This is a genomic window from Belliella marina, assembly GCF_042682445.1.
In the GTDB taxonomy this organism is placed as follows: domain Bacteria; phylum Bacteroidota; class Bacteroidia; order Cytophagales; family Cyclobacteriaceae; genus Belliella; species Belliella marina.
Genome location: NZ_JBHUHR010000038.1, coordinates 114169 through 171839, shown reverse-complemented (window position 1 = coordinate 171839; position 57671 = coordinate 114169). Strand labels below are relative to the sequence as shown.

The 57671-nt window shown below is 40.0% G+C and carries 54 protein-coding genes (2 of these 54 only partly in view); 32 read left to right on the top strand and 22 right to left on the bottom strand.

Annotation, left to right across the window (positions count from 1 at the left end; translation table 11 throughout):
• The 13 genes from ACFSKL_RS12890 to ACFSKL_RS12830 form a co-directional block, all read left to right on the top strand.
• Nucleotides 1-131 carry the final stretch of a glycosyltransferase family 4 protein gene (locus ACFSKL_RS12890; protein WP_376886624.1) on the top strand. 1150 nt of this gene lie to the left of the window's left edge, so only the last 131 of its 1281 coding nucleotides appear in the window; the start codon falls outside the window, past its left edge; it ends in the stop codon at nucleotides 129-131.
• Nucleotides 132-133: 2 nt separating this feature from the next.
• On the top strand, nucleotides 134-1342 hold the full coding sequence (locus ACFSKL_RS12885; RefSeq protein WP_376886623.1) for a glycoside hydrolase family 57 protein: 1209 nt from the start codon (nucleotides 134-136) through the stop codon (nucleotides 1340-1342).
• 36 nt (nucleotides 1343-1378) lie between these two features.
• The gene (locus ACFSKL_RS12880) at nucleotides 1379-1903 is read left to right on the top strand and encodes a RidA family protein (RefSeq protein ID WP_376886622.1); all 525 of its coding nucleotides are present in this window, start codon (nucleotides 1379-1381) and stop codon (nucleotides 1901-1903) included.
• Entirely contained in the window at nucleotides 1900-2322 is a 423-nt protein-coding gene (locus ACFSKL_RS12875) for a hypothetical protein (protein ID WP_376886621.1), read from the top strand. Before ACFSKL_RS12880 ends, ACFSKL_RS12875 begins: the two co-directional genes overlap by 4 nt.
• A gap of 48 nt (nucleotides 2323-2370) precedes the next feature.
• The gene (locus tag ACFSKL_RS12870; RefSeq protein ID WP_376886620.1) at nucleotides 2371-2643 is read left to right on the top strand and encodes a hypothetical protein; all 273 of its coding nucleotides are present in this window, start codon (nucleotides 2371-2373) and stop codon (nucleotides 2641-2643) included.
• On the top strand, nucleotides 2643-3458 hold the full coding sequence (locus tag ACFSKL_RS12865) for a Cof-type HAD-IIB family hydrolase (RefSeq protein WP_376886619.1): 816 nt from the start codon (nucleotides 2643-2645) through the stop codon (nucleotides 3456-3458). Before ACFSKL_RS12870 ends, ACFSKL_RS12865 begins: the two co-directional genes overlap by 1 nt.
• 1062 nt (nucleotides 3459-4520) lie before the next feature.
• Nucleotides 4521-6098 carry a hypothetical protein gene (locus ACFSKL_RS12860; protein WP_376886618.1) on the top strand — a complete coding sequence of 526 codons (1578 nt, stop codon included), beginning with the start codon at nucleotides 4521-4523 and terminating at the stop codon, nucleotides 6096-6098.
• 2 nt (nucleotides 6099-6100) lie between these two features.
• Nucleotides 6101-6655 (top strand): hypothetical protein, encoded by a 555-nt coding sequence (locus ACFSKL_RS12855; protein WP_376886617.1) that lies wholly within the window; start codon nucleotides 6101-6103, stop codon nucleotides 6653-6655.
• Between the two features lie 217 nt (nucleotides 6656-6872).
• Entirely contained in the window at nucleotides 6873-7430 is a 558-nt protein-coding gene (locus ACFSKL_RS12850; protein ID WP_376886616.1) for a hypothetical protein, read from the top strand.
• 216 nt (nucleotides 7431-7646) lie between these two features.
• On the top strand, nucleotides 7647-8183 hold the full coding sequence (locus tag ACFSKL_RS12845) for a hypothetical protein (RefSeq protein WP_376886615.1): 537 nt from the start codon (nucleotides 7647-7649) through the stop codon (nucleotides 8181-8183).
• Nucleotides 8184-8412: 229 nt separating this feature from the next.
• A complete protein-coding gene (locus ACFSKL_RS12840; protein ID WP_376886614.1) occupies nucleotides 8413-8946 on the top strand; it encodes a hypothetical protein in 534 nt (177 codons plus the stop codon).
• Nucleotides 8947-9076: 130 nt separating this feature from the next.
• Nucleotides 9077-9613 (top strand): hypothetical protein, encoded by a 537-nt coding sequence (locus ACFSKL_RS12835; protein WP_376886613.1) that lies wholly within the window; start codon nucleotides 9077-9079, stop codon nucleotides 9611-9613.
• Nucleotides 9614-10931: 1318 nt separating this feature from the next.
• A complete protein-coding gene (locus ACFSKL_RS12830) occupies nucleotides 10932-11525 on the top strand; it encodes a hypothetical protein (RefSeq protein ID WP_376886612.1) in 594 nt (197 codons plus the stop codon).
• Nucleotides 11526-11589: 64 nt separating this feature from the next.
• Here the strand turns inward: ACFSKL_RS12830 and ACFSKL_RS12825 are convergent, their stop codons facing one another.
• Nucleotides 11590-12270, bottom strand: coding sequence for a DUF2461 domain-containing protein (locus ACFSKL_RS12825; RefSeq protein ID WP_376886611.1), 681 nt, complete (start codon nucleotides 12268-12270; stop codon nucleotides 11590-11592).
• 233 nt (nucleotides 12271-12503) lie between these two features.
• A complete protein-coding gene (locus ACFSKL_RS12820; protein ID WP_376886895.1) occupies nucleotides 12504-13802 on the bottom strand; it encodes a UDP-N-acetylmuramoyl-tripeptide--D-alanyl-D-alanine ligase in 1299 nt (432 codons plus the stop codon).
• Between the two features lie 72 nt (nucleotides 13803-13874).
• Between ACFSKL_RS12820 and ACFSKL_RS12815 the strand changes: the two genes are divergently transcribed.
• The gene (locus tag ACFSKL_RS12815; RefSeq protein ID WP_376886610.1) at nucleotides 13875-15986 is read left to right on the top strand and encodes a T9SS type A sorting domain-containing protein; all 2112 of its coding nucleotides are present in this window, start codon (nucleotides 13875-13877) and stop codon (nucleotides 15984-15986) included.
• Between the two features lie 377 nt (nucleotides 15987-16363).
• Here the strand turns inward: ACFSKL_RS12815 and panB are convergent, their stop codons facing one another.
• From panB to ACFSKL_RS12790, 5 genes are all read right to left on the bottom strand, one after another.
• Entirely contained in the window at nucleotides 16364-17185 is an 822-nt protein-coding gene (gene panB, locus ACFSKL_RS12810; protein ID WP_376886609.1) for a 3-methyl-2-oxobutanoate hydroxymethyltransferase, read from the bottom strand.
• Between the two features lie 12 nt (nucleotides 17186-17197).
• The gene (locus ACFSKL_RS12805) at nucleotides 17198-17701 is read right to left on the bottom strand and encodes a phosphoribosyltransferase family protein (protein ID WP_376886608.1); all 504 of its coding nucleotides are present in this window, start codon (nucleotides 17699-17701) and stop codon (nucleotides 17198-17200) included.
• A gap of 96 nt (nucleotides 17702-17797) precedes the next feature.
• A complete protein-coding gene (rsgA, locus tag ACFSKL_RS12800; RefSeq protein WP_376886607.1) occupies nucleotides 17798-18718 on the bottom strand; it encodes a ribosome small subunit-dependent GTPase A in 921 nt (306 codons plus the stop codon).
• Between the two features lie 7 nt (nucleotides 18719-18725).
• On the bottom strand, nucleotides 18726-19964 hold the full coding sequence (locus ACFSKL_RS12795) for a 3-deoxy-D-manno-octulosonic acid transferase (RefSeq protein WP_376886606.1): 1239 nt from the start codon (nucleotides 19962-19964) through the stop codon (nucleotides 18726-18728).
• Nucleotides 19965-20111: 147 nt separating this feature from the next.
• Complete coding sequence (locus tag ACFSKL_RS12790; RefSeq protein ID WP_376886605.1) at nucleotides 20112-20741, bottom strand: peroxiredoxin; 630 nt, start codon at nucleotides 20739-20741, stop codon at nucleotides 20112-20114.
• A 426-nt stretch (nucleotides 20742-21167) separates the two neighbouring features.
• Here ACFSKL_RS12790 and ACFSKL_RS12785 point away from each other — a divergent pair, with 426 nt between their 5' ends.
• The gene (locus ACFSKL_RS12785; protein ID WP_376886604.1) at nucleotides 21168-21653 is read left to right on the top strand and encodes a low molecular weight protein-tyrosine-phosphatase; all 486 of its coding nucleotides are present in this window, start codon (nucleotides 21168-21170) and stop codon (nucleotides 21651-21653) included.
• A gap of 65 nt (nucleotides 21654-21718) precedes the next feature.
• On the opposite strand, the gene ACFSKL_RS12780 is transcribed toward ACFSKL_RS12785, so the two are convergent.
• Nucleotides 21719-22990, bottom strand: coding sequence for an aspartate kinase (locus ACFSKL_RS12780; protein WP_376886603.1), 1272 nt, complete (start codon nucleotides 22988-22990; stop codon nucleotides 21719-21721).
• A 58-nt stretch (nucleotides 22991-23048) separates the two neighbouring features.
• Here ACFSKL_RS12780 and fbp point away from each other — a divergent pair, with 58 nt between their 5' ends.
• Complete coding sequence (gene fbp, locus ACFSKL_RS12775; RefSeq protein WP_376886602.1) at nucleotides 23049-24086, top strand: class 1 fructose-bisphosphatase; 1038 nt, start codon at nucleotides 23049-23051, stop codon at nucleotides 24084-24086.
• 6 nt (nucleotides 24087-24092) lie between these two features.
• Here the strand turns inward: fbp and ACFSKL_RS12770 are convergent, their stop codons facing one another.
• The 3 genes from ACFSKL_RS12770 to yihA form a co-directional block, all read right to left on the bottom strand.
• Nucleotides 24093-24398: a hypothetical protein gene (locus tag ACFSKL_RS12770; protein ID WP_376886601.1), complete on the bottom strand. Its 306-nt coding sequence runs from the start codon at nucleotides 24396-24398 to the stop codon at nucleotides 24093-24095.
• Nucleotides 24399-24491: 93 nt separating this feature from the next.
• Nucleotides 24492-24926, bottom strand: a complete 435-nt coding sequence (locus ACFSKL_RS12765) for a DUF5606 family protein (RefSeq protein ID WP_376886600.1) — start codon at nucleotides 24924-24926, stop codon at nucleotides 24492-24494.
• Between the two features lie 57 nt (nucleotides 24927-24983).
• Entirely contained in the window at nucleotides 24984-25592 is a 609-nt protein-coding gene (gene yihA / locus ACFSKL_RS12760; RefSeq protein WP_376886599.1) for a ribosome biogenesis GTP-binding protein YihA/YsxC, read from the bottom strand.
• Between the two features lie 180 nt (nucleotides 25593-25772).
• Here yihA and ubiE point away from each other — a divergent pair, with 180 nt between their 5' ends.
• Nucleotides 25773-26495 (top strand): bifunctional demethylmenaquinone methyltransferase/2-methoxy-6-polyprenyl-1,4-benzoquinol methylase UbiE, encoded by a 723-nt coding sequence (ubiE, locus tag ACFSKL_RS12755; RefSeq protein WP_376886598.1) that lies wholly within the window; start codon nucleotides 25773-25775, stop codon nucleotides 26493-26495.
• Entirely contained in the window at nucleotides 26444-27232 is a 789-nt protein-coding gene (porT, locus tag ACFSKL_RS12750; RefSeq protein WP_376886597.1) for a type IX secretion/gliding motility protein PorT/SprT, read from the top strand. The genes ubiE and porT overlap by 52 nt, the downstream gene beginning before the upstream one ends.
• 24 nt (nucleotides 27233-27256) lie before the next feature.
• Here the strand turns inward: porT and ACFSKL_RS12745 are convergent, their stop codons facing one another.
• Nucleotides 27257-28270, bottom strand: a complete 1014-nt coding sequence (locus ACFSKL_RS12745) for an App1 family protein (protein WP_376886596.1) — start codon at nucleotides 28268-28270, stop codon at nucleotides 27257-27259.
• 310 nt (nucleotides 28271-28580) lie between these two features.
• Here ACFSKL_RS12745 and rlmN point away from each other — a divergent pair, with 310 nt between their 5' ends.
• From rlmN to ACFSKL_RS12730, 3 genes are all read left to right on the top strand, one after another.
• Entirely contained in the window at nucleotides 28581-29645 is a 1065-nt protein-coding gene (gene rlmN / locus ACFSKL_RS12740) for a dual-specificity RNA methyltransferase RlmN (protein WP_376886595.1), read from the top strand.
• 321 nt (nucleotides 29646-29966) lie between these two features.
• The gene (locus ACFSKL_RS12735) at nucleotides 29967-32564 is read left to right on the top strand and encodes a TonB-dependent receptor plug domain-containing protein (protein WP_376886594.1); all 2598 of its coding nucleotides are present in this window, start codon (nucleotides 29967-29969) and stop codon (nucleotides 32562-32564) included.
• Between the two features lie 85 nt (nucleotides 32565-32649).
• Complete coding sequence (locus ACFSKL_RS12730; protein WP_376886593.1) at nucleotides 32650-33120, top strand: hypothetical protein; 471 nt, start codon at nucleotides 32650-32652, stop codon at nucleotides 33118-33120.
• A gap of 3 nt (nucleotides 33121-33123) precedes the next feature.
• Here the strand turns inward: ACFSKL_RS12730 and ACFSKL_RS12725 are convergent, their stop codons facing one another.
• Genes ACFSKL_RS12725 through ACFSKL_RS12710 form a run of 4 tightly spaced genes read right to left on the bottom strand, consistent with a single transcriptional unit; the run spans nucleotide 33124 to nucleotide 37157 of the window.
• The gene (locus ACFSKL_RS12725; RefSeq protein ID WP_376886592.1) at nucleotides 33124-34059 is read right to left on the bottom strand and encodes a rhomboid family intramembrane serine protease; all 936 of its coding nucleotides are present in this window, start codon (nucleotides 34057-34059) and stop codon (nucleotides 33124-33126) included.
• Between the two features lie 12 nt (nucleotides 34060-34071).
• Nucleotides 34072-34863 carry a rhomboid family intramembrane serine protease gene (locus ACFSKL_RS12720; protein ID WP_376886591.1) on the bottom strand — a complete coding sequence of 264 codons (792 nt, stop codon included), beginning with the start codon at nucleotides 34861-34863 and terminating at the stop codon, nucleotides 34072-34074.
• Nucleotides 34864-34866: 3 nt separating this feature from the next.
• Nucleotides 34867-36750, bottom strand: coding sequence for a DNA mismatch repair endonuclease MutL (gene mutL / locus ACFSKL_RS12715; protein WP_376886590.1), 1884 nt, complete (start codon nucleotides 36748-36750; stop codon nucleotides 34867-34869).
• Nucleotides 36747-37157, bottom strand: coding sequence for a hypothetical protein (locus ACFSKL_RS12710; protein ID WP_376886589.1), 411 nt, complete (start codon nucleotides 37155-37157; stop codon nucleotides 36747-36749). Before ACFSKL_RS12710 ends, mutL begins: the two co-directional genes overlap by 4 nt.
• A 163-nt stretch (nucleotides 37158-37320) precedes the next feature.
• On the opposite strand from ACFSKL_RS12710, the gene ACFSKL_RS12705 reads away from it, so the two are divergent.
• The 4 genes from ACFSKL_RS12705 to ACFSKL_RS12690 all read left to right on the top strand — a co-directional run bounded on the left by ACFSKL_RS12705 (nucleotide 37321) and on the right by ACFSKL_RS12690 (nucleotide 43246).
• On the top strand, nucleotides 37321-40383 hold the full coding sequence (locus tag ACFSKL_RS12705) for a glycoside hydrolase family 3 N-terminal domain-containing protein (protein WP_376886588.1): 3063 nt from the start codon (nucleotides 37321-37323) through the stop codon (nucleotides 40381-40383).
• Between the two features lie 74 nt (nucleotides 40384-40457).
• Nucleotides 40458-41603: an N-acetyl-alpha-D-glucosaminyl L-malate synthase BshA gene (gene bshA, locus ACFSKL_RS12700; protein WP_376886587.1), complete on the top strand. Its 1146-nt coding sequence runs from the start codon at nucleotides 40458-40460 to the stop codon at nucleotides 41601-41603.
• 151 nt (nucleotides 41604-41754) lie between these two features.
• Nucleotides 41755-42384: a sterol desaturase family protein gene (locus ACFSKL_RS12695; protein ID WP_376886586.1), complete on the top strand. Its 630-nt coding sequence runs from the start codon at nucleotides 41755-41757 to the stop codon at nucleotides 42382-42384.
• Nucleotides 42385-42433: 49 nt separating this feature from the next.
• A complete protein-coding gene (locus ACFSKL_RS12690) occupies nucleotides 42434-43246 on the top strand; it encodes an NAD(P)-binding domain-containing protein (protein ID WP_376886585.1) in 813 nt (270 codons plus the stop codon).
• A gap of 363 nt (nucleotides 43247-43609) precedes the next feature.
• On the opposite strand, the gene ACFSKL_RS12685 is transcribed toward ACFSKL_RS12690, so the two are convergent.
• A complete protein-coding gene (locus ACFSKL_RS12685) occupies nucleotides 43610-44770 on the bottom strand; it encodes a PQQ-dependent sugar dehydrogenase (RefSeq protein ID WP_376886584.1) in 1161 nt (386 codons plus the stop codon).
• A gap of 149 nt (nucleotides 44771-44919) precedes the next feature.
• Here ACFSKL_RS12685 and ACFSKL_RS12680 point away from each other — a divergent pair, with 149 nt between their 5' ends.
• Nucleotides 44920-46044 (top strand): sugar phosphate isomerase/epimerase family protein, encoded by a 1125-nt coding sequence (locus tag ACFSKL_RS12680; protein WP_376886583.1) that lies wholly within the window; start codon nucleotides 44920-44922, stop codon nucleotides 46042-46044.
• Between the two features lie 251 nt (nucleotides 46045-46295).
• Here the strand turns inward: ACFSKL_RS12680 and ACFSKL_RS12675 are convergent, their stop codons facing one another.
• Both ACFSKL_RS12675 and ACFSKL_RS12670 read right to left on the bottom strand, forming a co-directional pair.
• The gene (locus ACFSKL_RS12675) at nucleotides 46296-48575 is read right to left on the bottom strand and encodes a M56 family metallopeptidase (RefSeq protein WP_376886582.1); all 2280 of its coding nucleotides are present in this window, start codon (nucleotides 48573-48575) and stop codon (nucleotides 46296-46298) included.
• Complete coding sequence (locus tag ACFSKL_RS12670) at nucleotides 48575-48949, bottom strand: BlaI/MecI/CopY family transcriptional regulator (protein WP_376886581.1); 375 nt, start codon at nucleotides 48947-48949, stop codon at nucleotides 48575-48577. Before ACFSKL_RS12670 ends, ACFSKL_RS12675 begins: the two co-directional genes overlap by 1 nt.
• Nucleotides 48950-49155: 206 nt before the next feature.
• Between ACFSKL_RS12670 and ACFSKL_RS12665 the strand changes: the two genes are divergently transcribed.
• The 5 genes from ACFSKL_RS12665 to ACFSKL_RS12645 all read left to right on the top strand — a co-directional run bounded on the left by ACFSKL_RS12665 (nucleotide 49156) and on the right by ACFSKL_RS12645 (nucleotide 52667).
• On the top strand, nucleotides 49156-50250 hold the full coding sequence (locus tag ACFSKL_RS12665) for an alkene reductase (protein WP_376886580.1): 1095 nt from the start codon (nucleotides 49156-49158) through the stop codon (nucleotides 50248-50250).
• Between the two features lie 61 nt (nucleotides 50251-50311).
• Entirely contained in the window at nucleotides 50312-51076 is a 765-nt protein-coding gene (locus ACFSKL_RS12660; RefSeq protein ID WP_376886579.1) for an NRDE family protein, read from the top strand.
• A 55-nt stretch (nucleotides 51077-51131) separates the two neighbouring features.
• Nucleotides 51132-52109 (top strand): YpdA family putative bacillithiol disulfide reductase, encoded by a 978-nt coding sequence (locus ACFSKL_RS12655; RefSeq protein WP_376886578.1) that lies wholly within the window; start codon nucleotides 51132-51134, stop codon nucleotides 52107-52109.
• A 37-nt stretch (nucleotides 52110-52146) separates the two neighbouring features.
• A complete protein-coding gene (locus tag ACFSKL_RS12650; RefSeq protein WP_376886577.1) occupies nucleotides 52147-52359 on the top strand; it encodes an addiction module protein in 213 nt (70 codons plus the stop codon).
• A 5-nt stretch (nucleotides 52360-52364) separates the two neighbouring features.
• The gene (locus ACFSKL_RS12645) at nucleotides 52365-52667 is read left to right on the top strand and encodes a type II toxin-antitoxin system RelE/ParE family toxin (protein WP_376886576.1); all 303 of its coding nucleotides are present in this window, start codon (nucleotides 52365-52367) and stop codon (nucleotides 52665-52667) included.
• An 8-nt stretch (nucleotides 52668-52675) separates the two neighbouring features.
• Here the strand turns inward: ACFSKL_RS12645 and ACFSKL_RS12640 are convergent, their stop codons facing one another.
• The 3 genes from ACFSKL_RS12640 to ACFSKL_RS12630 form a co-directional block, all read right to left on the bottom strand.
• Nucleotides 52676-53986 (bottom strand): APC family permease, encoded by a 1311-nt coding sequence (locus tag ACFSKL_RS12640; protein WP_376886575.1) that lies wholly within the window; start codon nucleotides 53984-53986, stop codon nucleotides 52676-52678.
• Nucleotides 53987-54205: 219 nt separating this feature from the next.
• Complete coding sequence (locus tag ACFSKL_RS12635; protein ID WP_376886574.1) at nucleotides 54206-55264, bottom strand: NAD(P)H-dependent glycerol-3-phosphate dehydrogenase; 1059 nt, start codon at nucleotides 55262-55264, stop codon at nucleotides 54206-54208.
• A complete protein-coding gene (locus tag ACFSKL_RS12630) occupies nucleotides 55242-56939 on the bottom strand; it encodes a 1-acyl-sn-glycerol-3-phosphate acyltransferase (protein WP_376886573.1) in 1698 nt (565 codons plus the stop codon). The genes ACFSKL_RS12635 and ACFSKL_RS12630 overlap by 23 nt, the downstream gene beginning before the upstream one ends.
• A gap of 183 nt (nucleotides 56940-57122) precedes the next feature.
• On the opposite strand from ACFSKL_RS12630, the gene ACFSKL_RS12625 reads away from it, so the two are divergent.
• Nucleotides 57123-57671: the 5' portion of a polyprenyl synthetase family protein gene (locus tag ACFSKL_RS12625; protein WP_376886893.1), read on the top strand. Its footprint extends 426 nt past the window's final position; 549 of the gene's 975 nt are visible here — the first part of the coding sequence; the start codon lies at nucleotides 57123-57125; the stop codon falls past the right edge of the window.

The window sequence follows — 57671 nt, the reverse complement described above, 5'->3', positions numbered from 1 at the left end:
TTGCCCTGTTGCACTATCCAAGCATTTCCAAAATGTTCAAAGAATTGGGGAGCGAGGAATTGAAAAACCTGAAATGGGAACATGTAGCCGCCAAATTAGTAACTGTTTACGATAAAATAACAAAAGAATAGCCATGAGAACTATCTGTTTTTACTTTCAAGTACATCAGCCCTTAAGGATCAAACCTTATAGGTTTTTTGATATTGGCGATGATCATTATTATTGGGATGATTATAGCAATAAAAGCATCATGAGAAAAGTAGCACAAAAATGCTACCTTCCGATGAATGCACTACTTTTGGATTTGATCAATCACTACAATGGGGCTTTCAAAGTAAGTTTTTCGATTTCCGGTGTTTGCTTGGACCAATTTGAGGCATATGCACCTGATGTGTTGGAAAGCTTCAAAAAACTTGTGGCAACCGGCCATGTAGAGCTGTTGAATGAAACTGACGGGCATTCCTTGAGTTCTTTGAAAAATAAGGAAGAATTCATCAGACTGGTGGAAATCCACCGTGAGAAGATCAAAAAGTATTTTGATGGCTATGAGCCGAAAGTTTTTCGGAATACCGAATTGATATATTCAGATAGTATAGGAGCAACTGTAGCTGATCTTGGTTACGAAGGGATTCTGACAGAAGGGGCAAAGCATGTTCTTGGTTGGAAAAGTCCCAATTATGTTTACAAAAATGCGCTCAACCCTGAGTTGAAAGTACTCTTGAAAAACTTCCAATTGAGCGATGATATCGCTTTCAGGTTTAGCAACAAATCTTGGCCGGACTATCCTTTGACCACCGAGAAATTTGTTGATTGGATCAATGCCATACCGAAGGAAGAGGAGACTTTGAACTTATTTATGGATTATGAGACATTTGGGGAGCACCAATGGGCGGATTCGGGCATATTTGAATTCATGAAGGCACTGCCGGAAGCGGTTTTTAGGGGAAGTGATTTTGGGTTTTCTACACCTTCGGAAGTGATCAGAGGTGCAGGGACTGTGTCGCCTATTCATGTGCCTATACCGATTTCCTGGGCGGATGAAGAGCGTGATTTGACGGCATGGCTGGGAAATGACCTACAGGATGAAGCTTTCGGAAAGCTTTATGAATTGGCGGAAAAGGTGAAAAGTATCGAAGATGAGGAGATTCAGCGGGATTGGATTTATTTGCAGACTTCGGATCACTTCTATTATATGTGTACCAAATTTTTCTCCGATGGGGATATACACGCTTATTTCAGTCCTTATGACTCGCCTTATGATGCCTTTATCAATTATATGAATGTCTTGAGTGATTTTATTTTAAGGGTTGAGAAGAAATTAAAAGAAAGGGCGATTGCCTAACATAATGAGGTGGAGTCCAGAATAGAAATCCAATATATGGGAAAATTGACTTGGAGTTGTTTATTGTTGATCTTAGGCCTGATTGGATCTTGTAAAATCAAGATTGATGATAGGGTTGTGGAAGACTCTTCGAAAGAGCTGGAAAGCATCATCACCAGGTTTGACCGGCCAGAAGCAAGTATACTGAAAGGCGTGCATGTTCCTGCTGACAAATCATACTTCTACACATCTGGATTGGTCGCAGACGTCGTCAACCCAGAAGCGGAAGCAGGTACATCAGAACGCTATGGAGATACCTATCAACAGAGTGTGAGCACGCTGGAAAAAATCAAATCCGCCCTGAAAGAAGCAGATTTTGATTTGGAAGATGTGTTTTTTCTGAGGGTTTATCTAGCTCCAAATGAAGCGGGGGAAGTTGATTGGCAAGCTTGGTTCAAAGCTTATGGGGAATATTTCAACAATGAAACAAATCCCAACAAAGTAGCCAGAAGTACGATTGCAGTATATGCCTTGGCAAACCCTGATTTATTCATAGAAATAGAAGCAGTAGCAGCCAAATGAAAAAGCATCTAGCCAAGATAATATTCGTGTTTGCCTTATCCCTGACTTCATGCGATTCAGAAAAAGCATTGAAAGGACTTATGTTTGGAATGGAGAAAATGATGGGGGGAGGTTTTTTCCCATCTGAAGAAATCCTCGCATTGGGAGAATTTGAACGCTCTGAGGTGAATGTCAAGAAAGAAATCGTCAATGGAGTGCATTCGGGGAGGATAGAGTTGAGACTTTATAATGGCAAGTCTGATGCATATAAGCATAATGAAGAGAGTACCGCCCGGGAATGTGCCGATCTCTATGTCAAAAGATTTTCCAAAATAGAAGATTACCAGGAAATCACCATATACTTTATTCAGACTGATCCTTTGAACATGGAGAATATTGCGATCACTGAATATATGTTTGAAGTAGAAGATTTTCTATAAATCGGTCAATGATTACTTTATTTATATTCACTTAAAAACATCCGCCTTATGAACATGAATCAAGAGTTTCAACACCCACCAGTAAACACAAGTGATTGGTTTTTAACCGTATTTATAGCGAATATTCCCGTTGTAGGATTTATTATGCTGATTGTTTGGGCTTTGGACAAAACCGGAAACCCAAACAAATCCAATTGGGCAAAGGCCAAATTGCTTTGGATAGCAGTAGGTTTTGCCTTGTTTATCCTGTTCTTTATCTTTATTGGCTTCGGGGCTATTTCAGGCTTTTTTGATGAATTCAAAGACTTTCAAATAGAATAATGCAAATACAAGCGATCTGTACCGATATAGATGGTACATTATTGAACGGGGACAGGGTGCTGTCCCCTAGATTACTTTCGGCCATAGCCAAATTGCCCAAAGATTTTCCTGTCATTCTCGCATCTTCCCGCATGCCGGATGCCATGCGGCATTTGCAAAGGGATATGGGGCGGTTGGGAGAGCCACTGATCTGTTACAATGGCGGATTTGTGATTCATGATGAACCAAAAGAGGTACTCGATGACGTGTCTATTTCTTTGGATCATTGTGAGGCATTGGTGAAAATCGCCAAGGGAACCCAGGTGCATGTCAGTCTTTATCAAGGTGAGGAATGGTTTGAGCCTGAATATGATTATTGGGCGGAGCGTGAAGCTAAAAACACACGTGTTGACCCCACCTTGCAGCCTTTGGATCAGGTATTGGCACTTTGGAAAGGCAGGAAGAAAGGGGCTCATAAAGTAATGTGTATGGGGCCTGCAGATGAAATAGATTTTTTCTTCCAAAATGCTGCTCAGCATATGGGGACCGATCTACACCTCTACCGATCAAAAGATACCTACATAGAAATAGCACCAAAGTCGATTTCCAAAGCCTCAGCCTTGGAACTTTTATTGGAGCGGAAATATGGGTTTGGGTTGGAATCCGTCATGGCTTTTGGAGACAACTACAATGACATAGAGATGCTCGAAGCAGTAGGTCTTGGCGTAGCCGTAGGCAATGCCCGTGAAGAAGTCAAAGCCATCGCAGACCGAGTTACACTCAGCAACAAAGAAGATGGGGTAGCGGTGATGATAGAGGAGATGCTGTTGGGGTAGGTGTTTTTCTTGTAATACACAATTATAATTAGATTGAAATGTTCAGTTGATTAAGGAATTGGAAGATTGAAAAATTTTAAAATTAGGGGTATCTTTTTGCATTGCAAAAAAGATATCAGGGGTATGCCCCTTTATGTTGATGGACTGTTGGTTTTCTGGTTCATCTGTCAAATTACAAGAGCCAGGGGCGTAGCTCATGTTTCTTCGTAGAGAAATGTATATTCCAGCCGAATGTTAGGGGTGTAACCCTGTAATCTAAATTTTGATGTTTTGGATTGTAGAAATATGGGGGTGATATGAATGAAAAGATGTCAGGGCTATGCCCCTCTGGGGATTGTTTTAGGCTTTTTTTTTACGAAGATATCAGGATTATGCTCCTTTTTGTTGATGGGCAATTTGTTTTCTGGTTCATCTGTCAAATTACAAGAGCCAGGGGCGTAGCCCATGTTTCTTCGTAGAGAAATATATATTCCAGCCGAATGTTAGGGGTGTAACCCTATAATCTAAATTTTGATGTTTTGGATTGTAGAAATATGGGGGTGATATGAATGAAAAGATGTCAGGGCTATGCCCCTCTGGGGATTGTTTTAGGCTTTTTTTTTACAAAGATATCAGGACTATGCTCCTTTTTGTTGATGGGCAATTTGTTTTCTGGTTCACTTGTCAAATTGCAAGAACCAGGGGCGTAGCTCATGTTTCTTCGTAGAGAAATGTATATTCCAGCCGAATTTTAGGGGCGATAGCCCTGTGATCTAATTTTTGATGTTTTGGATTTAAGAAGAATGGAGTTCAATGTGAAAGATAAGACCTCAGGGCTATCGATCCATTGTTTTGATTGACAATTGGTTGTCCCTCCTAACGAGATTGTATGAAATCATAAAAAAATACAGTTCCATTTTGAAACTATGGAATTAAATGCTATTATTAGAGATTGATTGTTTAAAATAAAATTTTTATCAAAAATTATTACGTTATGAAACTAAGGTTTACCCCCCCCCCTCCCCCACACACACACTATTCAGGAGCAAGGCTGGGACTTGTGGGCTGAATAAAACAGGGCGTGTGCCAAAGAAAGGGTATGTCATCAATTGGATGCTATCCTTCACTATTGCGGCCCTATTTTTCACAGCATGTGTTCAGGAAGAAGAATCGATTCCGGACATATCCATGGAGTTGGGGGATGATATACTTGCAGTAAAGGCTTGGTTTGAAAACAACAAAGGAACGGTCAAGGCCAAGAGCCAAATGAATTCGGCAAGGCTAAACTTGGTGAATTTCGGTGAGATGGCTTTGCTTCCTTCATGGGAATCCTCCCAGAAATACCGTCTGGCCGATGGCCGTATGGCATATGAAATAAACCTGACCGATGCAGACATGGTATACCCAAAAGAATTTGCCGAAGAATGGGGGGATGGGGATGTTGGATCGGCAATATTGACAAACCTGATGCTGGTAGAAAAGAATGGTTCTGGTGGTTATGGGATTTATTTGGTGCGGTATTACCCAAAGCGACAAACGGGCAAAAAAGATTTTGGACAGATCAATTACAGTGATTTGGGAAAGGCATGGGAAGGCCGTATCGGAGTGTTTGATATGGGAGGGACTTTGCTCCACAGTTTTGGGATTGGGAAAGGCCGTGTGTTGGAGTCGATAAAGACCATGTATGCAGGGAAAGGACCTCAGAATGAGAATAAATCTTCCAACTGTACACTGATTGTAAAAGAATACTGTTATGTGGTTACCAGTGAATCGGAAGGGGAAGGGGGCATGCTTCCCGAGGTAGTGGTCAATTGTATTAACGTGTTTGAGCTGAATTGTCCACCACCAATATTTGTCGGCTCTCCGGGAGACAATGGGTCAGGGGGACATAACCCATCGCCAAATCCTGGAGATGCTTATTTCTGTGAGCCACTTGATGATGACTGCATTCCATTTCCGGGCCCAGGTGGTGGTGGTGATGATTTTGATTTTGAGGAAGAGGAGGAAGTAACCAACAATCTTACAGATCCATGTGCCAGTGAAATATTTGTACAAACTTCATGTTCTTTGGATTTTAGTTCAGTACCTGCTGCAATGCTTAACTCCCTAAACATCAACAGCGGAATTATGGATATGTTTGCAAATGCAACCAATTTTCAATATACAATTAAGCAAGAAAATTTAGTTGGTCGAAATGGAAAAACGGATAAACTATCCTCTAATGAGGTGGTAGTTACTATGGATAATACTTACTTGAATACCGCTACTAAGCTATCAATCGCTAGAACAATGATCCATGAAAATTTGCATGCTTATTTTCTTCATTTTTCATATGCATCTGATTTTACACAAGGATTACAAAACTTTGTAGTGCAAAATAATATTGTAGGCTTGCCAAACGCACATCATGAATTAATGGGGCAATATGTTTTAGGGATGGCTGTTTCTCTTGCTTTATGGGATGTGACTTATGGAGATAATCAGAATCAATTGGACTTCGAATATTATATAGCCATGGCCTGTGCTGGACTACTTCATGATGGAACCAGTCAGCCAAATGATGCATTTGTGGCAATAGCTGGGGATAAGCTACAGGAATATTTAAAAATAATATCAGATGAGGCATCCAATAGTGCTGATGCCAAAAGTAACCCATGTTGATTATGAAAAGGATATATTTATATTTAATATTATTGTTTATGAGCTTTGGCTCGCTCTATGGGCAAGACCAAGAACTCTCAGAGGAACAATATGCCATACTTAATTTGGAATTAATAAATGGTATGGTTTATGAAAACACAAATTTCGCATACTATTGGAGCAATTATCTTAATGTGGAATGGTTAAGTAGCCAAGAGGGATTTTGTGGATATAGTAAGGATGAGATATTTAAAACCAGTGAATTTTCAAAGCATATGGATGAAAAGACTTTGGGTGGTTTAATAAATAGCATAAAAAATGAGTTGGGACCGAAGAAAATAGAGGCCTCAAAGTTAAAAAATGCTGAAGTCAAACTAGTATCTGAATATGACTCGAATAAGGTTAGATATGTATCTCCTCCAATTATTGAAGGTGATTTTGCAGTAATGTTAGATAGATATTTATGGATAGAGCAGATGAATTTTTACAAAAAATCAGAGGGAGGTGAGTGGGAAAAATTTTGCCATATTTATATTTTGTTATCAACAGGTACCTACGGCATTTCTTTGCTCAATTAATTTCCAATAATTCTCGTGAGCAAAAAGAGTCCTCTGGGCATTTAAAAATTGTTAAACCATCGTTTGTCTATGGGATTGTAGGTTTGCTTCACTACGGCACAAATCAGCCCAACGATGCTTTTGTGGCAATTGCCGGTGAAAAGTTACAGGAATATTTTAAAATATTATCAGACGAAGCGACAAATAGTGTAGATGCGAAAAGTAACCCATGTTGATTATGAAAACGATATACCTATATTTTATAATATTATTTATGGGTTTTGGCACGCTCTACGGGCAAGACCAAGAGCTCTCGGAAGAACAATATGCCATACTCAATTTGGAATTAATAGATGGTTTGGTTTATGAACAGACGATTTTTGCGTTTTATTGGCACAATTACCTAACTTCGGAATGGTTGGGAGAACAGAATGGAACTTGCAATCAAGGGAACAATAGTTTCAAAACAAGTGAAATTTCTAAGCACATTGAAGAAGAAACCTTGATTAAACTTAAAAATAGTTTAAAAAACGAATCGAAAGCTAGAGTATTATCTCCTCACATGCTGCTGTCAGATCAGGTCAAACTGGTTTCAGATTATGGATCTATTGACGTAAGACGTGTATCCTCTCCTGTTATTGAAGGGGATATTGCTATTCTGATAATCAAGGAAAAGGGTGTTTGGATAGAAAAAATCAACTTCTATAAAAAAAATAATAAAGGTATTTGGGAAAAATTTTGTGGAGTTGACATATTGGAATCAACAGGAACGAAAGGTATTTCCTACCTGAATTAATTTTCAATAATTCCCCAAGCCATCATTTTGTTTGGGGATTAGTTTGATGTTACTTGATTATTTTCAAAAATGATTTATTTAGCTTGATTCATCAATGATCAATCAGTCAAATGATGCTTTTGTAGCAATAGCTGAGGATAAATTAGAGGAATATTTAAAAATAATATCAGACGAAGCATCCAATAGTGCTGATGCTAAAAGTAACCCATGTTGATTATGAGAAAGACATATCTATATTTTATCTTGTTATTTATGAGCATTAGCTCGCTTTATGGGCAAGACCATGAACTCTCAGAAGAACAATATGCCATACTTAATTTGGAGTTATTTAAAGGTGATATTTATGAATACACCAATTTTGCTTATTATTGGGGCAATTGTCTCACACTGGAATGGTTAAGTGAAAATGGGGTAATATTGGGGTATCAGCTTGACGATAAATTTGAGTCTTTTAAGTTGTCGGAGTTCATAGATAATAAGACCTTGGGTACACTAAGAACTAAGATTTCTAATCAACAAGGTCCAAAAATAATACGGACAAACAAATTAGTAAATCCTGATTTCAAAGTTGTTTCTGAATATAACTCAAATGAGATCCGTTATTTGTCTGCTCCCATTATTGAAGGAGATTTTGCAGTTATGTTTTATAGATATGGTTACGAAGATCAGATAGTTTTTTTTAAAAAATCTCAAGAGGGCATTTGGGAGAAGGCTTTTCAGATGGTAGTATTTGTTATCTTGGTTGGTTATTGATCATCTATTAGATGACATTCATTCATCAGCCAAGAGTTTCGACTTCTTGGCTGATGTTTTAGAATGGATTATATATTACAATTTCTTGTGCTGGTCTGCTTCATAAAAGTACCAACCAACCCAATGATGCTTTTGTAGCTATAGCAGGGAATAAGCTACAGGAATATTTAAAGATAATATCAGACGAAGCATCCAATAGTGCTGATGCCAAAAGTAACCCATGTTGATTATGAAGACGATATACCTATATTTTATAATATTATTTATGGGTTTTGGTACGCTCTACGGGCAAGACCAAGAACTCTCGGAAGAACAATATGCCATACTCAATTCGGTATTATTGAAAGGTAATGTTTATGAAAAGACGAACTTTGCTTACTATTGGAGCAATTATCTTAATTTAGAATGGTTGAGCAGTAATGGGATGTTATGGGGATATCAGCTTGACGATAAGTTTGAATCTTTTAAGTTGTCGGAGTTTATAGATAATAAGACCTTGGGTAACTTAAGCACAATGGTAACAAATCAAAAAGGGCCAAAGAAAATAGAGGTGGAAAAGTTGGAAAATACTGAAGTCAAAGTTGTTTCTGAATATGACTCAAATATGATAAGATATTTGTCTGCTCCAATTATTGAAGGAGATTTTGCAGTTATGTTGAATAGAAATGGTTGGGAAGAGCAGATAGTTTTTTTCAAAAAAACTCAAGAGGGCATCTGGGAGAAAGCTTTTCAGGTGACTGTATTTATTATGTTTGTAGATTAATGACCTTAGCAAAACTCTAACAGGAAACCTATTCATCCGCCAAGAAGCGCGACTTCTTGGCGGATGTTTTAAGGATATTATCAGACGAAGCATCCAATAGTTCTGATGCTAAAAGTAACCCCTGTTGATTATGAAAAAGATATATCTATATTTTCTCTTGCTGTTAATGAGCGTAGGCACGCTTTATGGACAAGACCAAGAACTATCAGATGAACAGTACGAAATACTTAATTTGGAATTATTGAAGGGCAAGGTTTATGAAAATACAAATTTTGCTTACTATTGGAGTAATTATCTTAATTTAAAATGGTTGAGTAGTCAAGGGGGATTTTGTGGATATAGTAAGGATGACATATTTGAAACCAGTGAGTTTTCAAAGTATATTGATGAAGAAACCTTGGGTAACTTAAGTACAATGATAACAAATCAACAAGGTCCTAAGAAAATACAAGCAGCAAAGTTAGAAAACCCTGAGGTCAAACTTGTCTCCGAATATGACACGAACATGATTAGATATGTGTCTGCTCCCATTATAAAAGGGGATTTCGCAGTTATGTTGGATAGAGACGGTTGGATAGAACAGATCATTTTTTACAAGAAAACAGAAGAAGGTGTTTGGGAGAGGTTTTGTGAAGTATATGTGATCCTGATGTTTGTAGGCTATTGATCTTAGTAAAACTCAAGTGATAGATTCATTCATCAGCCAAGAATTTCGACTTCTTGGCTGATGTTTTAGAATGGATGATATCTTAGATGACAATTTCTTGTGAATGACTGCTTCATTTATGAAACCAAATAGGCTTATGACGCCCCTTTGTGCTGATAGACTGTGAGATAAATTGGATGAATATCTGTCGAAGGATCCAATTGCTGATGCTAAAAGCAACCCTTCACGAAAGCGATTTTTATTATAATCGTTTTAGAACTGAAAGTGGTTCCGGTGGCATCTAGCACAGGTAGGATTAAAGTGAAAGCTAAGTATTATATCCAGAGGTGAAAAAATAAAATTAAAGAAATTCCTCAAGTCGCCCTGGTTGGAGGATTTCCTTTACCATAAACCTTTTTGATTCACAGATTTCTGATTTAGGTTTACCAAGCATAAGAATCAGGGGCGTAGCCCATGTTTCTTCGTAGAGAAATGAACGTTTCAACCGAATTTTAGGGGCGTAGCCCTGTAATCTGGTTTTTTGATGGGTTGAAAGAGACTATTACCTGGGATTTGATGGAGAATATTACAGCTATACCTCCTGCAATTTCTCCAAAAGATAGAATAAAGCAAGATTTAGAAAATGCACGACAAGGAAGAAAGGGGTGTTTATGATAAGCTTATATAGAATAATACAGTCACTTAGACTTCATCTTTTGGTTATTTCAATAGTGCTACTAACCTCCGCTAAAGGATATTTGTCAAAAGACCAAGAAAGGACATTTTTAATTATTGATAAAAATTCGAAATTGATTGATGTTTCCGAGAGAAATAATACAATCTTTATCTGGATAAAATTTAAACAGCCTAATTACCGAGCTAATTTATCACACACACACCACCTGATGCAAACCATTGGGAATATAGTCACGAAAAGATTGATGTTGGGCAATTAGAGTTGATTAATTCACAGGTTCTATTTGCGGACAAATTAAACTTCAAAGACTGGTCAGATTTGGAACAGTTAGGCAAAAGACAAAAAAACTACATGATCCTATATGAAGACTACATGTCCAAAGATAGGTTTGTTTGGAACAAAAATATCAAAGCTTTAGAAGTTTGGGTGACAGCGGATGGGCCGATATAAAGTAGCATATAACGAATAATAAGAAATCCCCAAGCACATCTCTCTGCTTTGGGGATTCCCATTACAACAATCCCTCGTGTTTCTCACATTCCTGATTTGGTGTGGGGCTGGGCCAGCCTATCAAATTACAAGAATCAGGGGCGATAGCCCTGCGATCTTTGGATTATAGAATTGCGGGAGTTGTAATAAAAAATGAGCAAGATGGAAACGGAAGTGCAAAAGGTGTTAAATGTGACTAAATCAGGAAAGCTTATATTAAGTGTCTTAATGTTTCTTATTACCCCTCTTTCATTTGTGTATTGTCAGGGTACAAATGTTTATCATTCTACGCTAAATGAGATTCTTGAATTTAACGATAAAGGAAGGATTGATTTGCTGAAAGAGGTTGATCTGTCGACTGCTTGGGTAGATTATTTAGAGGATACGGCTTTTTTACGTAATACATTCAAGCATGTCTACGCAAAAGAAAGAGTAGAAGACCTAATTGCTCGAATAGATCTGGTTGAAGTAAGGGATTTGATCAAGAGCACTCCAGAATTCACTTGGGAGAGACAGAAACTTAACCGTGCCTACAAATTGCGTAAGAAAGTTTCGGAGAAAGGTTTGACGTACAAATATAGTATACCGATTGTAAATAATGACATATGTCTATTAAGAGTTACAAGTTTTGACTCTGTCAATAACATTGGTGACTATATCTACATCATGAAGAAGAAAGAATATAATCAATGGACTACGGAATGTGTTCTTGTGATTCACGAAATGTTCCCAGACTATGTTCTTTGAAAAGGATATGATTTCAGCAAAATACCCCTCCAAGCAAGTCTCCCTGATTGGGGAAAATTCCTTTTCACAATAATCCCTCCCCACTCTCTACTTCGTCCACAGCTTTGCGGAGGAAGTCGTGGAAGGGTTTCATCAGGTGGAAGGTGTCCAGTGTTTTCTGTTTGAAGTCTCCTGAAAGAATGTCCTTGTCAGCCAATGGAGTGGAGACAATAAAGCTTTTGTATCTAAGCAAATCAATAAAGGGATGATCGGCATCGTAATCTCTTGGACTGGTTTTGAGCTGCTCGCCTTCGATACCTGAAAAATGCTTTTTGAAAGTTTTTTCATTTAGGATATCCAACAATTCCTGCCCGGAATAATCGATCTCCTGACGGATTTTTTTCAGCACGTCAGCCGGGGGCATCCAGATTCCCCCTGCGATAAAACTCTCTCCAGGCTGTATGTGAAGGTAATAGCCCGGGCCATTGTATTTTTTGCCACCCACAGCAAAGTATGCTGCCAAGTTGGTTTTGTAGGGGGCTTTGTTGGCCGAAAAACGGATGTCCCGATTTTGTCTGAAAACACAATCTTTGGGTTTGAATCCGGCTAATTCCGGTTCCCAAACGGAAATTCCCACCAACAGATCAGCCACATCTCCCAAAAATTTCTCCCGCACACTTTGGTAAAGGTCACGGTTGGCGTCCATCCATTCTTTGGAGTTGTTGTTGGCTAATTCTTTCAGGAAATCGAGGTATGGTGTAGACATTTTTTTATTGTTGGAGGTTAGTTATAAACTACGATTCTATAAGATTGTTAATGCTAACAACGGATAAATCTCTTTTTATGATTTAAAACTCAGAAGCTGTTTGAGAATTGTCCATTTTAGATAGATTGGTCTGTGGGACACAGGCCAAGGGTTATAGTAAGATCTCTGAGATGGCCATTTGTTTAAACAGGATTGTTCTGTGGGGACACAGAACAAGGTAGTGCGTGTTACTATCAAATAAACTCCACCAATCCTTCCAGTTTCATCCCCCTGCTTCCCTTTATCAAGATCAGGTAGTTTTCGAGCTTTGAATCCTGTAGCCAATTTCTGAATGAAAAGGGGTCAGGGAAATATAAGGCTTTCATTGGGGCTGTGCTGAGGGCAGCTTGGGTATGTTTTCCTGTAAAACAGATTTTGTCAAAATCATACCCGGAGACCAATTCCCCGAGTTTCTGGTGCTCTGCTTCGGTACTATCCCCAAGTTCATACATATCTCCCAATATCACCATCTTGTGTTTCCTACCGGTCATTTCACCAAAAGTCTTGATGGCAACTTCCATGCTCGAAGGGTTGGCATTGTATGCATCTAGGATGATCATATTGCTGCGTTTTTCCAGTAATTGGGAACGCATGTTGGATGGCTTGTAGTCTACAATTGCTTGGACAGCCTGGTCCATCGGTACACCAAAGAATTTTCCAACCGTGATTGCTGTTGCAATATTTCCGAAGTTGTATGCACCGATCATGGAGCTGAGATAGATTTGCTCTTTTCCATCTACCTTAAACTTCACAAAGGGATTTGCTTCTACAAATTCCACCTCGCAGTAATCACCTTTGGATGGATATAGAATCGGATTTTCAAACCTTTTGGCCATATTCGAGAGAATGGGATCTTGGGAATTGATAAAGACCTTTCCATCGTTTTCCCGGAGATGTTGGAATAGCTCAGTTTTGGTTTTGAGGACTCCCTCTACACCACCCATCCCTTCCAGATGTGCCCTGCCTATATTTGTGATAAAACCATGCGTAGGTTTAGCGATCTCACAAAGTTCATGGATATCTCCGGGTTTGTTGGCGCCCATTTCCACGATGGCGATTTCTGTATCATGCGCTATGGCCAGTAAAGTCAATGGGACGCCAATATGGTTGTTGAGGTTGCCGACTGTGGCAGAAGTTTTGAATTTTTGTTTCAATACTGCATGGAGCAATTCCTTCGAAGTGGTTTTTCCATTGCTGCCTGTCAAACCTATGATGGGTATCTGGAGTTGTCTTCTGTGGTAATTGGCCAGATGCTGAAGTGCCGCAAGTACATCTGCTACCAGAAAGTACCTGTCATCATTTTCTGGAATGACTTCTTCTTCATCAACGACCACCAATGCAGCCCCAATTTCCAGTGCTTTTGCTGCAAAAGAATTGGCATTGAAATTCGGTCCTTTGAGCGCAAAAAATATATTTCCCTGACCAATTTTTCTGGTGTCAGTACTGACTCCGGTGGATTGGAGGAAGTGATTGTAGAGAAGTTCGGTATTCATCATTTATTTTTTACAATTAAAGGTTAAAATTAAGATATTCGAAACATCTTTATCAAAATTCTACCGTTATTTATGTCTATGATCAAGTATTTTACTTTTTTGTTCCTCCTGATTACAGGCTTTAGCTTTGCCCAGACGGCTTTCCGATATGACCAAAATATTTCCATAAATAAAGATGGGATTGGTTTGGGATTGCCTTTTTCGGGAGGCTTGAATGCAGCGCAGATCCAAACGATGGATATGGATGGCGATGGGGTAGAGGAAATGGTAATCTGGGATATCAATTCCAGGGAGATTACTGTTTATAAGGTTTCGGAAAATTCATACACATACCTTCCCGAAATGGCCTATTATTTTCCTGCTGATGTCAATGGTTTTTTGGTATTGGCGGATTATGATGGTGATGGCCGAAAGGATCTTTTCACCAGTAGCCCATTTGGGATTCGGGCCTATCGAAATGTAAGCCCAACTGGTGCAGCATTTCCTACTTGGGAATTGGCACAAAACTTCCTTCGCTTAGACAATAATTCCAACCTACAGGCCAATAATCTGGATATTCCACTGATCATGGATGTGGATGGGGATGGAGATTTGGATATCGCAACTTTTAATTTTGCTTCGGGGGATTTTTTGGAGTTTTACAAAAACACTTCTGTAGAGCGCAAAGGTGTTCCTGATATAGATGGTTTTGCATTTCCTGAGGCAAGGTGGGGAGGTTTTGAGTTTTGTGACTGTGGGAGTTTCAGCTTTGGGGTGACTTGTGCCGGATTTCCGATGGGACGCATACTGGATGATGAAAACAAACGCATTGAGCATGCAGGAGGCCATTCTATTCTGTATGCGGATTTCGATGGAGACGGGGTTTATGATCTTTTGATGGGGCAGGATGAATGCGATGTTTTATACTTTCTTCCAAATAAAGGAACAAATGAAGCACCAGTCTTTGATGAATTTTCCAATACACTGCCGAGTGTAGGGGATTTGCCAGAGTTTCCTATTTTTCATGCTGCCCAGATTTTTAGAAATCAGCTGATCATCAGTACCAATTCCTCTTCGATAGCTGGACCTTTCAAAGCCGATTATGGACAAAATGTTTTTTCAATTCCACTGAATGGCGGATCGCAAGAGCCTTTTCTCCAAAATCAAATGTTGGATTTTGGAGAAAATTCCCGCCCATTTTTCATAGGAAACCAGAATAATGGAGCGCTGATCATTACAGCTAATTCTTTGATAGGTGATAGGGTGGTAGGCAGGGCGATAAGTATCGAAACTTCCTTGGAATCATGGAAAGTGGTAGACGAGGATTATTTAAAATTATCGGAATTGGACCTGACAGATTTACAATTTATCGAATATGTAAACACCCAAAACCAAACTATGCATTGGTTGGCAGGAACAGACACAGTCAACCTTTCACTTCAGAAAAAGCTGTTCTTGTCTTCTGATGTCGATTTCCAAGACTTGGAGGAAGTTATAATTCCTGGGATTACTCCAAGGCCTTTGGATCACTTTGAGTTTTTCAAGTTCCAAAACAAAGATTATCTCCTAATGGCAAGACAGACAGGTGAGTTGATTCTATTTGAGGTTAATTTTTCAGGGTTTCCCCAATTGACTCTGGTGGAAAGGAATTTTTTAGGTTTTCAGGATAGCCCTGCTGCCAGGAATCTTACGGTTCATGTGATTCCTAATCAAGTTCCAAGCCTATATGCAATTGATCAGCGGGGAGTTTTGTTTTTCTTAAATGATTTTATGAATACTGATAAGAGAGAAAATGTTTCGGTCTTGATAGGGGAAGAATTATTGGATAGTAGATTTGGTAGAAATACATGGGTAAGCCATGTGCCAGATCCATTTTCGGGGCCATTTGATTTGATTGTAGGGAATACAGCAGGAGGAATCCGATATTTGAAGTCGACAGAAGCAGATGGTATGCCAGATGGGGAGCGTTTTCTGGTGAAGATTTTTCCAAACCCCACGACAGGTCCAGTCAAGATCCTTACCAACCAAAATGCTGAAGCAAGATTAATCAATAGTCTAGGGCAGATCTTGGTGGAAAACATCGGTATCCAAGCAAATAGGGAAGTTGAAGTTCAGGCAGGATTATTGGCTCCAGGAGTTTATATTTTGAATTTCAGGTTGGAGAATGGACAAAACCATAGCAGAAGGGTGATCGTTAGGCCTTGACCATATTCTAAAAATGGGTATCCGAAATGACACCAGCACGGTAGTTTATACCAGTAATGGAAATCGTTATTGTTAATCAGTTCATCAAATGGCATTGAGGGTTGCCCAGTTTAGGTGGGTTGGCCTGTAGAGACATTGGTCAAGGTTATTAAATTTAAACCCTCGAAGGGCTTTTGGGCTAAAAGTAATTTCCCTGCAAGGATTCGTTTGCTTACCAGCATGAAAACGTATGAACATTCTATGAAATAAGTATATGTGCTGTTTTACCATTGGTGAAATAAAACAGGATATTTTAATGCTTAGAGCCCACTGTTGACTGTTGTCCATTGACAGTTGATGATCCGAACGCTTTGATGTGTTTGTTTACCATTGACAATTCAATAGCTTTCACTTTCGTTCGGGAAGTCTTTTGACTTGACATCTGTGATATAATCTTGAACAGCTTTCGTCATGATGTTTTGGAGGTCGGCATATTGTCTCAAAAATCGCGGTTTGAATTCCTGCGTGATGCCAAGCATGTCATGTACCACCAAAACTTGTCCGTCCACATCTCCACCGGCGCCTATTCCGATAACAGGTATGCTTACCGTTTCGGCTACTTTTTTGGCAAGTTTGGCTGGGATTTTTTCCAAAACCAATGCAAAACAACCTGTCTCTTCCAATATCTTCGCATCTTCAAGGAGTTTGTTGGCTTCCTCTTCTTCTTTTGCCCTTACAGTATAGGTCCCAAATTTGTAGATAGACTGGGGTGTCAATCCCAAATGCCCCATCACTGGAACACCTGCACTCAAAATCCTTATGATGGATTCCCTGATTTCTGCTCCCCCCTCTACTTTGACAGCATGGGCTCCTGATTCTTTCATGATGCGGATTGCAGAGCGAAGTGCTTCCGAACTATTTCCCTGATATGATCCAAAAGGAATGTCCACGACTACAAAAGCCCTTTTGACTCCCCGTACTACCGAACTGGCATGGTAGATCATTTGCTCCATGGTGATCGGCAAAGTGGTTTCATGTCCTGCCATGACATTGGATGCAGAGTCGCCTACCAAGATGATGTCTATACCAGCGCCATCCAGTATGGCTGCCATAGAAAAATCATAGGCTGTCAGCATGGATATTTTTTCACCACGGGATTTCATCTCCTGCAAGATATGTGTAGTGATTCTTTTGATGTTTGAGGATTGGTGTACGGACATGTTGGGCTTAGGTTAGTGTAGGTGGACAGAATAGTCCTCAGATGCTAGGTTTACTGATATATGTTCATTGAGAGTGGTGGACAGTTCGAGTCCGGTGTAATCTGGCGATACAGGGAATAGTTTGTGGCTTCTGTTCACCAAGACAGCAAGTTCCATTTTTTTGATGGGGATTTCCAAGAATGGCTTGAGGGCATAGGCCAATGTCTTTCCTGTATTGAGGACATCATCCACCAATATCAGGCATTTATTGTCCAGATTGATATTTTCAGATAATGTGACAGCCCCTTGTACGATCGTCTCTTTGTCTACGATCACTTCGAGGGATGTCACTTCCAAAGTTGAGATTTCTTCTAATTTGCCAGCCAATAGATCTGCAAATATTTTCCCCATGCCTGAAATTCCCGCAAAAACCACCTCTTTTTCAGAGGCATTCCTTTCATAGATTTCATAAGCCATCCGCGTTATTTTTTGCTGGATTTGTCGGTGGTTCAATACCAATGATTTATTGTTGTCCATGTGCTTGGATTCTGGTTTTCTAAAGAGGAAAATTACGGCAAATGATTTTGGATTCAAATTTTTTTGTGGCCGGCATGGCTATTTATATCACAAATTTTAGCGATGGTCATCTTCTTCGTTGAGGATATTCAGGTAGCTGTCATATCGATATGGATGGATTAGTCCCTGCTCAAGCTTTTCCAGTACCACACAGCCCGGTTCATTGATATGGCGACAATTGTTGTACTTGCATTGCCCCAGGTATTTTCTCATTTCCGGAAAATAATGGGACAATTCATAGTCATTGATGTCCAAGATCCCAAACTCCTTGATTCCGGGAGTGTCGATCAGGTAGCCTCCCTCTATTTCAAACATCTCTGCAAATGTTGTGGTATGGACTCCTTTGGAACTGAATTTGGAAATCTCTTGCGTGGCTTGTGTGGCTTCAGGGATGATTTTGTTCAACAAAGTAGATTTTCCTACTCCCGAATGCCCGGATAATAGGGTGGTTTTGCCAACCAATAGGGGTGAAAACTGTTCGTTCAGGTCAGATTCGCTCAATGCGGAAATTTCCAATACCCCATAGCCCAGATACTCGTAGATGTCATGTATGTCTTGGAGATATTCCAAATCCTTGTCTTTGTAAGGCAAGTCCATCTTGTTGACAATGATGGTTGCCGGGATTCGAAAACTCTCGGTGCTTACCAAAAACCTATCTATAAAACCTAAAGAAGTCCTAGGGTTTCTTATGGTGATAATCAGGAATGCTTGGTCAATATTGGAAGCGATGATATGCGAAAAATGGTTCTTTCTTGTTGATTTCCTTATGATATAATTATCGCGTGGAAGAATTTCATCTATCGTCCAAGTAGGCTGACCTTCTTCTTTAGCCACTACAACAAAGTCTCCGACAGCGATTGGGTTGGTTAGCTTTAGGTTGTCTTGCTTGAATTTTCCTCTAAGACGGGCCTTTACTTGACCTGACTCAGTGTTTACGAGATACCAGCTCCCGGTAGACTTGATGACCCTTCCCTCCATTTGTTGTTTATTTAACCCCCAAAACTTGCGTGATGATTTTTACCGAACTTCCCAGGTTTTCCCTGACCAGTTTGTTTGCAGCACTGCAGGCTTGGTTATACAGATCTTTGTCCTCCAAGTCTCCAATGATTGCGTGAAGCTCATCATAATCGGCAACAGAACAGCTTGCTCCATAATCCATACTTATCTTGGCTTCAGGGAATTTTTTTGGCTTTTTGACTTTCCCGAAGATTACTGGTATACCAAATGCCAGTGGCTCTAGGATGTTGTGTAAACCCTTGCCAAAACCGCCTCCCACATAAGCAATGTACGCATATCTGTATAAAGATGAAAGCATACCCACATTGTCTATAAACAATACTTCAGCATTTTTATGCTCACTGATTTCGGAATACTTGGTTGATTTTTTTTCGATTTCACTGATCCATTTGTCGATGTGATCACCTTTGATTTCATGTGGGGCAATAATAAACCGGAAACCACTTGACTGATTGATGAACGGAATCAGGATGTTCATATCTTGCTCCCAGGCAGAGCCTATCACAATGGTTTTGTGCTCCCCTACAAATTCACTGATATCAGGAAAGTCTTTGGGTGATTCACTGATTTTTGAGACTCTATCAAACCTTGTATCTCCAGTAAGGCTGCAGTCTTGAATCCCGATTTGATGAAGGAGGTCAATGCTTTTTTCGTTTTGGGTAAAAATATGCGTAAAGGATTTAAGAATCCGTCTGAAGAACCCCCCAAATGGCTGAAAATATACCTGATCCTCACGCATGGAGGCAGAGAAAAGGTACAAGTCTACATTTTTCTTTTTTGCTTCCAGAATATAGTTTGCCCACAGATCATACTTCACAAAAAATGCCATTTCCGGTTTCAGGATATCGATGAATTTTTCTGCATTTTTTTTGGTGTCAATAGGCAAATAGACTATCAGGTCTAAATTTTCATTTTTCTTTTTTATGGCGTTTTCATACCCTGAAGGGCTAAAAAAACTGACAACGATCGCAATTTCCGGCCTTTGTTTTTTTAGTTGGCTGATGACAGGCTTCGCTTGTTCGTATTCGCCCAATGAGGCCACATGAAACCAAGAGACTGGAGATTGGTTGTTGGTCCTGAAGTTGGACAAAGTTTCAAAAACATTTTTTCTGCCATCGACAAACAGTCTGATTTTGGGATTGCTGTTTTTGAAAAGGTTTACGATTACAAGAAATAACCGCATGGAAAAATCATAAATTAATTTCATGGTGCAAAAATATAGTTAAGTTACGGTTAAATAGGCCAAGTTGGTTTATTTGTTTAATTAGAGGCTAAAGAAAATGAATTATTTTTAAAGGAAAAAGCCCCAATCATGATTTGATTGAGGCTTGTCTTATCATCTTTAAAGACTAAGTTAATTGTTGCTCAAATAAGCCGATACACCTTCTTTGGTGGCTGTCATAGCTTCTTTTCCTTCTTCCCAGTTTGCAGGGCAAACTTCTCCGAATTTCTCAACATGCTGAAGCGCATCTACCAATCTCAAGGTCTCATCAATGCTTCTACCCAATGGTAGGTCGTTGATTGTCTCTTGTCTTACTACACCGTTTTTGTCAATCAAGAATGTTCCTCTGTATGCAACTGGGATTCCTTCGAAAGTCAATTCTCCTTCTTCGTTGTAGTTCCACTCACCAGCCAATACACCGAAATTATGTGCGATTGTCTTTGCAGTATCTGCTACGATCGGATAAGTTACCCCCATGATTCCGCCTTGCTCTTTTGGTGTATTCAACCAAGCTAAGTGGGATTCTTCCGTATCTGTAGAAGCAGCTACTACAGCTACTCCTCTTTTTTCGAATTCAGCCAGTTTTTCTTGGAAGGCCAAAATTTCTGTTGGACACACAAATGTGAAATCCTTTGGGTAAAAGAAAAGGATAACTTCTTTGTTGCCGATGAACTGCTCCAAAGAGAATCCTTCTACGATCTCTTCACCGTTGATTACTGCTGGTGCACTAAAGATTGGTGCTTTTTTTCCTACTAATGACATATTTTTTGAATTTTTATTGTGATGCTTGATTTGAATTTTCCCAGTAGAAGTAGGTGGTATTTATTCATCAAAGACATGTTCTTAAATGAATCCACTTCTCTGAAATTGCAGTTTAGGTTATTGCTAATGTATAACCAATTTTATTTGCAATTCGTTACACAAAAGTAATGATTATTGCAAATATTTCAAAATTGGGACAAAATCATGTTTGGTAAATTTTGCGCATTCCAGAAATACCATTTTAAAATATTATGCCAATTGCATTCAGCTTGGTGTTTGTTATAATTGAATTTTTCAGGACAAAATAAAATTTTTTTAAAAAAGATCAGGTTGTGTGATTTAGTATCCAAAGAGTTTGAAATCCTAGCCAAATTTTATTTATCTTGTATCTCCTTTTGGGATTTTAAGATATGAGATGTTCGTTCGATGGTTAAAGTTTTATTCGTTTGTTTAGGTAATATTTGTAGGTCACCTCTTGCAGAGGCAATTTTCAATCAGAAAGTGAGTGATAATGGCCTTTCGGGACATTTTCAAAGTGATAGCTGTGGTACATCAGATTATCATATAGGAGAATTGCCTGATGAGCGCACCATTCTGTGCGCATCAAACAATGGGGTGGATATCAATCATCGCGGCCGCCAGATCAACAGGGTAGATATTCGTGAGTTTGATTACCTTATTGCTATGGATGAGTCCAACAAAACAAACATCGAAAGGCTTATTGTAAGCAGTAATCTAAGCCACGACCAAGTTTATCTGATCAGGGAATTTCAGCCCAATCCATCCCAGTTGGAAGTGCCGGATCCCTACTACGGAGGGATGGAATCATTCGAAAATGTATTTAGTATATTGGATGATTCGATCAACCATTTTTTGGAATTCTTGAAAGTGGAGCACAAGATCTATGTCTGAGCTTTGAAATTTTCCCGCATATCTGTTTTGCTGTCAAATCATTTTCCCGAAAAATTGTTTTTACACTATAAAATTGGTTTGTAGACCATCTGAAAGGTGTTTCTGGTGATCTGTTCCAACATGATTTCTTTGTTTGCTGACAATTCTTTGACCGACGCTTCATGGTGGTTTTTCACTGTCAGCAAAAACAGTTTTTCATTGTAGCGGATGGTGAAATCTGCTGCAAGTTCCTGTACGAGTTTCTCAAGCTTGAAAATCTGCTCGTCAATCACAATGGAAATGCTGATGGCAGATGTTTGAAGCAGGTTGACTTTCAGTTTTAGTTTTTCCAAAACTGCATAGATTTGATGGATATGGGATTCATTGATGAAAGTGAAATCATTCACCCTAAAGCTCACCAAAATCTGATTGCCTTTGACTACTATGCAGGGAGTTTGGTTGGTTTTTGGGACATTGTGGATGATGGTGCCCTTTTCGTCTGGTTCCAAAAATGACCTTACGATTAAAGGGATATTTAAATTTGCCAAAGGCTTGATGGTTTTTGGATGAATCACAGAAGCGCCATAATAGGTAAGTTCAGCAGCTTCCCGATAATCGAGCTCTTCGAATTTTGTCGTTTTGTCGAATAGTTTTGGGTCGGCATTGAGTACACCTGGGACATCCTTCCAAATGGTAACTTCACCTGCCTCGAGACAGAAAGCTAAAATGGAGGCGGTAAAATCAGAACCTTCCCTGCCTAGGGTAGTTGTTTTTCCCTGAGGATCCCTGCCAATGAAGCCTTGGGTGATGATTGTTTGATCCGTCAAAATTGGCTTGAGTATGGTGTTGCACTGTTGGGTAGTTTGCTCCCAATCCACCGTTGCGAGTCTGAAATCACTGTTGGTGGCGATACATTCTCGAGCATCCTGCCAGCTGCATCTGATACCGCTGAGCATCAGATAGGATTGGATGATTATAGTTGAAATCAATTCTCCATAACAGATTGTCCGGTCATAAAATTCATCATAATTCTCCACGTTAAGCTCTTCCTCCAGCAATTTCGAGAGTGATAGGAATTGTCCATTGAGTTCACTGAAAACACGATGTTGGGATGGGAAAAGTTGATGGCAAATGTCTAGATGGTATTTTTGGAAAATATGAATATTTGAAGAAATGTCATTTTTTCGAAGTTTCAGATCCAAAATGGCTTCCAAAGCGTTTGTGCTTTTTCCCATTGCCGATACCACTATAATAGTAGGGTTTTGCAATCGTTTGAATATAATCTTAGAAAGGTTTTTGATAGAATCTGCATCTTTTACAGAAGCACCCCCAAATTTGAATACAATTACTTTTGACATCAGGATTTAAGTTGTAATTTCAAATGTTCAATAATTTTAAATAGTACTTTTCAAAGATATGAAAATTAAGCCCTACATTCACAACGAGTCGTCTTTAGCTTATTCGGTTGGAGAGACCTTAGACAGATTTATCAAAAAGAAGCAAGATGACTTTTCATATGCTTCTGGAGAACTTTCCCAATTGCTAAGAGACATTGCGTTGGCGACAAAGATAGTAAACCGCGAGACCAATCGAGCTGGTCTTTCAAATATCGGTGGTGCTTTTGGCCAAACAAACGTACAGGGTGAGGAGCAACAGAAATTGGATGTGATAGCCAATATCCGGTTTACAAGAGCACTTACCAAAGGCGGGGAAGTCTGTGCGATCGTATCGGAGGAAGATGATGAAGTCATTGATCTTCAAAACAGTTCTGGAAAATATGTAGTAGCGATTGATCCATTGGATGGCTCGTCAAATATTGATGTGAATATATCTATTGGGACTATTTTTTCTATCTACCGAAGAGTGACCCCCATAGGTAGTCCCATACAGCTGGAAGATATCATGCAGCCTGGGAACAAGCAAGTCGCTGCGGGGTATGTGCTGTATGGATCATCGACCATGTTGGTGTATACTACGGGTTGTGGGGTGAATGGATTTACTTATGAACAATCTTTGGGAGAGTTTTTTCTGTCCCACCCTGATATGAAAGGGCCAGAAAACGGAAAGGTTTACAGTATCAACGAAGGAAGCTATAATAATTTCAACCCAGGATTGAAAAAATATATAGAGACTTGTAAAGAAAGGGAATATAGTGCAAGGTATATAGGGAGCTTGGTGGCTGATTTTCATAGAAACCTTCTGAAGGGAGGAATTTACATCTACCCAGAGACCCACAAAAACCCTACTGGAAAACTCCGTTTGCTCTATGAAGCGAATGCATTGGCATTCATAGCAGAACAGGCAGGTTCGTCAGCAACAGATGGAGTACAAAGGATTTTGGATATCCAACCCACATCATTGCACCAGCGTACCCCTCTGTACATAGGTTCAACAGCAATGGTCGAAGAAGCGATGGCTTTCTTGGCTGTGGAAAAAACAGCTTCCAGAGTATAAATGAAACTAGGACTCGGAATATTTTCTCCGAATCTCAACCTTCTTCATCTGTCTTTTGGTGATAGCCTTTGCCAATTCTGAAGCGATGTGTTCGGGGTTGGATTCGTGAAGGATGTACTTGAGTTGGTTTTCGTCCAAGTCTATCCGGTAACAGATTTGGAGTAGCTTTTCAAAATCCCTGTTGAGCATTTGGTAAATTACAGGTGTGAGGAGTTCGATTAGCTGGTCTTCCAAATCAACCTTTTCGGTTGTTTTAAGCTCAAAATCTTTGTTGATTAGCTGAAAAGTTTCTTGGATGAGGCTTGTTTCCATGATTTTGACCAGATAAATCTAAAAATAGAAAGGCAAAACCCGCGGCAATTTTACTTGCTTAAGCGGGTTTTGTCTTTTTATATACGGTTTGGGTTAGTCTTCTTTTTCTTCTGGTGTATCATCTTCTTTTTTCTCCTCAAGTACTTCAGGCGCATGGTTTCTGATGATCTTGTACCAGCTTATCAGTTTTTTGATATCAGATGGATATACCTTGTCCTCATCAAATTCTGGAAGTACATGCTTTAAAAATGCCTTTAACTCATCCGCATCGGCAGTGCTGTCTAGTCCAAGATCTCCTTTGAATTCTGCTTCGATTTTGACCATGATGTCTTCAAGTGGAGTTGCGCCTTCTTCGGTCATGGTGTAGATTGATATCTCGCTCAAAACGGAAACCCGTTGATTGGCTCCAACGACCAATTTCCCTTTTTTCTCATCCATGGATTCCAAAATCACACCACTTCGAGTCGGTTTTAGAATCTTATAAAGGCCTGCTTTGCCTGATACAGTTGCTATTTCGTTAAATTTCATGATCTCGTTTTCTAAATAAGGTTGCAAATATAGGGTTTAGCTTCAAAAGCCCAAGCCTTAGTTTTCTTGGTTTTTAAATTCTTCTACCTGTTCCTCTATAAAGTTGACTACCTCTGTTTTGCCATCCCCTTTTTCGGCTGAAGTGACAAAATAAAGAGGGGCTTCTTCAAAAATCGTTTTGGAGGCTTTGAGGAATTTAGCTACCGTGGATTGGGTTTTCGGCTTTGATTGCTTGTCAGCTTTGGTAAATAGCAAAACAATGGGGATGTTGCTTTCCCCGCACCAGGTGATAAATTCAAGGTCTATTTTTTGGGGTTCCAGCCTGCTGTCTATCAGTACAAAGAGGGCGACGAGGTTTTCTCTGTTGACCAAATAGTCTTTGATCATGCCCTCCCAGTCTGCCTTGATGCTTTTTGCGACTTTGGCAAATCCATAGCCTGGCAAATCGACCATATACCATTTGTTGTCAACCAGAAAATGGTTGATCAATTGGGTTTTTCCGGGTTTCCCAGAAGTTTTTGCCAAGTTTTTGTTGTTGGCGAGCATATTGATCAGAGAGCTTTTGCCTACATTGGACCTGCCGATAAAGGCAAATTCTGCCTTGTCTGGTATAGGACATTTGTTGTAGTCTGTATTGCTGATTAAAAAGGTTGCATTCTTGATCATGTCTTCTAAATTTTGAACAAAGGTAAGTCTTTCCTGTCAAAATCCCGGTGTTGCTTTGCGATACTTCCCTTTGTACAGGTGACTTTTCCCAAAATCCGCGTAAGTTTATTGATTAATGTCCAACATTTTTCGATTGCTCAGGTTTACTTAGTAATATTGCACCACCAATCATAGAATTACATGTCAGTCGTACCATACAAAGAGAAAGACTCGGGAAAAAAAGAGCAAGTAGCCGAGATGTTTAACAACATTAGCAAGAAGTATGATTTTCTAAATCACTTTCTCAGCTTGGGGATAGATATCATTTGGAGGAAGAAAGCCATCAAAATGCTGAAGGCAGATCAACCGAAGATGATCTTGGATATTGCGACGGGTACGGGTGATTTTGCCATAGAGGCATTGGCACTCAATCCAGACAAAATCATAGGTGTGGATATCTCTGCCGGGATGCTTGAAGAAGGCAAAAAGAAAATGAAAAAGCGGAAACTTGATCATATCATTGACATGCAGATGGGTGATTCCGAAAAGCTTCTCTTTGAAGATAATAAATTTGATGCTGTCATCGTTTCTTTTGGTGTCAGAAACTTCGAGAATTTGGAAAAAGGATTGAAGGATATGTATAGGGTTTTGAAACCTGGAGGGAAGACGGTGATAGTGGAGTTTTCAAAGCCAAAGAAATTTCCAATGAAGCAGGGATATAATTTTTATTTTAAATATATTCTGCCTCAGATAGGCAAGCTTGTGTCTAAGGACAATGCAGCGTACACTTATTTGCCGGAATCGGTACAGGCTTTTCCGGATGGATTGGATTTTCTGAAAGTATTGGAAAATGTTGGCTTTAAAAACACAAAATGCAGACCACTGACATTTGGTATCAGTTCGATTTACATTGGAGAAAAATAATTCTCACCGGTATTTTACTGGCAATTTCTGTTGGCGCTGTATTTTCACAAGCTCGCTTCAACGAGATCAGTAAGTCCGGTCAGGATGATAAATTTCTTTCATATGGGTTTTTTCTCGCTGGGCACAACAATTATTGGAGACTAAAATATTCTGAGGAGTTCCTCAATAATCGAGGGCAATCAAATATCCAGAGTATAGTCCCAGTATATACCCAGGGATTTTCTTTGGGGTTTTTGGTAAATATCAGAATGCATGACCAATTGAACTTGGTCTTCATGCCCAAAGTAGGCTTCTATGAATTCAGGACTGAAATCAATAAGTTTGAAGACTTAGATCCAGCCCTCATCAATGTGCCTCCCGGGGAGACTAGCAATTTTGCAAGCCATACAGTAATCAATGAAGCGACAATGGTCGAGTTCCCATTGTTGTTCAAATATAAAGCCCAAAGATTCAATAATTCGAGGATGTTTTTTACGGCAGGTGGGTCTGCTATTTTCCGGACAAAAAATCAGGAAGAAGCTGATATTGAAGATATAGCTACTTTAGGTCAGGATTTTACCGTGGATATGGGAATTGGGTTTGATATGTATTTCAAGTTTTTCAAATTCTCTCCGGAAGTAAGGTTTTCGCACGGCCTAATGGATATGTATAGGCCTGAAGCTACCCATTCAGATTATGCCAATGATATCCAATCATTGAGGAGAAAGAGCATCACGGTTTATTTGAACTTCCAATAGGATCCATTTGGGTATTCGATATTATTAGGATTCTGAATTTTCCGTTTTCTCTTTGATAATATCCAAAACATCTTCCTGACGGATCCAGCCTTTGCCCAAAGCATCTTTGGCGGCGGCAATTGTATCCTGTATCAGCACCAACTCGACTCCAAGCCCACTTATCTGGGAAGCTATTTCATTGATATGATCCCGTCTGTTTTCGGAAACATCCCTGATATAGATCATTTTCACCCGCCCGGGATAGTCCTTGATTACTTGGAGGTAAATCTCCGCGTCATGCTGGCCAGAATCTCCGATCAGGATGAATGGTATCGATGGGATCAGGCGGAATATTTTTTCCACTTGGCTCAATTTATGGTCAAAATGGCTGCCTGAAAAAAAATGTTCCCTTGATAATCCGAGGTCACGAAGCATCAATGGTCCCTTGGGGATTTTGTGGACTTCCAACAATTCCATCAAAAAGTCATACAGATTCCATGGACTGCTTGATACATAAAACATGGGGTTGTTTTCCATGCCATCAGTGCCTTTTTCAAGGGCTTGATAGAATGCTGATACCCCGGGAAAAGGCATTCTGGAATGTGCATTTCCAAGAAAGGTGGTTTTCACCATCTCCCAAATCCTTGTTGCCCCGGTTGGTACGATGGTGTCATCTATATCTGAAATCACTCCATATTCCACTAATTTGGTAGGGATAAAGACTTTTGCTGTAGCTTGTACCACTCCTTGGTTCGGGATGATTTGGTCTAAAAGCTCCAGCTTGACCTCACGCCAAGAATTGTCGGTTTTGGGGAATGCGTGATTCATTATTTCGAACTCAAAATACCCTTCCTCATTGGTAGTGCTGATCCATTCATTTCCATCCAAGGTGGCTTTGATCCTTGCATTGGGGATTTCCCAAGTCATAAATCGCTTGTACATTTTCCGGAAGTTTCTAAACCTACTATCTTCGATAGCAGAGATCCCTATGCCCCGATCTCTCAAAACCCTACCGATAAGATAGACCTCATTTTCATTTCCAAAGCCCTTGTATGGCATGATCATGATGGTTTTGACCAAGCCCAATTTTATTCCTATTCTGAGTTTGAATTTGGAAAAGGACAGCTTGAGGGCGTAGAGGGATCTGAGGACTTGTTTTTTGATAAGGCTATGGTTTGAATGAGAATGTTAAAAGTATGTAAAATCTAATTTAATTTCTGTATTATTTCTACCTTATTCCAAATCTTAACCTGTTATTCAGTTAGCAGCTTTCCGTTACTTTCCTAAGTCTAGGAATCCAGGTTTAAGCTAACGATAAGATTTTGAACTCCCCATATTTTACCAAGACTAATTTTCTTACCTTTGCAGGATGGATAGCAGCGCAAAACAGGATATCAGAAAACTGACACTTACCGAATTGGAAGAGTTTTTTGTCAGTAAAGGGGATAAGAAGTTTCGTGCCAAGCAGGTGTATGAGTGGCTTTGGCATAAATCCCTGAAAAATTTTGATGATATGACCAATATTTCCAAGGAGACAAGGGAGATGTTGAAGGAGAATTTTGCGATCAACCATATTTTGGTGGATCTGATGCAGCATTCTTCTGATGGTACGATCAAAAATGCCGTAAAGCTATTTGATAGTAAAATAGTCGAATCCGTTCTAATCCCCACTTCAAAAAGGATTACTGCTTGTGTATCCTCACAAGTTGGCTGTAGTTTGGATTGTAATTTCTGTGCTACGGCGAGGCTCAAAAGAATGCGAAACCTCAACCCTGACGAAATTTATGATCAAGTGGTGGCGATCAAAGATGAAGCAGAGACTTATTTCAACAGGCCACTGACCAATATCGTTTTTATGGGGATGGGGGAGCCGCTATTGAACTACAACAATGTCATAGAAGCCATAGACAAAATCACTTCTCCTGAGGGGCTCGGTATGGCACCCCGAAGAATCACGCTCTCGACGGTAGGTATCCCAAAGATGATCAAAAAGATGGCGGATGATGGAGTAAGGTTCAACCTTGCCATTTCCCTTCATTCGGCCATCAATGAGACCAGGAGTAGATTGATGCCAATCAACAACGTGAATCCAGTGGAGGATCTTGCCGAATCCCTAAAATACTGGTATGAAAAGACCAAAAGGAAAGTTACCTATGAGTATGTGATTTGGGATGGGATCAATGATGACGAGACCCATGCCAGGGCATTGGCGAAGTTCTGTAAAATCATTCCATCCAAGGTAAATATCATCCAATACAATCCCATTGATGAAGGGGAGTTCCGACAGGCATCCCAAGATTCTGTGGAAATGTATGTGAGGATTTTGGAGAATCAGGGGATTATCGCCAAAGTGAGAAAATCAAGAGGGCAGGATATAGATGCTGCTTGTGGTCAGCTTGCCAATAAGAATGAGGTAGGTGAGTTGGAAGGGTGATAGAAGGATGTGTTTAAATATATTTTTTGATAGAAAAATGAAGTGTGTGCTTCCCAAGCTTAAAAAAAAACAAACGTTTTTACAATGTTCACGATTGTTTTATAAGATATTTAGTTTTCATTTTTTTAAATAGCCTCTTTTTTATTGTTTAAAAACTAAAGAGTAAGTACATTACGGTTTCAAATCTTTAACATTCCTTTAATTAATAAAATTGCAGTTATGAAAAAACATATTTTTAAACTTGGTTTTTTTGTTGTGATAATTGGATTTAGCCTTTCAATATTTTCGTTCGATCGAAAAGAAAATATGAAAGATCGCATAATGACATTTTTAAAAAAGCATCAAGAAGAATACCCTATAGAGAAAGCGTACTTACATCTGGATAAATCTACATACACATTAGGAGAGGTGGTTTGGTTTAGTGCATATTTGACAGCTGGTAGCACTCAGGTTCCTAGTCCTCTAAGTAAAGTCCTTTATGTTGATTTGTTTGATTCAGGTGGTGAACTTTTAAGTCAAAAGAAAATTGGTCTTGAAGATGGCTATGGAGATGGCTATTTTAAATTGCCAGATTTTGGTGAAGAAGGTGTTTTTACAGTCAAAGCATATTCTGCTTGGATGAGCAATTTTGGTAAAGAGTATTTTTTTCAGAAAGATATAGAAGTCTTCGATGGAGCCTCTAGTTCTTTTTATCCCAAGGTTGACTTTAAAGTTGAGGATGTGAAAGATGATAAAGTTTACTACCAAATCAATTTAGAGGCTGTAAATGGTCAGGGTGAATTTCTTGCAAATGAAGATATAGAGATACGAGTAGTCGCAGATGAAGTAGAGTTGGAACGAAGAAAATTAATGCTTAACAAAAGTGGTTTAGTTACATTTTCTCTCAATCTTCCATTGAAGCCATTTCAGTCGCAGTGGTTGGAATTGATGTTTTTTGAGAATGATGAGTATGCGGTCAGAAAAAAAGTAAAAATACCCTATTCATTTTTGTTGGCAGACATCCAGTTTATGCCAGAGGGAGGTCATTTAGTCTCTGGTCTCAGAAGTAGGGTGGCGTTTAAGGGGGTTTATCCAGATGGAAGTCCAGCTACATTTGAAGGTGAGGTCTTGAATTCGGAGGAGAATATTAAGTTCTCTACCTTCTTTGGGGGAATGGGAATGTTTGAAATAGTTCCTGAAGAGAATAAAGAATATAAAGTAAAAGTATATGATTCATCAAATAATCAATTTCAAGAGTTGAAACTTCCAAAATCAAGTGAAAACGGTTTGGTAATGCAAGTGATTAATAAGCCAGAGTTGAGCTATGTAACAGTATTTATTCAGGGCAATTATCAAGAAGGCGAACTCGTATTGGTAAGTCATACTCGGGGTTTTATCAATTTTATGTTAAGTGGAGAATTGTTAAACGGGATATGGGGTTTGAGGATTCCAAAAGAGTATCTTTTCAGCGGCATTAATCATGTTTCTGTTTTGAATTCAAGAGGGGAGCCATTATTAGAAAGATTGTTTTTTTTCCAATCGGAAAAAAATGAAGTTGTTTTAAATGTCTCAAAAAAGGGAGACATAGATAAAAGAAAAGAAATTGAATTAGATATTAATTCTCCTCAAATTATGGATGCCTTTGGGGGGAGGTTTTCTGTAAGTATAGTTGATGAAGGACAGTTACAATCTAATTCTACTTTTGGAGGTACTATATTTTCTGAATTATTGTTATGCTCCGATTTGAAAGGCAAAGTGATTCAGCCAGGATATTATTTTGAAGACAAAGATGAGGATAGACTTCAGGCTTTGGATTTGGTCATGATGACAAATGGTTGGAGAAGATTTTCTTGGGGTGATCTGAAAAATGATAATTTTCCAGAGATAAATAGACTGATTGAAAGGGGCTTGAGGATAAATGGATCTATAATAGAATTGAGAAAAACAAAAAAAGGGATAAGTGGGGGGAAAGTGAATGCGATAGTTGGTCAAGGCGAAATTATATTATCCGAAGGTTTTGCTGAGGATGGTAGGTTTTCTTTTACCGACTTAGATTTTGTTGGTGATAAGGAAGTTTCACTGAGTGCTATAGACGATAGATTGAATAACAATGTTGAAATTAAAATTGATTCTATTTCTATAGAGTTTGAAAAAATAAATCCAAAAGTTAAAGGTGATTTGAAAATCCCCAAGGAGTTAATGGCCAGTTTTCAGGAAAGGAATCTTATGAACAAGGTGTTTGAAGAAGATCAGTTGTACGATTTGGAAGGAGTTGAGGTTAAAGCAGAGTCTATACAAGATGAGGAGGAAAGGGCAAAGAAAATGTATGGAGAAGGAGATGTGATAATTAAACCTGATGAAATAGGAGGGGGGCAAGCTTTTATGAATATTTTTGAGTTGATACAGGGAAGAGTCTCTGGGGTGAAGGTAAACACATCTATGATGAACCCATCTGTTGTGATCAGAGGAGTCGGGTCTGTTACAGGAGGTACACAACCCCTTTATTTATTGGACAATATGCCTGTCGATGCTGCAACACTAATGTCAATAAATCCAAGAGATGTATCATCTATTGACGTCTTTAAAGATGCTGCCAAAGCAGCAATTTTTGGGTCTCAAGGGGCAAATGGTGCAATAGCTGTATACACTAAATCAGGCTCACAGATATATCAAAAATCACCAGGAAACATGGTTGCCAGACTAAAAGGGTTTTCCGAGTCGAGAGAGTTTTACCATCCAAAATATGATGTAATTACGCCTGAAAATTCAATACCTGATAAAAGATCAACTATTTATTGGAATCCGAGTTTGGTATTCGATGAGACTGGAGTTGCGAAAATCAAGTATTATAATTCAGACATTGCCAAAAAACATCTAGTGATTATAGAAGGGATAGATTCGAAAGGTCGCATTGGAAGATATGAACAGGTGTTGGAGTGATTTTCCCCAAAACACTTTGCATCCTCAATAAAGCCTTGTAATTTCCCAGTTCTAAAGGTTTTATTGAGGGTTTAAATTTATTGGTATGAGAAAATTACTATTGATTTTGTGTTTGTCCATTTTTTCGGCAACACTTTATGCACAAGAACAAGGAGAGGTTCGATTGATGGCTGGTGGGGATTATAGGTTGACTATCAAAGAAGTTGGGACATTTTTGGGAGCAGAGTATTTCTTTGCGGATAAGTTTTCCCTTGCTCCGACTTTTACTGTTTGGTTTCCGCAAGTTGGCAATTCATTCAACCTCAACGCAGATTTGAAATATTATTTGACAGAGGGTGTTTCCCAGGTATACCTGCTAGCTGGCTATAGCAATTATTGGATCAATCTTCAGCCTGGAAATCCTGGTGTAAACCAGACTAGGGCAGGAGCTAATTTTGGGGCAGGAGCATTTATCAAGGCTACGGAACAGTTTGGGTTTATAACCGAGTTCAAAATGCAGAGCCAAAATACCCGATGGCCGGTATTGCGGGTGGGGGCAGTCCTGAGGTTGAATTAAATGCTACTTTTTGCTAAATTCAAATAGCTTGCGTTTCTCCTCCTTGCTCAGTGCTTCATAGCCCTTTTCCGCTATTTTGTCCAGAATCTGATCGATTTCTTCTTGGGTGGCATCTACTGTCTTGCTATAGCTTGATGGAGCGGATTTTGTATCATAGCTGCTTTTGGGTTCTTCCTTTGGACTGTAAGTTTTTTTACGGTAGGTGACTTTCACTTTTCGCTTGGAAGAGAACAGTGATTCGAAAAACTGGCCAATGGCTTGGATGGGTCGACCCCAATCAGAACCTTTTCGCAATTGTGTAATGTATAAAAAGCCCATAGCAGCACCACCAAGATGAGCAAGTTCACCACCTGCATTACTACCATCTGCTCTTGTAAAAGCAAGCAATACATATAAAATAGCTATATACTTGATTTTGACATCACCGATAAATGGAATTCTAAAGGTCGTGTTTGGCGATATTGTAGCAGCTGCTACAATTATAGCATAAACTCCCGCACTTGCTCCGAGCATTTTGGATACAGATACTTTTTCAACAAAAAACGGTGAAATATTATATATCAAAACGTATAGTCCCGCTCCTGCCACACCTCCCAAAATATAAAGGTTTGCCAGTTTGCGACTGCCCAAATATTCATTTACTAGCAGTCCAAACCAATATAAGAAAAGCATGTTGAACAGGATATGAAGAATCCTTTCATGCAAAAACATATAAGTGAGCATAGACCAGGGTTGCTGGATGATACTCCCTATGTCTGCGGGCATCATCAAATATCCCAATAAGGATTTGTAAATTTCAGAAGCGCCCGAAAAACTCAGTAGAATCCTCATGACAAGAATCACCAAAAAAGCCAACAGGTTGATTGCAATCAGCTTATAAAGGCTATTGTTGCTTTGCTTGAATGCATCTCTTAAGTTTTCCCAAAATCCTCCGTACATCGTCTTAATAATTTAATAAAAATCTTTTCTACTCTTCTTCCAATAATATACTAAACCAGCACCAATAATCAGACCACTCAAATGGGCAAAATGTGCCACATTATCAGTTGGGTTGTTGATGACCACATTGTAAATGGTGTATAGACCATAAAACAATATCAAATATTTGGCCTTCACTGGCATAGGTGGGAACAATAAAAGTAGCTCTGTGTTTGGGAAAAACATAGCAAATGCAATTAAAATCCCAAAAAGAGCTCCAGATGCACCAACCATAGGGATGTTGATCTGAAGATTCCTGATACCCATAAAGTTTTCTTTTGCCCTTTGGATCAGTTCTGCACTCTCAGGGTTTTTACTATACTCGTCAACAAAGTCAAACACCCCAGGCTTGAACATGTGTCTGTTTTTACTGACAAAATTATTGAATTTCTCTGGGCTGGGGTTGTCATAGAATGTGGCAATAGTATTGTCCAATTGGTTGATTTTGTAGGCGTTGTAGCCAGAGTACAACAGACCACTGCCGACACCACATACCATCCATAGAATCAGGATTTTTTTTGGACCTAAATACTGCTCAAGCAAAGGGCCAAAAACAAACAGGCCAAACATATTGCTGAACAAGTGCCAGAAATTGGCATGCATGAACATGTAAGTCACAAATTGAGTTGGGAGAAAGCGTTTGCTTTGTATAAAATAAAGTGCAAATATACTTTCCAATTGTGGCATGAAATAGTTTGCCACCACAAACATGGCAATGTTGATCAGCAGTAGGTTTTTAACAACAGGTGTTAAGTTTCTAAACATATCTTATCGATTGAAAAAAGCGTGTATTTTATTTAAATCAAGTTTGACGAAGGTTTTGTTCCCTCCAAGTCCATAATTTGGGTTTTGACAGGCAAATAATTGTCCAACTAAAGTTTCCATTTCCGTGGTGTCTAACCTCGTGCCTTTCTTTGTTGCTGATTTTTTGGCAAGCGATCGGGCTAGATTCTCACGGGTGTCAATAGATAACTCAGATTTGAAATGCTTGAATTGCTCCAACAAGCCTTCAAACAGAGCCTTTTCATTGGTGACTTGGATATCGGCAGGGACACCTTGAATCAAGACGGTCTCCTTGCCAAACTCCACAACTACAAATCCCAAGCTGTGTAATTCTTCTTTGATATCCATTACCAGGGCAAAATCTGCCTGACTCAGCTGTATATGTTGCGGAAACAGACATTGTTGCGATAAACCGGCCGCACTGTTTAGTTGCTTGAGGTAGCGCTCATACAATATCCTCTCATGGGTAGCCTGCTGATCCAAGATCAACAAGCCTGAGGACATCTGTGCAATGATGTAGCTTAATTCAACCTGGAATGTAGCTCCTGTGTTTTCCTGCTCTACCGGGAAGATGGCTTCACTTTTCCCCGCATCGTTAGCTTTGGAAGAAAAGGTGAGGAAATCTTTGGTGTCGTCCAATGCGGATTTTTGCTCAATATCTTTTTGGATTATTTTTTCTCCTCCTTCAAAAAGCCTTTCCCAGCCAGAGACATCTTGTTTTTTGAAACTTGGAGTTTGGAAGTTTTTGTAACTGTTTTCGGAACCTACCCGGTCAGGCTTGTATGTGTTTTCCAATGCCACCTGTGTTTTTCTTTCCTCATCATTTTTCCAGTTTTCCGTAAAATTGATATCCATATTGAAATCCAAAGTAGGTACTACATTGTGCGCGCCCAGGGCTTGTTTTACAGCTGATCGGATCACCGCGTAGACCGTTCTTTCATCGTCAAACTTGATCTCTGTTTTGGTAGGATGGACATTGATGTCGATATGGGATGGGTCAATTTCCAGGAAAAGTACATAAAATGGCTGCATTTCCGAAGACATCAAGCCATCATAGGCATTGGCTACTGCATGATGCAGGTAGTTACTTTTGATATACCTATTGTTGACAAAGAAGTATTGCTCACCTCTGGTTTTTTTTGCATTCTCAGGCTTGCCTACATAGCCTTTGACATTGAGATGTGGGGTTTCTTCTTGACAAGTGACAAGTTGGCCCTGGTAGTTTTTTCCAAAAATCCCCACAATCCTTTGGCTTAGTTTTCCAGATACAAGGTTGAAAAGCTCCATGTCATTCTGCATAAAGCTAAAACCAATTTCAGGATAGGATAGAGCTACCCTTTGAAACTCTTCCACAAGGTGCTTCATTTCAACCGAATTGGATTTCAGAAAGTTTCGTCTCGCAGGTACATTGAAAAACAAGTTTTTCACAGCAATAGAAGTTCCCTGTGGGCAAGATATTGGTTCCTGTTTTTTGAATTCGGAGCCTTCTATTTGGATTAATGTACCCAGTTCTTCATCTTGTTGGCGTGTTTTCATCTCAACTTGCGCAACAGCGGCGATTGAGGCCATGGCCTCACCTCTGAATCCAAAAGTGCGAATGGCAAAAAGATCTTCTGAACTCCTGATTTTGGAAGTAGCATGCCGCTCGAAGCACATCCGTGCATCGGTGAGTGTCATGCCCTTTCCATTGTCGATGACTTGGATCAGTGCTTTTCCGGCATCTTTGACTACTACCTGAACTTGTGTCGCTCCCGCATCCACAGCATTTTCAAGCATTTCTTTCAAAGCTGAAGCAGGGCGCTGTACTACTTCCCCTGCGGCAATCTGGTTGGCAATTGCATCGGGTAGCAGTTGGATGATATCATTCATTGTTTGATTTTTCCTTTCAATCTAAAAAATGCCCAAAGTAATGCGGAGCCACCGACCACATAGATCAATATTTCAGTCATTGCTTCCTCAAGATAATAATAGCCAAACACCACCCCAACCAGCAACACAAAAATGATTAACCGGATAAGGCCCGCGGACTCCAGTGGGGAGCTTTTTCTTTTGCCTATGGGGCCACCTTGGGTAAACGCCCCTCTTATCGTAGAGCCATAATCTTGCATAAATTCATCTGTCATTTTCTCATCTGACTTGATAAGCCCTTCAGCCTGAAGGTTTCTTTTGATCCTTTCAGTTCTTTGTTCGATTTCTTCTCGCACTGGATCGTAGTATCTGGGCTTTATTTCGAAGCCCATTGGTTTGGCTGTTCTAAAGATCGAAGGGAATTTCATATTGGATTAGATTCTTTTGGATAATTTCACGTTGTAAATAAACATACGGAATTTTATCAGTTTTGATATTTGGTCAGCCTGATTTTCATGTATGTTTGCAAAATAGGTTGTATATTCATACAAAGTTATTTTAAAAATCAAGCAATAAAAATTTAACATCAGGATGAGGGTAAAAGTTTGGAGCGCACTTTTGGGAATCGCCTTGATTTTTCAGGCAGATGGAGTTTTGGGTTGGGATCTTCCCAGTCTATTTAGTAATAGTAAGCCAGATTCGATTGGGTTAAAGGAGATTGAAGGGGATCCTGTTGCCGAGAAAAGGGAAAGAAAAGATCCATTGAGAGCTAAAGACCATAGGAAGCAGATGGCTTGGGTAGATTCGGTATTCAATAGCCAGACCTTCGAGCAGCGTCTGGGCCAGTTGTTTATGGTGGCAGCTTATTCCAACCGGGATGCAAAACATAAGAATGAGATTGCGAAATTGATAAAAGATGAGAATCTGGGAGGCTTGATTTTTTTTCAGGGAGGACCTGTTCGGCAGGCAGATCTGACCAATTACTATCAATCAATAGCTGAAACACCACTTTTTATAGCCATGGATGCAGAATGGGGGATCAATATGAGATTGGATTCGGTTATAACTTTTCCAAAAGCAATGACCTTAGGTGCAATTCCCGACGAAAAGCTGATCTATGACATGGGTAAAGAAATAGCAAGGCAATTCAAGGAATTGGGTATGCATATCAACTTTGCTCCTGTGGTCGATGTCAATTCAAACCCCAATAATCCTGTCATTGGTTACAGGGCTTTTGGGGAAGAGAAAAGAATGGTTGCAAAAAAGTCCATGGCATATATGAAAGGGCTTCAAGACCATGGCGTTTTGGCAAATGCCAAGCATTTTCCAGGACATGGTGATACAGAATCGGATTCTCATTATTCACTGCCCGTGATCAGACATTCTGAAAACCGGATCAAAGATATTGATCTCTATCCGTACCGGGAATTGATAGACGAAGATTTGATGAGTGTAATGGTGGCTCATCTGCATATCCCCAGCCTGGATAGTGAAAAAAACAAAGCTACTACCTTATCCAAATATGTGGTGACCGACTTATTGAAAAACCAGATGAACTTCAGTGGTTTGATCTTTACTGACGCACTCAACATGAAGGGGGTTAGCAGCTATTACAAGCCTGGAGAAGTCGATATGTTGGCATTGTTGGCGGGTAATGATATTTTACTTTACTCCCAAGATGTACCCAAAGCCAAGCAACTGATCATGCAGGCGATAGCTGAGGGTAGGATTAGCAAGGAAGAGGTAGACGAAAGAGTAATCAAGGTTTTGAAAGCAAAATACTGGGCAGGACTCAATAAAGACCAAAAAATTGACACAAAAAATCTTGTCAATAGATTGAATGGCAGAAAAACCCAATTGCTTGTAGAAGAGCTTTATGCCAGCTCTATTACGGTTACCACAAACAAGAATGGTTTTTTGCCATTGAGAAACTTGGATTTGTTGAACATTGCTTCCTTGACGATTGGTGGAGATGGTGTTGTTTTTCAGGAAAAGATGGATAAATATGCCAAGGTGGATCATTTTACAATGGGAAAAGGGGCTAACTCGGTTGTTTTATCAGATATCAGAACCAAACTGAAAGATTACAATACAGTCATCGTAGGCTTGATGGGAGTGACCAATAGCCCATCGAGGGGGTTTGGGGTTAGCTCTTCCGACATCAGTTTCATCAAGGAGCTGAGCAAAGAAAAGTCAGTTGTAGTGGTGCTTTTTGGCAATGCGTATGCTGCAAAAAACCTGGTGGGGATGCCACACAATATATTGACATTCGAGAATAATGAGTATACCCAGGGCTTAGTTCCAGAGGTGATTTTCGGCGGTAGGGATGCAAAGGGTTTGATGCCTGTATCCATCAGTGATTACCTGGCTTTGGGAAGTGGAGGGTATATGGAAGGCTTGGGCAGGTTGTCATACAGCTATCCTGAAAGCCAGGGGATGAACAGTAAGGTATTGGATGAAATAGACTTGATTATGAATGCTGGTATCAGAAAGAAGGCAATGCCAGGTGGCGTTGTGTTGGTAGCGAAAAATGGGAAGGTGGTATTTGAGAAATCCTATGGGCATTACGATTACAATAAAACAAAACCGGTAAGTCCTAAGACTGTTTATGATCTGGCTTCTATTACCAAAGTATTGGCTACGACCCAAGCTGTGATGTTTTTGGCGAGCAGGGATGTCATCGATATGGACAAGCCGATTTCTACCTATCTGCCAGAGTTGAAGGGGACAAATAAAGCTGATTTATTGCTCAAGGATATCATGGCACACGAGGCAGGCCTTGTTGCTTTTATCCCTTATTATGCAAAGACAGTAGCGGCAGGTTCTTGGAAGAATGAATATTATCGCGAAACTCCAGTCGAAGATTTCACAGTCCCTATTTCCAACAATATGTTTGGAAAAGAGAGCCTGAGGGATAGTATTTGGAATTGGACTGTCAAGTCTGATTTGAGAAAACTTGATCCAAATAGAAGAAAGCATGGGTATGTGTATTCAGATCTGACTATGTATCTGATGCAGGCAGTCGTAGAGCGGGTTATGAACCAGCCGATGGATGAGTTCTTGGAGCAGAATTTTTATGCGCCATTGGGGCTCAATACCTTGACTTTTAATCCGGCAAAGAAATTTAATATAGACCTGATTGCACCAACTGAAGATGATGTTGCTTTCAGGAAAAGAGTAGTCCACGGATATGTCCATGACCCTGGGGCTGCCATGTATGGTGGTGTCGCTGGACATGCAGGCTTGTTTGGTACTGCAAATGACTTGGCGATAATGATGCAGCTCATGCTCAATGGGGGCAAATATGGAGGGGTAAACCTGTTGGATGAAAAAGTCATCAAAGAGTTTACCAAGAGACAATCAAGCCAAAGCAGAAGGGGCTGGGGTTGGGATAAGCCTGATCCAGAGCGGGGAAAAGGCGGTGGTGCAGGTGTGTTGGCACCAAAGACCACCTTTGGCCATACAGGTTTCACCGGGACGGCGGTTTGGGCAGATCCGGAAAACGACTTGATTTATGTGTTTTTGTCAAACAGGGTGTATCCAAGTGCAAATAATAATATCCTATTAAAAGAGGGGATTAGGACTGAAATTCATGATGTTATCTATAGGTCTATGCGGGAGGAAAGTGATTTATCCGAAAAAGGTGAAGAATAAATTGGATTAATTGAACAAACTTTGCCTTTTATCGTGTTATGAGACTATTGATTTCCATATTATAAAAAATTGCTATGAAAATAGGTATTGTCTGTTATCCAACTTTTGGTGGGAGCGGAGTGGTTGCGACTGAGCTTGGAAAAGCGCTTGCAAGGGAAGGTCACCAAATACATTTTATCACTTACAGACAGCCGACAAGACTGGATTTTTTTAGTGCCAATCTATTCTATCATGAAGTGGATATCAAGAGTTATCCCTTGTTTGAACATGCACCATATGAATTGGCATTGGCCAGCAAGATGGTCAATGTAGTGAAATATGAACAATTGGATTTGCTTCATGTCCATTATGCGATTCCGCATGCTTCTGCTGCGTATATGGCCAAGCAGATATTAAAGGAGGAAGGGATAAACATTCCAGTAGTGACTACTTTGCATGGTACGGATATTACACTTGTGGGGAAAGATCCTAGCTATGAGCCTGTAGTCACATTCAGCATCAATCAATCGGATGGTGTGACTGCTGTGTCCGAAGACCTCAGGAAAGCTACCTATGAGTTGTTTCCTGTAAAAAGAGATATTCAGGTAATTCCAAATTTCATTGATCTGGAGAGATTCAAAAAACAGAAAAAGGAGCATTTTAAGTTGGCTATCTGCCCCAATGGAGAGAAGTTGATAGTCCATACTTCCAACTTCAGGAAGGTCAAGAGAGTTGAAGATGTGATTCGGGTGTTTTATGAAGTAAGGAAAGTGATTCCAGCCAAATTGCTTTTGGTCGGAGATGGTCCGGAAAGGGATAAGATGGAACGCTTGTGTAGGGAGCTTGGGGCGTGTGACGATGTCAGGTTTTTGGGCAAGCTGGAAGCCGTTGAAGAGGTGCTTTCGGTGGCAGATCTTTTTGTGATGCCTTCAGAGAAGGAAAGTTTTGGGCTTGCTGCCTTGGAAGCGATGGCTTGTGAAGTACCTATACTCTCCTCGGATGCAGGAGGGATTCCTGAATTGAATTTGGATGGCGAGACCGGGTATGTCTGCAAAATAGGTGATGTCACAACGATGACTGCACGGGCATTGGAAATATTGAAAGATGAAAATCTACAAGGGTTCAAAGATCGGGCGTTACAAAGGGCAAAAGAGTTTGATGTTGTGAATATACTTCCATTATACGAGGCTTTTTACAACCAAACTATAGAAAAATCCAAAGGTTTGATAGTGAAAATCTAATTAAGAATAATTAACATTTTGATATTTTCTTCGTTTATTAAACCATTAACCTTAAATTTACATCCTAGATAGGGGCGTTGTGGGGAAATTAAAGCATTCCAGCGGTTCCTAATCAGGTAAGGTCTAAACTAATCATAAAATGAGTGCCACAATGAAAAAAATAGGAAGGCTGGATAAGCCGGATAATAATGGTTCTGCTCAAATGTTTAGCAATCCAATATTGGAAAAGATTTCCAGAACACATATCAGTATCCCGATCATTCTGTTTGTATGCATCAGTGCTGTGTCCTTTTATTATGCGTACACTAAGACTGAAATAGGTCTTCCGGTTGGTTTGTTGATCATGTTGGCTGGCTTGATTACATTCACTTTTGTTGAGTACATGATGCATAAGCACTTTTTCCATATGGAGCCAAATACTCCAGTCAAAGACAAGCTCCAGTATACAGTACATGGAGTCCATCATGACTATCCAAAGGACAAGGATCGATTGGCGATGCCACCATTTGTAAGTGCGTTTTATGCACTGATATTTTATGTGGTATTCTCGTTCATCATGGGGAGCTATGCTTTATATTTCCTCCCTGGATTTCTCTTTGGCTATGCAGCTTATTTGGGGGTCCATTTTGTAGTGCATGCTTACCAACCTCCCAAAAATTTCCTAAAGATCCTTTGGGTGAACCATGCCGTACACCATTACAAAAACCCTGATGTAGCATTTGGTGTCAGTTCTCCGTTATGGGATTTCATCTTGGGAACTTTGCCAAAAAAAGATAAATAATTATAGACCCTCTTCTTTGGAAGGGGGTTTTTTACTTTGTACATGAATCATGAAAATTTCTATTATTGGGTTGGGCTGGCTGGGAGAGCCGCTTGCAGATGCTTTGTTGAATAAAGGGCATTCAGTCAAAGGGACTACCACCTCTGTCCAAAAATCTGAGTCATTGACCCAAAGCGGGTATGAAAATATTATGTTGAAATTTTCGCCCCATCCCGAAGGGGTTGGTTATCAGCAGATTTTCGATGCGGATATCTTGGTCGTCAATATTCCTCCAAGAACTAAAACAGCTAATCCCACCTTTCACCCAGAACAGATTAAGTTTATCAAAGAATTGGTTGTTCAGAAGAAAGTGGCCAAAGTCATTTATACTTCAGCAACTTCTGTTTATCCAAACGAAAACCAAGAAGCAAAAGAAACAGATCAGCTGACTATTGGGAATACAGGCAATAGAGCCCTTTTTGACGCAGAGAAGATTTTGTGGAAGGATAAGGACTATGATCTTACAGTCGTAAGGTTTGGTGGCTTGTTGGGGGTGGATAGGGTTCCTGGGAAATACTTCTCGGGAAAAGACAATGTAGAAGGGGGGGCACCTGTCAATTATATCCATCGGGATGATGCTGTTCGGTTGATTTGCTGGATTATTGAAAAAGGTTTGTGGAATGAAACCTTCAATGGCGTGACCCCATTACACCCTTCCCGCAGGGAGGTTTATGAAAAAAATGCAGCGGAATTGGGTTTTCCCCCACCGAAGTCGTATGATGTTTCAGGAGCCAAGCCTTGGAAGATGATTTCTGGAGAAAAAATATTGTCCACCGGTTTTGAGTTCGTGATTCCCAATCCTTTGGATTTTTGGTATGAATAAAAAAGTTATATGTATATACGCTACTTTGCCGCAAGCCAAACAAAGTTTCTCCAACAACTGATTTTCATTACTGTTGACTGTCGTCTGTTGACCGTTGACGATTATCCGAAACATTATGCCTTTGTTATTTATTTACTGGCAAAGTAGCGGATAATCATAAAAAGTTAGCTGTCCCACAAATAGCAATCGTTTGCTTGAAAAAACATCAAGTGAGTCATATCTAAAAGGGGAAAGGTAAAAGATTTTACTCCTTTAACCTTTCCCCTCGTCCTTTTTTCTAGAATGCTTCGCAAAACAATACTGGTTGGATAATCCCGGAATTGATTTTGAGACAATCTCTTATTGAATTTTATGCCAGAGGTATTAGTCTTGCTGCGGTATGATTTTCACCATCAAGCCAGTAGCTTCTACAATCGCATAAATATATCCGTCTGGACTCTGTGAAACTTGTCTTACACGACCGATTCCGTCCAATAATTTCTCTTCGCCCACATAATTCGTCCCGTCCAATTCCACCCTGGCTATGTGCTGGCCAGCAAGTGCAGCTACAAGAATATTCCCTTTCCAAGTAGGGTATTTGTCCGAAGTGACAAGTGTCATTCCACAGGTGGCAATGGAAGGATCCCAATATGTGACAGGCTGTTCCATTCCTTCTTTTTCTGTATCTTCTGTTATGGTAGATCCGTCATAATCAATCCCGTAGGTGATTTCTGGCCATCCATAATTTTTCCCTTTTTCTATCAGGTTAAGCTCATCTCCCCCTTTTGGGCCATGTTCTACAGACCAAAGTCTGTTGTTTTCCTTGTCAAAAATAATCCCCTGAGGGTTTCTGTTTCCGTAAGTCCAGATGGTGGAAATCGCTCCAGGAGTATTGACAAATGGATTGTCTTCAGGAATCCTGCCATCATCATGGATTCTGTGGATTTTTCCATGTGAATTGTCCAATTCTTGGGCGTTTTGCGGTCTATTGCCTTTGTCGCCGTTTGAATAGTAGAGGTAATTGTCATTATCAAATACGATTCTTGTCCCAAAGTGCCTACCACCTTTCCATTCAGGGAGATTGACGATCAATTCCTCCAAATCTACCAAGGCGTTGCCTTCAAGTTTGGCTCTGGAAATGGTCAACACGCCACCATCCCCCATATCTTTGGCATAGGCAAGATATAGCCAGCCATTGTTTTCGTAATCTGGGTGAACCGCGATATCCAAAAGTCCAGCTTGGTTTACCTCATGGATAGCAGGTACTCCAGTGAGTTTCTCGCCTGTATATTTGTCATCCTTGAAAATCAGGATTTCACCTTTTCTTTCGGTGACTAGCATTCTGCCATCAGGCAGCCAGGTCATTCCCCACGGACTTTCAAAATCGGTATGCAAAGTGTCCAGCGTGAAGGATAGTTTTTCCGATTCTATAACAATCGCATTTGAATCGGTTTCATCGATGTTTTTTTCTGGATCTGAACAAGCTATCAATCCTGAGAAAATTCCTGCACTCAGAATAAAAGCTAAATTATTCTTGATTTTCATGTTGTTTCAGTTGGTTTCAATACAAATCTAATCAATTTCCAGTTGAATTGTTTTTTAAATTACGCAAACGGTGTTCCATACAGGTGGAGAGTTTTAAATTTCTATGCTTATCTTGGTTTTGGATTGTATTTTGAACAAAAAAAGATTGTATGGATAACCAGATATGGCTGATGACATCAGCTTTTGATCAGTTGAACTTAGACCAGACTATAGAAAAAGCCCAAGAAATTGGCGTGCAGGGTCTGGATGTTTGTGTTTTCAGAAAAGATGGAACAAGGGATGATTTTGTGGCAACCCATATGGATTATGATAATTTCAGTGCTGAAAATGCGAAAGAAATGTCAGAAAAATTCAATCAGGCAAAGCTTAGGTTGTCATTGGGGGCATTTGATAATTTGATAGGAGGGGAAGAGGCGGAGAAAGTCAAGAATCAAAACCATTTATTGAAGCTAATCCGGATGGCTTATTTGCTTGGAGGGGATGAAAATGATGTGAAAGTAGGGACTTTTGTTGGCTATAATCACGATTTGGGGATATTGGAAAATGGTTTTGAGAGAAATCTGGAAGAGTATCAGAGGGTTTTTACACCGATAATAAAATATGCCGAAAGTCTGGGTGTGACAGTGCTTTACGAAAATTGCCCCATGGAAGGCTGGAGGTCTTCTGGGTATTCCACAACTTATAACAATTTGACAGGTGTATTGGCGGCCAGAAAGATCATGTATGAATTGATCCCCAGCAAATCACATGGCGAGATTTATGATCCATCACACGATATTTGGCAAAATACCGACCCTGTGGAGGTGATCAAACATACCGATATGTCTCGGCTTAAGCGAATCCATGTCAAATCCACAAGGAATATTTCTGATCCATACTGGGGAAACATGTATCCTATGCAAAGGATCAAGGCAGAATGGGCGGAAAAGGCTGGGATTCCCTACAGTACCAACGAATGGGATAGGCATCATTATGAAGCCACCTTGCCGGGTTTCGGTTTGGGAGATTCTATGGATTGGAGAGCCTTTGTCAATGTTTTGAATGAAAGAGGCTTTAAAGGGCCTTTTGAGATTGAAAACGAGGCGAAGCTTTCAAAGCAGACAGGGAGTATGGCTGCCATAATGCAAGGATGCAAAGCTGCTGTACAAAATCTCGCTCCCCTTCTTTGGAATTTGAATGAAGATGGATACTCTTATCCCAAAAGGAATGTTGAGCCTTTGGTTGAATTGAACCGAAAAGATGTGCCTGTGGTGACGATGAAGGAACTGAAATAGGGGTGTAGAGTATCCAAAACTTATGTAAACTCTATATTTAGGATCATTTATGTAAAATGTAATTGACAAAAAATAATTGAAAATGTTAATTATGATTAACAAAAAAACAGATTTCCAAAACCGATGATGCATTCCTGCTAAAGGACAACATCGAGATCGGTTTTGGAAATACTATACCACTTTGGTTGTTTGGGTTTTTATATTGATTGAAATATACGCTTTCTTGTCATTAGCAATTTAAGAAATTGTGGTTAGTTGTTTTCATTGTTCGGCTTTCCCTTAGATTCTTGCATTTTGGCTGAATACTCCTTCTGCCACTCTTCCATTTTCTGTTGGTACTCCTTCATCAGGGGTTGGAGTTCTTTCTCGTATGCTTTCATCTTCTCCTGGTATTCCTTCATCAATGGTTGCAGTTCTTTTTCATAGGCTTTCATTTTTGCTTCATATTCTTGTAGCAAGGGTTCATGTTGTTTTTGCCATTCACGCATTTTGTTTTCGTATTCTTTTATCAATGGCTTTAGCTCTTCGGCTTTTTTTCTATACATGTCAGCCTGTTTTTTGATAGTAGCCATTAGGGAATCGTTTTGGAAAGCATTGGCCATGTGCTTTTCCCTAGTCAAAGTGCGAATTTTATCAGTGAGGGCGGAGATTTCTTTCTTCGCTTTTTCTTTTTCTTCCACTGTTTTGGCTTTGCTTAGTTTGTCAGTGGCCTTAGCGAGTTCCTTGGCGTATAAGTCAGTGGTGTCCTTGAGATTCAAAGAAAATGTTGTTGGGTTGCTAATTGAACCGGCTTTTGGGATGCTTTGGATTTTGGCTGGGTTATACGGTTGGATGGTCTTTGGTGAATCCTCGTTTACTTTGGCCAGCTCTGAATTTTTGTAATGGAGTTCGTTTGTGTCATATCCCATTCTTATTTTGGCTTCATTCAGATTTGGTTCTTTTGTTGAATCTAAGTTGACATGTGGAATTATCATGCCTTCAGGAAGCTTCAACATAGGCATTTCACTAAAATCAAGTCTTTGGAATTCCAAAGGGGGGATTTTAATTGTATGTGCCAGGGCTTCTCCATTTAGGGATTTGGCTTTGATTTTGGAGTTGTTGCCTTTGAGATCCGACCAAATATGCAAAGTGTCTCCCGTTATTTTGAAATTGTCAAATCCGGAAAATAGATTTAATTCGTCCTTTTCAGTCATGTCCTCAAAGGAAAAGGTTTTCCCATTTTCAGAGAGACTGATTTTTAGATCATAGGACTTAATTGAGTCTAGCTTGTTTGATAGGTTAGATAATGTTTTTGTAAGATGTCTCAAAGACTCGCTAGATCCTTTTTGTGATTTCCCTAAGTCTAGTTTCAGATTGTCCGCAAGCTCTTTTTCTGTGTTTAGGTTTGCATTTGCGCCAATATCAAATTGACTCCAAAAACCCTCGGTTAAAATGATATTAGATTGAGCCTGTGTAAGCATTGGGTCGAAATCATTCTCAGACGACTTGTCTGCGTGTGCGCCAAGTATCAAGGAGGCGCTAAGGATTAGTGTAATGATCATGGTTAAGCTCGTTAAAGTGGAAGTTTGTTTGTGGGATGAATGGAATCCCATAATCCTTTTGATTCTGTCTAATGTTGGTGTCTTTGGTTTTGCTGCTGCCATAGCCAGTTCAGGCTGGGTTTGTTTGGCATGGTTTACAATGATTACAAGTGCTTCTGCCAAATCCCTTGCCTTGATGCCAACGCTGATTGCTAGGTCATCACAGGTGTTTTCACGTTCGGTTTTGATGATGGAGTTGATATACCAGAAGACGGGATGGAAGAAAAAGACCACCTCCATGACTGACTGTATCAAGTTGATGAGGTAGTCATGCCGTTTGATATGTGCCAACTCATGTGCGATAATTGCTTCCAATTGAGCTGGGCTAACTTTGAAGATCAATCCGGTCGGAATTAATATCACAGGTTTCAATATGCCATATGTCACGGGAGTATCTACAAATTTGGTCTGGAATATTTGGACTCGTTGTTTTATTTTTAGTCTACTGGAAATATCAGCCAATGTCTCTTCCCATTTTTCACCGATGGTATTTTTGGGACGAAAGTCTAAGCTTCTGAGTTCTGCCAGTGAACTTGCAAACTTGATCATAAAGAGTACTGCTCCAATCAACCAAAGGTTGACCAAGGTTGGGATCCGCTTTTCTATTTGACTGGAGATTGCTTCAAAATTAGACTTTGTTGTGTGTGGTGGTATTTCAAGATCCGAAATCGGGTGAAATCCATTGTCGTCTGCAAAAATGGGTTCATTGGCAGCAGTGATTTTTTCTTGTGGTTCAAAGTAGAAGATTGCCGTTCCGATGCTGCCCAAAACCAAAAGAAACAACACAAAAACACTTGTCCAATATTTAAATGAAGCAGATTTTTTGTGGTAAAATTCCAATACAAGCCACAAGAGCAGGCCAAGTCCGGATATTTGCCAAAGTGAATGTACCAGCATCCAGCCGATAGCATAGAGGTAGTTGTCAGGGATTACTTCATTGATCCATTCCATTATTTTTCATTTTCGATTTGGTCTAAAAAAGCGCGGATTTCATTTAATTCTTCTTTTGAAGGGTTTCCTTGGCCCAAAGCCTGCATCACTAGGTTCTTGGCTGAGCCACCAAAGGCGGTCGCGACGAAGTTCTGTACCAGGTTTTTCTGGGTGACTTTCTCTCCAATAGCAGCGAAATATACATGGGTCCTGTTTTTTTCATCTCTATGAAGCAGTCCTTTGGCATGCATGACTTGCATGGTTTTCAGTGTTGTGGTATAGCCAGTATCTTTGCTTTCAGCCAACTTTTCATGGATGTCGCGCACTGTCGCTTTTCCTTTTTGCCAAATTATCGACAGAATTTCCAATTCTGACTCTGTGGGTTTTGGTGTCATTTTCGTTTCTACGATTTCTTTCGTACAAATATATACGATGGATGTCGTAATGCAAAATGTGTCCTACGATTTTAATCGTATTAAATGTTAAAAATTATAAAAAAGAACCATTGGACCTATTCCTACCCAATGGGAAGTTTATTGGAACAATCGTTGCAACGCATTAGTTGTATATACATTGAATTAGGAATTAAACCAAAACAAGCATGAAAAGGCAACCTCTTTTAGAAAAATTGCAAATTGGAGATATAGAACTGAAAAATAGGGTAATCATGGCGCCATTGACAAGAAGTCGAGCCAACAATGACGAAAATTCTCCTTTTGACATTCATACAGAGTATTACAGACAGAGATCATCAGCAGGTTTGATCATTTCAGAAGGATCCCAGATATCGGACAAAGCGGTAGGGGCTATCAATACTCCAGGAATTTATACCAAAGGTCAGGTGGATGGCTGGAAGAAAGTAACCAAGGCTGTCCATGATGAAGGTGGGAAAATTTTTGTGCAACTATGGCATGTAGGCAGGATTTCCCATCCAGACTTCCACAATGGAGAGCTGCCGCATGCACCATCGGCAATCAATCCAAACACGAAGGCATTTACCCCAAAGGGATTTAAGGGAACAGTGACACCAAAAGAAATGTCCATACCTGAAATCAAACAGACCATTTTGGATTTTCAGAATGCTGCCAAAAATGCCCTGGAAGCAGGGTTTGATGGTGTTGAGATTCATGGTTCAAACGGTTACCTGTTGCATCAGTTTTTCAGCGCAACGTCCAACATCCGGACTGACGAATATGGAGGAAGTGTAAAGAACAGGGCAAAAATATTGTTTGAAATAATAGATGCCATCAAAGAAGTGATGCCTGAAGAGAAAATAGGGTTGAGGCTCAATCCTTCTCTCCATGGGGTTTTCGGTATGACACTGGACGAGGAGACTATTCCGACATTTGATTATATTATCGAAAAATTGAACAATTATAATTTGGCTTACCTGCATCTTTCAGAGCCATTCAATGATGTGTCGGATGTTCCCCATGCTGTCACTGAAATTGCCCAAAGGTATAGACCGATTTATAAAGGTGTTTTGATCATCAATGCAAATTTTGATCAGGAAAAGGGAAATCGTTTTATTTTGGAAGGTTTGGCTGATGCTGTAGCTTATGGTAAATTGTTTATTTCCAATCCGGATTTGGCTGAGCGGTTTGCCCAAGGAGCTGAATTGGCAGATTGGGATGAAGACACTTTCTACACCACTGGTGAAAAAGGGTATACAGACTATCCGAAACTTTCTGACTAAGTTTCTGCGAATTACATAGAAGGTCGAAGTTATTCGGCCTTTTTTGCTTTTTTTGTGTTCTATGTGTCTGATCACCTTTTCTTGGAATAATCATCCTGATTACAAACTCATCCTTGTAGGGAATAGGGACGAGTTTTTTGAGCGCCCTTCAGAAGCTTTACATGAGTGGGGCGAGGGCTTCTATGCAGGTAAAGATTTACGTGCTGGAGGGACATGGCTGGGGGTGCATCCAAATGGCAGGTTTGCGACATTGACAAATTATAGGGACTTGAAAAACCCCAAGAAGAATCCCAAAACCAGAGGTGATTTGGTGAAGGGGTTTTTGGAAAGTGATGCCTCTCCTTATGAATATTTGAAAAAACTGGATGATGAGAAAGATCAATATGAAGGTTTCAATCTATTTGTAGGGGATCAACACTCGCTTTTTTATCTCTCCAACTACAAAGATGGCATTGAGGAGATCAAGCCGGGCTTGTACGGGATCAGCAATGCGCTTTTGGATACTCCATGGCCAAAGCTTACTAAGGCAAAAAAGCAGTTGGAGGTGAAAATTGAAGAGCAGCAGCTTGATATGGAATCCTTGATGGAAGCGGTGCATTCCCAAAAAATGGATCCCGATGAATTGTTGCCCGATACAGGGGCTACCTACCATCAGGAAAAACACCTTTCTGCCCAGTTCATCCGAATTGATGATTATTATGGAACTGTCAATACCACAGTTTTGCTTTGGAAGCACTCTGGTGAAGTTGAGATGTTGGAGCGGACTTTTGACCAGCTTAATGGACGGTTGGAAGACAGCTTGGTGAATTTTAAAGTAATGGGGTAATTGCAGAACAGATTTTAGGGATTTCCTGTTAGAAGAAAGTATCAAAGAAAAACAAATGGAATTTTTGGATGTTTTTATAATAGGAGGTGGTCCCATTGGACTTGCATGTGGAATAGAATGTGAGAAGGCAGGATTGGATTATGTGATTGTTGAAAAAGGCGTGTTGACTAACTCCTTGTACAATTACCCCATGAATATGACATTTTTCTCCACTTCTGATAAATTGGAAATGGGAGGGATTCCCTTTATGTCAGTTTCCCATAAACCGACAAGGACAGAGGCCTTGGAATATTACAGGAGGGTGGCCCAGAGCTGGAAGTTGAAAGTCCAACTCTATGAGCAGGTAAAAACAATCTCAAAAGAGCAGGGGGTGTTCAAGGTAATCACATCCAAGGGTACTTATTTTGCCAAGAATATCGTGATGGCTACAGGTTTCTATGATCTGCCAAATCTGATGAATGTACCAGGGGAAGATCTCCCAAAAGTTTCCCACTATTACAGAGAGCCATGGCCCTATATTGGGCAAAAGATAATAGTGGTCGGAGGTGCTAATTCTGCCGTGGATGTCGCTTTGGAAACTTGGAGAAAAGGAGCGGAAGTGACGATGGTACTCAAAAATGATGGAATAGATGATAATGTCAAATACTGGGTAAAACCTGATATAGAAAACAGAATCAAGGAAGGTTCGATCAGAGCATTTTCGAATGCAACAATCAAGGAGATAAAGGAAGAGAATGTGCTTATATCCACACCGGAAGGTGAGGTTTCAATTGAAAATGATTTTGTATTGGCGATGACAGGCTATGTTCCAAATTTCTCGTTGCTGGATCAGTTGGGTGTGGAACTGAGTTTGGATGAAAAAAGGCAGCCTTGCTATGACCAGACCAACCAAGAGTCCAATGTGCCAGGGGTCTATTTGGCAGGGGTAGTGTGTGGAGGGTTGAATACTAGGGAGTTCTTCATAGAGAATTCCATCGTACATGCCGAGAATATCATTCGGCATATTATGGAAAAAAATAAAGGGGGAATGTGAAAAATTGATTAAATTCAACCTTAAAGGATAAGTGATTATGGATATTCAGACAATAAAAATAGATTTAATTCATTGGCTTACCAAGCTCGATGATGCCTCTTTATTAGAAAAATTACAATCATTAAAAGAGAAACATGAATTTGGTTTGGGCGAGGATCATAAAAAAATTCTAGATGAACGATTGGAATTATATGAACAAAATCCAGATGAATTGATTGATTGGGAAGATATTGTTAATGAGCTAGATTAGCTGCGATGACATTTAAGGTTAAATTCACTCCTGCTGCTAAGTTGGATATTGATGATGTCATCGAATGGTATGATGGGCAAAAGAGGGGACTTGGGAGAAAATTTTATATTCATCTTAAATCTAAAGTAAATTATATTCAGAATTACCCATATCATTGCCAGCTGGTACATCGAGATATTAGAAATGTATTGGTAGATAAATTTCCGTTTCAAATTAGTTTTATAATCGAAGAATTCAAAAAGGTAGTTGTTATTGTCGCAGTAACCCATACTAGAAGAAATCCGAAAAACTGGAAGAAGAGGAGTTGATAGAAGTTTTATAGAGAATTATTTTTAGAGTTGTTTTTCTTCGTACTACCCACCCTATGGATTAAATAAATCAAAAGTCCCAATCCAGTCCAGATTATGGTATCCATGATTTCTTCCGATTGTGTGCCTGAGAGTAGCCAAATGGTTGCCAATATCCCTAAAATAGCAAAATGGTTTCCATATGGGATTTTGAAAAAGGAATTGCTTGCTGGCTGGTTTTTTCTCAATTTGATCAAAGAAGCGCAAACCAATCCATAGAGAATCAGTCTGGAAATAACTGAAACTGCCAAGGAGTTCATAAATCCCCAGAAAATAGCAACAAAGGCTACGAGTGCAGAAAAGAAAATCAGGGAAACATAGGGTGTGGCAAATTTTGGATGGATTTTTCCGAAGAGTTTTGGCAGTTGGTCTTCTTCACTCAAGGCAAATGGCAAACGTGATCCACTCAATATTTGGACATTGAGTGTGCCGAGGATGGAGATGACTGCTCCGATTGTAATAAACACTCCTCCCCACCAACCCATAAATCCAGATGCAGCATCCGCCAGTGGTTTTTCGGAACTGGCCAAATCAGGCAAGGTTCCTATGGAAACAATTTGGATCAGTACATAAAACCCTGCAATCACAGCTGCTGCTGTGAACAAACCAAATGGCAAATTCTTTTTTGGGTTGACGATTTCGCCGCTATTGACAAGTCCTGCCTCAAACCCTCCAAATGCAAAAATCAAGAGCAAAGAGGCGGCTGAGAAATCCTTTAAACTAGGAGCAGGGCCTGGTTTGAGGTTCTCAAAGTCGATGAAAAACAATCCCACAAGAATGAAAACTGCCAGAGGAAAGAGTTTTGCTACCGTCAGGATATTGCTCACTTTTGCGGTATTCTTGATGCCAATCCAGTTAAAATAAGTGATCATTCCTGTGATCAATAAAATTATACAGATTCTGATTTCTGGTTGATTGAAGGCCTCAGAAAAAAAAGAAAGATACAATACCATCAAATTGATCAATGTGGCATAGCTGAAAAGCCTTGTCAACATCAGAAGCCATCCAATGATAAATGCAGGAACTGGCCCAAATGCTTTATGTACATACAGGTAAGGACCTCCTGTCTGCTCAAACCTGGAGCTCACTTCAGCAAAAACCAATATCAACACCATCATAACGAAGGCACAGACCAAAAAAGCCAAAATGGAATAGACTCCAGATAGGGCAAAGACTTTGGCAGGCAAAGCAAATATCCCAGCGCCAATGACGGAATTGATTATCAAAAAAACCAAGTCCCATTTTTGGATGCCCCGTTTGAGTGAGAGTGGATTTTTCAATTTTCGGATAAGACTAAGGTTAAATTAAAATTTCGGTTTGAATACTTTACCAATATCGATAAAATTTTGAAACTACATCAACAATCCTCCAATATCTACCAAATCCAATATCTCATATAAACTATCCACACAGCACGTATATCTACCAATATCCAAATATCAATTATATCACATTTTCCCAATTTTAACCTTTACAAGTCAAGGTAAAGAACACTCAAACTATAAGAAGTCAACATCCACGCTAAATGGATACTTCATCAAGTATTGCAGAGCATCTTCTATCAACAAATCCTCAAACAATACCTTGTACAGATTCTCTGTAATCGGTGCCCGCATACCCGTTCCTTCCACGAAGATTTTCATCAATCTTACAGTGTTGATCCCTTCTGCTACTTCCGACATGGTGTTTTGTATAGTCTCCAGACTTTCTCCCTGTGCTAGTCTATAACCTACCGTGTAATTCCTCGAAAGGGTAGAGTTGCAGGTGGTGACAAGATCGCCAATGCCTGCCAATCCCACGAAAGATTTTAGGCTACCGCCCAAAGCATTTCCCAGATAGATCAATTCAACCATCCCTCTGGAAATCAAAAGGCCCTTGGCATTTTCCCCTAAACCCAATCCCGCCAAAGCACCGGAAGCGATGGCGATGATGTTTTTCAACACACCACTCAACTCCACCCCAATGATGTCAGAGTTGCCATATACTTGGAATTTGTCAGAGCGAAGCAAGTTTTGCCCTTGGTGAATTACTTCATTGTATTTGCTAGCCACTACAGTGGCGGCCGGTTGGCCTTTCGATAGTTCTTTGGCCAGGTTTGGTCCAGCCAGACAGCCGACCCTTACGACTACGGTTTCTTTCAAGATGACTTCACTCATCGTCAGGATATTTTCCCTTTTGATCACTTTCATGTCTGAAAGGGACTTTCCATACGGAAGGTCAAGACATAGTCCCTTGGTGCCATGGATGATCATATGGTAGGGGTAAAGGAAAGGGGAAAAAGCCCTTACTACCTCTTGGAATGCACTTGAAGGTACCATGAAAAAGAGGATTTCACAGGATTTACAAAGTAGCTCCGGGTCTTGGGTAGCAATGATTTTTTTGTCAACTGGCACTCCATCGATGCTGTGTTTTTCGTTGATTTCATCGACAAGTTCAGCTTTTCGTGCGTAGGCGACTACTGGGTTTTTCTCTGCAAGCATCCGTGCGATCGCAGTTCCGAAACTACCAAGGCCTATGACACCTATTGATTTTTCTTTAGAAGAGTTTTTCGAGGTCATATCCGTCTAATCTGTTGTGGTAAAAATATAGGAGACTCATGTCTTCTGTGATGATATTCCCTTCGCTATTCTTTACCAAAGGTCTTTTTGCATGATACATCCCTACATTGTCCAGACCATGAGCAATGATATCATCGATCCCCTTGCGTAGATGTGGGGCAACATGTATTTTGTTGTGTGCCTTCAATTCAAAAATATGGTCTAGGATCCGCTGGCATTCCTTTTTGAATTCTTCATAATCCAATACGATATCCTCTTCCGGTAGTCTCAGCAAGTTGAATAAATCGAGTTTTTTATTCTCTCTTTTGATCATTTGAAATGCTGTGAATGCGACCAGGTGGGAGCTGAAAACCCTATTGATGATGTGGAATTCCTCCACGATCCTATTTCCAAGCCTGTTTGTATACTCTTCTTCTCTTTGGGTGTCTAGGTTAACCTCCCCATTGCTGATAAAGTAGTCCCTGGTTTCAATGGTCCTGCCATTTTTATCCATGCTATTTCCGTCTTTGTCTACATAGTGGCCCAAGACGTCCATGGCTTTGCCTACAGATACAGAAATATCAGATCCTTTGGTGAAGAATTTAAAGAGGAATTTGGAAATCTTGTAGGATGTAGAAAACTCATCAGATTCGGCATAATACCTTTCCTGTCCAGTGATGCTGAGATATTCCTTGATCAGACTTGGCGCTTCCAATACAAAATGATAATTGATGGTCACAGGTACTATAAATACTTTTCCGCTGATATCATTGATCCCTTTTTGGTAATTGGCACGCTGGGCTTCTATTGCGGTACTGAGGAGGCCAAGTTTGAGTTTGGATTCGATCTTTCCGCTCCTGGATCTTGTCCCTCCTGGAAAAAAAAGACTGTGGACCCCAAACTGGATTGCTTCAGATGAGTAGGTTTTCAGTGTTTCCAGATATGGGAGGTTCTTTTTTCTCCTATCCACCTTGTATGCACCCAAAGAATTCATGAAATAGGCAAATATATCAATATTGAATAGGTTGAGCCCAGCGCCGTAGATGAATGGGGGCAGGCCCAAGACTGAAATAATCCATCCTATCAAAATACTGTCCAGATTGGAAAAATGTGTCGGGACCATGATGATGGTGCCTCTTGATGCCAAATCTCTCAACTGATCTGTCTCTCCAATGATTTGGATTTTGTCCTGAAGGGAATACTGGTTACTAAATAATCGTTTTATACCTTTCACACGGGCCGCATTGAGCAAGCGTGAAAAACCGGAAGTAATGATGCTCCGAGTGAATTTATAATGGGAATGTTTGAAATTGCTTGCAATCTCTTCGGCATAGCGGATCGTAATATCATCCAATATGGCTATGTATTTCTTTTTCTTTTCGAGTTTGGAAGAAGAAGTGTCAGCACTCAGCTGTAATAGGGAACTCTTGACTGTATTCCAAAAATCAAATTCATCATCAGGATCTACGGCCCAAGGATTTTGTTTGATACGGAGTTTTTCACGGTAAAGTGTAGTCTCCAATTCTTCTTTGAGGGCAGCTACATTGCCACCTGTAAGTTCTATAATCCGGTTTTTACTGGCTTCGGCTACTTTTTTCACGAACTCCTTCCTGCTTTTGCTGAGTTTGACTACAGGCCATTCATCCTTTTGTGGAAGGATGGGATCGTATCGGTGTTTGATATAGTCGTCGGTCAAGGCTTTCAGGTTTTAGATAAAAACAAAGATAGCAAAAATTAGATTTGCCATTTTGACAAAATAGACAAAGAATGCGGGTATTTGTCAAACGATTTTGCTTTTGAGTAGTTTCTAAGTGGAATTATTAAACCAACGGCTTTGTGGAACATGGAATCCGTTGTATTATTGCAGCACCAAAGCGCTATGAAGCCTGACCTCAAACAAATACAGCAGCCTATTGCCACTGAAATGGTGGAGTTCGAGAAGAAATTTAGAGACTTTATGAAAAGTAAGGTCAAACTTCTCGACCATATCACCAGTTACATTGTCAAAAGAAAAGGGAAGCAGATGCGGCCTATGTTTGTGTTTCTTACAGCTGGGGTCAGTGGCCAGATCACAGAGGCTTCTTACCGTGGGGCTGCATTGATAGAATTGTTGCATACCGCTACATTGGTGCATGATGACGTGGTGGATGATGCAAATTACCGCCGTGGCTTTTTTTCCGTCAATGCCCTTTGGAAAAATAAAATAGCAGTCTTGGTAGGGGATTACCTGCTGTCCCGTGGCCTTTTGTTGAGTGTAGACAATGGGGATTTTGAGCTGCTCAAAATAGTTTCCCATGCAGTCAGGGAAATGTCTGAAGGGGAATTGCTACAGATTGCCAAAGCCCGAAAACTAGACATAACCGAAGAGGTTTATTACACCATCATCCGCCAGAAAACCGCAAGTCTGATCGCTTCCTGCTGTGCTGTT

What these genes read in the sequence shown, in the direction of transcription:
- ACFSKL_RS12885 (WP_376886623.1), top strand. Translation starts at nt 134, where the DNA reads ATGAGAACTATCTGTTTTTACTTTCAAGTACATCAGCCCTTAAGGATC.
- ACFSKL_RS12880 (WP_376886622.1), top strand. Translation starts at nt 1,379, where the DNA reads ATGGGAAAATTGACTTGGAGTTGTTTATTGTTGATCTTAGGCCTGATT.
- ACFSKL_RS12875 (WP_376886621.1), top strand. Translation starts at nt 1,900, where the DNA reads ATGAAAAAGCATCTAGCCAAGATAATATTCGTGTTTGCCTTATCCCTG.
- ACFSKL_RS12870 (WP_376886620.1), top strand. Translation starts at nt 2,371, where the DNA reads ATGAACATGAATCAAGAGTTTCAACACCCACCAGTAAACACAAGTGAT.
- ACFSKL_RS12865 (WP_376886619.1), top strand. Translation starts at nt 2,643, where the DNA reads ATGCAAATACAAGCGATCTGTACCGATATAGATGGTACATTATTGAAC.
- ACFSKL_RS12855 (WP_376886617.1), top strand. Translation starts at nt 6,101, where the DNA reads ATGAAAAGGATATATTTATATTTAATATTATTGTTTATGAGCTTTGGC.
- ACFSKL_RS12850 (WP_376886616.1), top strand. Translation starts at nt 6,873, where the DNA reads ATGAAAACGATATACCTATATTTTATAATATTATTTATGGGTTTTGGC.
- ACFSKL_RS12845 (WP_376886615.1), top strand. Translation starts at nt 7,647, where the DNA reads ATGAGAAAGACATATCTATATTTTATCTTGTTATTTATGAGCATTAGC.
- ACFSKL_RS12840 (WP_376886614.1), top strand. Translation starts at nt 8,413, where the DNA reads ATGAAGACGATATACCTATATTTTATAATATTATTTATGGGTTTTGGT.
- ACFSKL_RS12835 (WP_376886613.1), top strand. Translation starts at nt 9,077, where the DNA reads ATGAAAAAGATATATCTATATTTTCTCTTGCTGTTAATGAGCGTAGGC.
- ACFSKL_RS12830 (WP_376886612.1), top strand. Translation starts at nt 10,932, where the DNA reads ATGAGCAAGATGGAAACGGAAGTGCAAAAGGTGTTAAATGTGACTAAA.
- ACFSKL_RS12825 (WP_376886611.1), bottom strand. Translation starts at nt 12,270, where the DNA reads ATGTCTACACCATACCTCGATTTCCTGAAAGAATTAGCCAACAACAAC.
- ACFSKL_RS12820 (WP_376886895.1), bottom strand. Translation starts at nt 13,802, where the DNA reads ATGAATACCGAACTTCTCTACAATCACTTCCTCCAATCCACCGGAGTC.
- ACFSKL_RS12815 (WP_376886610.1), top strand. Translation starts at nt 13,875, where the DNA reads ATGTCTATGATCAAGTATTTTACTTTTTTGTTCCTCCTGATTACAGGC.
- panB (WP_376886609.1), bottom strand. Translation starts at nt 17,185, where the DNA reads ATGTCCGTACACCAATCCTCAAACATCAAAAGAATCACTACACATATC.
- ACFSKL_RS12805 (WP_376886608.1), bottom strand. Translation starts at nt 17,701, where the DNA reads ATGGACAACAATAAATCATTGGTATTGAACCACCGACAAATCCAGCAA.
- rsgA (WP_376886607.1), bottom strand. Translation starts at nt 18,718, where the DNA reads ATGGAGGGAAGGGTCATCAAGTCTACCGGGAGCTGGTATCTCGTAAAC.
- ACFSKL_RS12795 (WP_376886606.1), bottom strand. Translation starts at nt 19,964, where the DNA reads ATGAAATTAATTTATGATTTTTCCATGCGGTTATTTCTTGTAATCGTA.
- ACFSKL_RS12790 (WP_376886605.1), bottom strand. Translation starts at nt 20,741, where the DNA reads ATGTCATTAGTAGGAAAAAAAGCACCAATCTTTAGTGCACCAGCAGTA.
- ACFSKL_RS12785 (WP_376886604.1), top strand. Translation starts at nt 21,168, where the DNA reads ATGGTTAAAGTTTTATTCGTTTGTTTAGGTAATATTTGTAGGTCACCT.
- ACFSKL_RS12780 (WP_376886603.1), bottom strand. Translation starts at nt 22,990, where the DNA reads ATGTCAAAAGTAATTGTATTCAAATTTGGGGGTGCTTCTGTAAAAGAT.
- fbp (WP_376886602.1), top strand. Translation starts at nt 23,049, where the DNA reads ATGAAAATTAAGCCCTACATTCACAACGAGTCGTCTTTAGCTTATTCG.
- ACFSKL_RS12770 (WP_376886601.1), bottom strand. Translation starts at nt 24,398, where the DNA reads ATGGAAACAAGCCTCATCCAAGAAACTTTTCAGCTAATCAACAAAGAT.
- ACFSKL_RS12765 (WP_376886600.1), bottom strand. Translation starts at nt 24,926, where the DNA reads ATGAAATTTAACGAAATAGCAACTGTATCAGGCAAAGCAGGCCTTTAT.
- yihA (WP_376886599.1), bottom strand. Translation starts at nt 25,592, where the DNA reads ATGATCAAGAATGCAACCTTTTTAATCAGCAATACAGACTACAACAAA.
- ubiE (WP_376886598.1), top strand. Translation starts at nt 25,773, where the DNA reads ATGTCAGTCGTACCATACAAAGAGAAAGACTCGGGAAAAAAAGAGCAA.
- porT (WP_376886597.1), top strand. Translation starts at nt 26,444, where the DNA reads ATGCAGACCACTGACATTTGGTATCAGTTCGATTTACATTGGAGAAAA.
- ACFSKL_RS12745 (WP_376886596.1), bottom strand. Translation starts at nt 28,270, where the DNA reads ATGCCATACAAGGGCTTTGGAAATGAAAATGAGGTCTATCTTATCGGT.
- rlmN (WP_376886595.1), top strand. Translation starts at nt 28,581, where the DNA reads ATGGATAGCAGCGCAAAACAGGATATCAGAAAACTGACACTTACCGAA.
- ACFSKL_RS12735 (WP_376886594.1), top strand. Translation starts at nt 29,967, where the DNA reads ATGACATTTTTAAAAAAGCATCAAGAAGAATACCCTATAGAGAAAGCG.
- ACFSKL_RS12730 (WP_376886593.1), top strand. Translation starts at nt 32,650, where the DNA reads ATGAGAAAATTACTATTGATTTTGTGTTTGTCCATTTTTTCGGCAACA.
- ACFSKL_RS12725 (WP_376886592.1), bottom strand. Translation starts at nt 34,059, where the DNA reads ATGTACGGAGGATTTTGGGAAAACTTAAGAGATGCATTCAAGCAAAGC.
- ACFSKL_RS12720 (WP_376886591.1), bottom strand. Translation starts at nt 34,863, where the DNA reads ATGTTTAGAAACTTAACACCTGTTGTTAAAAACCTACTGCTGATCAAC.
- mutL (WP_376886590.1), bottom strand. Translation starts at nt 36,750, where the DNA reads ATGAATGATATCATCCAACTGCTACCCGATGCAATTGCCAACCAGATT.
- ACFSKL_RS12710 (WP_376886589.1), bottom strand. Translation starts at nt 37,157, where the DNA reads ATGAAATTCCCTTCGATCTTTAGAACAGCCAAACCAATGGGCTTCGAA.
- ACFSKL_RS12705 (WP_376886588.1), top strand. Translation starts at nt 37,321, where the DNA reads ATGAGGGTAAAAGTTTGGAGCGCACTTTTGGGAATCGCCTTGATTTTT.
- bshA (WP_376886587.1), top strand. Translation starts at nt 40,458, where the DNA reads ATGAAAATAGGTATTGTCTGTTATCCAACTTTTGGTGGGAGCGGAGTG.
- ACFSKL_RS12695 (WP_376886586.1), top strand. Translation starts at nt 41,755, where the DNA reads ATGAAAAAAATAGGAAGGCTGGATAAGCCGGATAATAATGGTTCTGCT.
- ACFSKL_RS12690 (WP_376886585.1), top strand. Translation starts at nt 42,434, where the DNA reads ATGAAAATTTCTATTATTGGGTTGGGCTGGCTGGGAGAGCCGCTTGCA.
- ACFSKL_RS12685 (WP_376886584.1), bottom strand. Translation starts at nt 44,770, where the DNA reads ATGAAAATCAAGAATAATTTAGCTTTTATTCTGAGTGCAGGAATTTTC.
- ACFSKL_RS12680 (WP_376886583.1), top strand. Translation starts at nt 44,920, where the DNA reads ATGGATAACCAGATATGGCTGATGACATCAGCTTTTGATCAGTTGAAC.
- ACFSKL_RS12675 (WP_376886582.1), bottom strand. Translation starts at nt 48,575, where the DNA reads ATGGAATGGATCAATGAAGTAATCCCTGACAACTACCTCTATGCTATC.
- ACFSKL_RS12670 (WP_376886581.1), bottom strand. Translation starts at nt 48,949, where the DNA reads ATGACACCAAAACCCACAGAGTCAGAATTGGAAATTCTGTCGATAATT.
- ACFSKL_RS12665 (WP_376886580.1), top strand. Translation starts at nt 49,156, where the DNA reads ATGAAAAGGCAACCTCTTTTAGAAAAATTGCAAATTGGAGATATAGAA.
- ACFSKL_RS12660 (WP_376886579.1), top strand. Translation starts at nt 50,312, where the DNA reads ATGTGTCTGATCACCTTTTCTTGGAATAATCATCCTGATTACAAACTC.
- ACFSKL_RS12655 (WP_376886578.1), top strand. Translation starts at nt 51,132, where the DNA reads ATGGAATTTTTGGATGTTTTTATAATAGGAGGTGGTCCCATTGGACTT.
- ACFSKL_RS12650 (WP_376886577.1), top strand. Translation starts at nt 52,147, where the DNA reads ATGGATATTCAGACAATAAAAATAGATTTAATTCATTGGCTTACCAAG.
- ACFSKL_RS12645 (WP_376886576.1), top strand. Translation starts at nt 52,365, where the DNA reads ATGACATTTAAGGTTAAATTCACTCCTGCTGCTAAGTTGGATATTGAT.
- ACFSKL_RS12635 (WP_376886574.1), bottom strand. Translation starts at nt 55,264, where the DNA reads ATGACCTCGAAAAACTCTTCTAAAGAAAAATCAATAGGTGTCATAGGC.